This window comes from Rhizobium sp. LARHSG275 (genome assembly GCF_052871115.1).
Genome location: NZ_JBIXJN010000005.1, coordinates 173,015 through 230,167, shown reverse-complemented (window position 1 = coordinate 230,167; position 57,153 = coordinate 173,015). Strand labels below are relative to the sequence as shown.

At 59.2% G+C, this 57,153-nt stretch carries 51 protein-coding genes and 3 pseudogenes (2 of these 54 only partly in view); 17 read left to right on the top strand and 37 right to left on the bottom strand.

Translation table 11 applies throughout. From position 1 onward, the window contains the following. The 4 genes from ACIPSK_RS08230 to ACIPSK_RS08215 form a co-directional block, all read right to left on the bottom strand. Positions 1–1,228: the 5' portion of an ROK family transcriptional regulator gene (locus ACIPSK_RS08230; protein WP_026154528.1), read on the bottom strand. 11 nt of this gene lie to the left of the window's left edge; only the first 1,228 of its 1,239 coding nucleotides appear in the window; the start codon lies at positions 1,226–1,228; its stop codon lies beyond the left edge, outside the window. Positions 1,229–1,266: 38 nt separating this feature from the next. Then, on the bottom strand, positions 1,267–2,109 hold the full coding sequence (locus tag ACIPSK_RS08225) for a carbohydrate ABC transporter permease (protein ID WP_012755199.1): 843 nt from the start codon (positions 2,107–2,109) through the stop codon (positions 1,267–1,269). Then, positions 2,106–3,035: a carbohydrate ABC transporter permease gene (locus ACIPSK_RS08220; protein ID WP_446532848.1), complete on the bottom strand. Its 930-nt coding sequence runs from the start codon at positions 3,033–3,035 to the stop codon at positions 2,106–2,108. The genes ACIPSK_RS08225 and ACIPSK_RS08220 overlap by 4 nt, the downstream gene beginning before the upstream one ends. A 216-nt stretch (positions 3,036–3,251) precedes the next feature. Beyond that, positions 3,252–4,550: an extracellular solute-binding protein gene (locus ACIPSK_RS08215; RefSeq protein WP_017967749.1), complete on the bottom strand. Its 1,299-nt coding sequence runs from the start codon at positions 4,548–4,550 to the stop codon at positions 3,252–3,254. 367 nt (positions 4,551–4,917) lie between these two features. Here ACIPSK_RS08215 and ACIPSK_RS08210 point away from each other — a divergent pair, with 367 nt between their 5' ends. Next, positions 4,918–5,964, top strand: a complete 1,047-nt coding sequence (locus tag ACIPSK_RS08210; protein WP_026154527.1) for a Gfo/Idh/MocA family protein — start codon at positions 4,918–4,920, stop codon at positions 5,962–5,964. Between the two features lie 8 nt (positions 5,965–5,972). Here ACIPSK_RS08210 and ACIPSK_RS08205 read toward each other — a convergent pair whose 3' ends face one another. After that, a complete protein-coding gene (locus ACIPSK_RS08205) occupies positions 5,973–7,112 on the bottom strand; it encodes an ROK family transcriptional regulator (RefSeq protein WP_170259429.1) in 1,140 nt (379 codons plus the stop codon). Between the two features lie 143 nt (positions 7,113–7,255). Between ACIPSK_RS08205 and ACIPSK_RS08200 the strand changes: the two genes are divergently transcribed. Continuing rightward, positions 7,256–7,582 (top strand): hypothetical protein, encoded by a 327-nt coding sequence (locus ACIPSK_RS08200; protein ID WP_446532847.1) that lies wholly within the window; start codon positions 7,256–7,258, stop codon positions 7,580–7,582. Beyond that, a complete protein-coding gene (locus ACIPSK_RS08195; protein ID WP_446532846.1) occupies positions 7,579–7,794 on the top strand; it encodes a hypothetical protein in 216 nt (71 codons plus the stop codon). Before ACIPSK_RS08200 ends, ACIPSK_RS08195 begins: the two co-directional genes overlap by 4 nt. Before the next feature lie 65 nt (positions 7,795–7,859). On the opposite strand, the gene ACIPSK_RS08190 is transcribed toward ACIPSK_RS08195, so the two are convergent. From ACIPSK_RS08190 to ACIPSK_RS08160, 7 genes are all read right to left on the bottom strand, one after another. Next, positions 7,860–8,042 carry a hypothetical protein gene (locus ACIPSK_RS08190; RefSeq protein ID WP_246725894.1) on the bottom strand — a complete coding sequence of 61 codons (183 nt, stop codon included), beginning with the start codon at positions 8,040–8,042 and terminating at the stop codon, positions 7,860–7,862. Between the two features lie 162 nt (positions 8,043–8,204). Next, the gene (locus ACIPSK_RS08185; protein ID WP_446532845.1) at positions 8,205–9,914 is read right to left on the bottom strand and encodes a GH32 C-terminal domain-containing protein; all 1,710 of its coding nucleotides are present in this window, start codon (positions 9,912–9,914) and stop codon (positions 8,205–8,207) included. A 56-nt stretch (positions 9,915–9,970) separates the two neighbouring features. Then, a complete protein-coding gene (locus ACIPSK_RS08180) occupies positions 9,971–11,344 on the bottom strand; it encodes a NosD domain-containing protein (RefSeq protein WP_446532844.1) in 1,374 nt (457 codons plus the stop codon). 137 nt (positions 11,345–11,481) lie between these two features. Beyond that, positions 11,482–12,624: an ABC transporter ATP-binding protein gene (locus ACIPSK_RS08175; protein WP_446532843.1), complete on the bottom strand. Its 1,143-nt coding sequence runs from the start codon at positions 12,622–12,624 to the stop codon at positions 11,482–11,484. A gap of 13 nt (positions 12,625–12,637) precedes the next feature. Next, positions 12,638–13,474, bottom strand: coding sequence for a carbohydrate ABC transporter permease (locus ACIPSK_RS08170; RefSeq protein ID WP_162115868.1), 837 nt, complete (start codon positions 13,472–13,474; stop codon positions 12,638–12,640). Further along, positions 13,467–14,348, bottom strand: coding sequence for a carbohydrate ABC transporter permease (locus ACIPSK_RS08165; RefSeq protein WP_446532842.1), 882 nt, complete (start codon positions 14,346–14,348; stop codon positions 13,467–13,469). The genes ACIPSK_RS08170 and ACIPSK_RS08165 overlap by 8 nt, the downstream gene beginning before the upstream one ends. A 63-nt stretch (positions 14,349–14,411) precedes the next feature. Then, positions 14,412–15,671, bottom strand: a complete 1,260-nt coding sequence (locus ACIPSK_RS08160; protein ID WP_446532841.1) for an ABC transporter substrate-binding protein — start codon at positions 15,669–15,671, stop codon at positions 14,412–14,414. A gap of 170 nt (positions 15,672–15,841) precedes the next feature. Here ACIPSK_RS08160 and ACIPSK_RS08155 point away from each other — a divergent pair, with 170 nt between their 5' ends. Together ACIPSK_RS08155 and ACIPSK_RS08150 are read left to right on the top strand one after the other, a co-directional pair. After that, a complete protein-coding gene (locus ACIPSK_RS08155) occupies positions 15,842–16,861 on the top strand; it encodes a LacI family DNA-binding transcriptional regulator (RefSeq protein WP_162115865.1) in 1,020 nt (339 codons plus the stop codon). A gap of 275 nt (positions 16,862–17,136) precedes the next feature. Beyond that, positions 17,137–20,163, top strand: coding sequence for an alpha-mannosidase (locus ACIPSK_RS08150; RefSeq protein ID WP_446532840.1), 3,027 nt, complete (start codon positions 17,137–17,139; stop codon positions 20,161–20,163). A gap of 61 nt (positions 20,164–20,224) precedes the next feature. Here ACIPSK_RS08150 and ACIPSK_RS08145 read toward each other — a convergent pair whose 3' ends face one another. Continuing rightward, positions 20,225–21,199: a LysR family transcriptional regulator gene (locus tag ACIPSK_RS08145; protein ID WP_446532839.1), complete on the bottom strand. Its 975-nt coding sequence runs from the start codon at positions 21,197–21,199 to the stop codon at positions 20,225–20,227. 113 nt (positions 21,200–21,312) lie between these two features. On the opposite strand from ACIPSK_RS08145, the gene ACIPSK_RS08140 reads away from it, so the two are divergent. Further along, positions 21,313–22,149, top strand: a complete 837-nt coding sequence (locus ACIPSK_RS08140) for an alpha/beta hydrolase (RefSeq protein ID WP_170259437.1) — start codon at positions 21,313–21,315, stop codon at positions 22,147–22,149. Between the two features lie 62 nt (positions 22,150–22,211). On the opposite strand, the gene ACIPSK_RS08135 is transcribed toward ACIPSK_RS08140, so the two are convergent. Beyond that, on the bottom strand, positions 22,212–22,850 hold the full coding sequence (locus ACIPSK_RS08135) for a TetR/AcrR family transcriptional regulator (protein WP_222351012.1): 639 nt from the start codon (positions 22,848–22,850) through the stop codon (positions 22,212–22,214). 202 nt (positions 22,851–23,052) lie between these two features. Between ACIPSK_RS08135 and ACIPSK_RS08130 the strand changes: the two genes are divergently transcribed. After that, positions 23,053–25,515, top strand: a complete 2,463-nt coding sequence (locus ACIPSK_RS08130) for a glycoside hydrolase family 3 C-terminal domain-containing protein (protein ID WP_446532838.1) — start codon at positions 23,053–23,055, stop codon at positions 25,513–25,515. A gap of 394 nt (positions 25,516–25,909) precedes the next feature. Further along, the gene (locus ACIPSK_RS08125) at positions 25,910–26,380 is read left to right on the top strand and encodes an Hsp20 family protein (RefSeq protein ID WP_446532837.1); all 471 of its coding nucleotides are present in this window, start codon (positions 25,910–25,912) and stop codon (positions 26,378–26,380) included. A gap of 279 nt (positions 26,381–26,659) precedes the next feature. Here the strand turns inward: ACIPSK_RS08125 and ACIPSK_RS08120 are convergent, their stop codons facing one another. The 3 genes from ACIPSK_RS08120 to ACIPSK_RS08110 form a co-directional block, all read right to left on the bottom strand. Further along, the gene (locus ACIPSK_RS08120) at positions 26,660–27,151 is read right to left on the bottom strand and encodes an OmpA family protein (RefSeq protein WP_206119651.1); all 492 of its coding nucleotides are present in this window, start codon (positions 27,149–27,151) and stop codon (positions 26,660–26,662) included. A gap of 59 nt (positions 27,152–27,210) precedes the next feature. Then, positions 27,211–27,885 carry a L,D-transpeptidase gene (locus ACIPSK_RS08115; protein ID WP_170255645.1) on the bottom strand — a complete coding sequence of 225 codons (675 nt, stop codon included), beginning with the start codon at positions 27,883–27,885 and terminating at the stop codon, positions 27,211–27,213. Positions 27,886–28,065: 180 nt separating this feature from the next. Further along, entirely contained in the window at positions 28,066–29,001 is a 936-nt protein-coding gene (locus tag ACIPSK_RS08110; protein ID WP_246732705.1) for an alpha/beta fold hydrolase, read from the bottom strand. Positions 29,002–29,160: 159 nt separating this feature from the next. Between ACIPSK_RS08110 and ACIPSK_RS08105 the strand changes: the two genes are divergently transcribed. The 3 genes from ACIPSK_RS08105 to ACIPSK_RS08095 all read left to right on the top strand — a co-directional run bounded on the left by ACIPSK_RS08105 (position 29,161) and on the right by ACIPSK_RS08095 (position 31,270). Further along, positions 29,161–30,210: an AI-2E family transporter gene (locus ACIPSK_RS08105; RefSeq protein WP_446532909.1), complete on the top strand. Its 1,050-nt coding sequence runs from the start codon at positions 29,161–29,163 to the stop codon at positions 30,208–30,210. A 92-nt stretch (positions 30,211–30,302) separates the two neighbouring features. Beyond that, positions 30,303–30,743 (top strand): DUF2267 domain-containing protein, encoded by a 441-nt coding sequence (locus ACIPSK_RS08100; protein WP_170255549.1) that lies wholly within the window; start codon positions 30,303–30,305, stop codon positions 30,741–30,743. Positions 30,744–30,844: 101 nt separating this feature from the next. Continuing rightward, positions 30,845–31,270 carry a CBS domain-containing protein gene (locus ACIPSK_RS08095; protein WP_170255550.1) on the top strand — a complete coding sequence of 142 codons (426 nt, stop codon included), beginning with the start codon at positions 30,845–30,847 and terminating at the stop codon, positions 31,268–31,270. Positions 31,271–31,499: 229 nt separating this feature from the next. Here the strand turns inward: ACIPSK_RS08095 and ACIPSK_RS08090 are convergent, their stop codons facing one another. From ACIPSK_RS08090 to ACIPSK_RS08035, 12 genes and pseudogenes are all read right to left on the bottom strand, one after another. After that, positions 31,500–31,928, bottom strand: coding sequence for a YybH family protein (locus tag ACIPSK_RS08090; protein WP_446532836.1), 429 nt, complete (start codon positions 31,926–31,928; stop codon positions 31,500–31,502). Positions 31,929–32,096: 168 nt separating this feature from the next. Beyond that, on the bottom strand, positions 32,097–32,717 hold the full coding sequence (locus ACIPSK_RS08085; RefSeq protein ID WP_446532835.1) for a hypothetical protein: 621 nt from the start codon (positions 32,715–32,717) through the stop codon (positions 32,097–32,099). A gap of 304 nt (positions 32,718–33,021) precedes the next feature. Further along, positions 33,022–33,957, bottom strand: coding sequence for a dihydrodipicolinate synthase family protein (locus ACIPSK_RS08080; RefSeq protein ID WP_446532834.1), 936 nt, complete (start codon positions 33,955–33,957; stop codon positions 33,022–33,024). A 26-nt stretch (positions 33,958–33,983) separates the two neighbouring features. Beyond that, complete coding sequence (locus tag ACIPSK_RS08075) at positions 33,984–34,937, bottom strand: ABC transporter ATP-binding protein (RefSeq protein ID WP_446532833.1); 954 nt, start codon at positions 34,935–34,937, stop codon at positions 33,984–33,986. Beyond that, positions 34,938–35,954: an ABC transporter ATP-binding protein gene (locus ACIPSK_RS08070; protein ID WP_446532832.1), complete on the bottom strand. Its 1,017-nt coding sequence runs from the start codon at positions 35,952–35,954 to the stop codon at positions 34,938–34,940. 8 nt (positions 35,955–35,962) lie between these two features. Then, positions 35,963–36,880 carry a dihydrodipicolinate synthase family protein gene (locus ACIPSK_RS08065; RefSeq protein ID WP_446532831.1) on the bottom strand — a complete coding sequence of 306 codons (918 nt, stop codon included), beginning with the start codon at positions 36,878–36,880 and terminating at the stop codon, positions 35,963–35,965. Between the two features lie 18 nt (positions 36,881–36,898). Next, on the bottom strand, positions 36,899–37,777 hold the full coding sequence (locus ACIPSK_RS08060) for an ABC transporter permease (RefSeq protein ID WP_170255557.1): 879 nt from the start codon (positions 37,775–37,777) through the stop codon (positions 36,899–36,901). A 2-nt stretch (positions 37,778–37,779) separates the two neighbouring features. Continuing rightward, positions 37,780–38,739 carry an ABC transporter permease gene (locus ACIPSK_RS08055; RefSeq protein ID WP_446532830.1) on the bottom strand — a complete coding sequence of 320 codons (960 nt, stop codon included), beginning with the start codon at positions 38,737–38,739 and terminating at the stop codon, positions 37,780–37,782. Positions 38,740–38,822: 83 nt separating this feature from the next. Next, positions 38,823–40,421, bottom strand: coding sequence for an ABC transporter substrate-binding protein (locus ACIPSK_RS08050; protein ID WP_446532829.1), 1,599 nt, complete (start codon positions 40,419–40,421; stop codon positions 38,823–38,825). Then, complete coding sequence (locus tag ACIPSK_RS08045) at positions 40,405–41,148, bottom strand: FadR/GntR family transcriptional regulator (protein ID WP_446532828.1); 744 nt, start codon at positions 41,146–41,148, stop codon at positions 40,405–40,407. The genes ACIPSK_RS08050 and ACIPSK_RS08045 overlap by 17 nt, the downstream gene beginning before the upstream one ends. Before the next feature lie 160 nt (positions 41,149–41,308). After that, a pseudogene (locus ACIPSK_RS08040) lies at positions 41,309–42,526 on the bottom strand (GGDEF domain-containing protein). Positions 42,527–43,042: 516 nt separating this feature from the next. Continuing rightward, a pseudogene (locus ACIPSK_RS08035) lies at positions 43,043–43,380 on the bottom strand (4'-phosphopantetheinyl transferase family protein); the annotation flags it as partial. A gap of 351 nt (positions 43,381–43,731) precedes the next feature. Here ACIPSK_RS08035 and ACIPSK_RS08030 point away from each other — a divergent pair. Continuing rightward, positions 43,732–45,606, top strand: coding sequence for a HAMP domain-containing methyl-accepting chemotaxis protein (locus tag ACIPSK_RS08030; RefSeq protein WP_162115842.1), 1,875 nt, complete (start codon positions 43,732–43,734; stop codon positions 45,604–45,606). Positions 45,607–45,772: 166 nt separating this feature from the next. On the opposite strand, the pseudogene ACIPSK_RS08025 reads toward ACIPSK_RS08030, so the two are convergent. Next, positions 45,773–46,290: pseudogene (locus ACIPSK_RS08025) on the bottom strand (SAM-dependent methyltransferase); the annotation flags it as partial. 68 nt (positions 46,291–46,358) lie between these two features. Between ACIPSK_RS08025 and ACIPSK_RS08020 the strand changes: the two are divergent. The 3 genes from ACIPSK_RS08020 (at position 46,359) to ACIPSK_RS08010 (ending at position 48,386) form a co-directional block, all read left to right on the top strand. Then, a complete protein-coding gene (locus tag ACIPSK_RS08020; RefSeq protein WP_446532827.1) occupies positions 46,359–46,706 on the top strand; it encodes a hypothetical protein in 348 nt (115 codons plus the stop codon). A gap of 67 nt (positions 46,707–46,773) precedes the next feature. Continuing rightward, positions 46,774–47,793: an ATP-binding protein gene (locus ACIPSK_RS08015; RefSeq protein ID WP_446532826.1), complete on the top strand. Its 1,020-nt coding sequence runs from the start codon at positions 46,774–46,776 to the stop codon at positions 47,791–47,793. Between the two features lie 203 nt (positions 47,794–47,996). Further along, positions 47,997–48,386 (top strand): RidA family protein, encoded by a 390-nt coding sequence (locus ACIPSK_RS08010; RefSeq protein ID WP_162115841.1) that lies wholly within the window; start codon positions 47,997–47,999, stop codon positions 48,384–48,386. Here the strand turns inward: ACIPSK_RS08010 and ACIPSK_RS08005 are convergent. From ACIPSK_RS08005 to ACIPSK_RS07980, 6 genes are all read right to left on the bottom strand, one after another. Then, positions 48,383–48,964, bottom strand: coding sequence for an NAD(P)H-dependent oxidoreductase (locus tag ACIPSK_RS08005; RefSeq protein ID WP_162115840.1), 582 nt, complete (start codon positions 48,962–48,964; stop codon positions 48,383–48,385). The genes ACIPSK_RS08010 and ACIPSK_RS08005 overlap by 4 nt on opposite strands. Then, positions 48,961–50,370 (bottom strand): FAD-binding oxidoreductase, encoded by a 1,410-nt coding sequence (locus ACIPSK_RS08000; RefSeq protein ID WP_162115839.1) that lies wholly within the window; start codon positions 50,368–50,370, stop codon positions 48,961–48,963. The genes ACIPSK_RS08005 and ACIPSK_RS08000 overlap by 4 nt, the downstream gene beginning before the upstream one ends. Position 50,371: 1 nt before the next feature. Further along, on the bottom strand, positions 50,372–51,685 hold the full coding sequence (locus ACIPSK_RS07995; RefSeq protein WP_446532825.1) for a cytosine deaminase: 1,314 nt from the start codon (positions 51,683–51,685) through the stop codon (positions 50,372–50,374). Next, positions 51,685–52,527, bottom strand: a complete 843-nt coding sequence (locus ACIPSK_RS07990) for an ABC transporter permease (protein ID WP_446532824.1) — start codon at positions 52,525–52,527, stop codon at positions 51,685–51,687. The genes ACIPSK_RS07995 and ACIPSK_RS07990 overlap by 1 nt, the downstream gene beginning before the upstream one ends. After that, positions 52,527–53,351 carry an ABC transporter ATP-binding protein gene (locus tag ACIPSK_RS07985; protein WP_162115836.1) on the bottom strand — a complete coding sequence of 275 codons (825 nt, stop codon included), beginning with the start codon at positions 53,349–53,351 and terminating at the stop codon, positions 52,527–52,529. The genes ACIPSK_RS07990 and ACIPSK_RS07985 overlap by 1 nt, the downstream gene beginning before the upstream one ends. 76 nt (positions 53,352–53,427) lie before the next feature. After that, positions 53,428–54,444, bottom strand: a complete 1,017-nt coding sequence (locus tag ACIPSK_RS07980) for an ABC transporter substrate-binding protein (protein ID WP_170255579.1) — start codon at positions 54,442–54,444, stop codon at positions 53,428–53,430. A gap of 183 nt (positions 54,445–54,627) precedes the next feature. Between ACIPSK_RS07980 and ACIPSK_RS07975 the strand changes: the two genes are divergently transcribed. After that, positions 54,628–55,617, top strand: coding sequence for a LysR substrate-binding domain-containing protein (locus ACIPSK_RS07975; RefSeq protein ID WP_170255580.1), 990 nt, complete (start codon positions 54,628–54,630; stop codon positions 55,615–55,617). Here the strand turns inward: ACIPSK_RS07975 and ACIPSK_RS07970 are convergent. Beyond that, positions 55,580–56,446, bottom strand: coding sequence for a creatininase family protein (locus tag ACIPSK_RS07970; protein WP_446532823.1), 867 nt, complete (start codon positions 56,444–56,446; stop codon positions 55,580–55,582). The two genes, ACIPSK_RS07975 and ACIPSK_RS07970, sit on opposite strands and share 38 nt — an antisense overlap. Before the next feature lie 234 nt (positions 56,447–56,680). Here ACIPSK_RS07970 and paoA point away from each other — a divergent pair, with 234 nt between their 5' ends. Continuing rightward, positions 56,681–57,153, top strand: the 5' portion of a protein-coding gene (gene paoA / locus ACIPSK_RS07965; RefSeq protein WP_222313342.1) for an aldehyde dehydrogenase iron-sulfur subunit PaoA. 175 nt of this gene lie beyond the right edge of the window; only the first 473 of its 648 coding nucleotides appear in the window; it begins with the start codon at positions 56,681–56,683; its stop codon lies off the right edge, out of view.

The following is a 57,153-nucleotide window of genomic DNA, read 5'->3' as shown; positions in this document are numbered from 1 at the left end:
GACGATCCATGTTCTTCAGTGGCGAACGTGTGCGTTGCGCAGGGTCTGCCGATGCGAGCATCAAGGCCGCTGCCATCGGCATGACCGCCGCCCCCATGGCAGAGGCATCCTCTCCGAGCGAGGCGCGATGAAGCGAGGGAAGGTTGGGGTCCTCGGCATCGAGATGCTCGTGCACATAGCGCAGCAACTCGTCTACGATGCGGATCGGCAATCTGCCGCCGACAAGGACGGCGTCGGGGTCGACGACCATGCCGATATGCTTGACGGCGACTGCCAGATGCGCGCTCATTTCCTTCAGCCACTGCGACACGAGGCGCCTGCCATGCGCATCCAGCGTCAGGAGATCGTGGGGAACACTCACTTCGACGCCGTGTTTCGCGAGGAAATCATAGAGGAAGAACAGCGAGAATATCTCGCCGAGAAGCTGGACCTTATGGGCCTTCCCGTCACCGCCGTCGGCAATCGGCAGCCAGCCAATTTCGCCGCTGAGGCCCATGGCGCCACGATGACCGTTGCCGTCGAGCACGAGGCCGCCGCCGGGGCATGGATTGATGGCGATGTAGAAGAAGCTGCTACTTTCAGCACCCAGTCCGTAATCGAGTTCGGCAAGGGCTGCGGCATTGGCTTCGTTCTCGATGAAGACAGGATGCGGCGTCAGGTTCTCCAATGCGGCGCGCACATCGAATGCCGTCCATTCCTGATAGGCCTCGGGCTTGCCGAGGAGCGAAATCTCGCCAAGCCAATCCGGCATCGCCAGACCGATACCGGCAAGGCGCGCGTCGTCGATGAGCCGGCTGCGCTGGAAATGCGAAATCGCGTCGGCTGTGAGCTGCAGGAATTCCGCCGGCAGGATGAAACGTTTCTCATGATGAACACGGGCGCGGACATTGCCGACGGCATCGACGGCCAGGATCGTCAGATGGTCGCGATCGATGTTGATGCCGATGGCAAAGCAGGCATCCGGATTGATTTCGAGTTCGATCGCCGGCTGGCCTCTCAACCCGTGCCGCCGGCGGGCTTCCATGATCAGCCCCTCGTCCAGCAGTCGATCGACGATCCGAGCGATTGCCGGTTTGGTAAAACCCGTCCGCCTGGCGATTTCGGCGCGCGAAATCGGCGCCTGGCGATGAATGCAGCGCAGCACGACGGCCCTGTTGTGCTCACCTGCATCTTCGACATTGGCGCCGGTCAGATCCGGGGACAGCCTGGCGCCGAGTGTCTGGTTCATGCTCGAAATCCTTCCTTGAGCATAGCCTAAACCGCTCGTCATCCCTTGACCGCGCCGCTGGTCATCGCACCGAGGATCAGCCGTTGGAGCGACAGGAAGGCGACGATCGCCGGAACGACCGCGATCAGGCAGGCGGCGGCAAGCAGTTGGATGGACGAGTCGGTTTGCATGCCGCGGAAGTTAAAGATCCCGACGCCGATCGGCATCAGATCATTTTTCGTGAGCAACAGAAAAGGCACCAGAAATTGCGACCAGCCGGCGATCACCGTGATGATGAAGACAGAGGCGATGCCCGGCGCCGATAATGGCAGAATGATGCGCCAGAAGACCGAAAATCGATTGCAGCCGTCGATCATGGCCGCTTCGTCGAGGCTGCGCGGGATGCCGTCGACCGAACTCTTCAGAAGCCAGGTCGCCAGCGGAACGCCAAGCGCGATATAGACCATGACGACGGCAAAATGCGTATCCAGTAGCCCCAGACGGTTCATGTAGCGGTAAAGCGGCACCATGATCACAAGTGGCGAGATCATCTGGAAAAGCAGCAGCCCCATCATCGACAGGCCCTTGCCCCGGAATTGAAAGCGGGAAAAAGCGTATGCGGCGGGCAGAGCGACGATCAGGACGCCCAGCCCGCTAAGGGCGGCAAGCTTGAGGCCGTTCCAGAGATAGATCGGAAAGTAGCTGTTGTTCAAAACGGTGATGAAATTGTCGATGGTGGGATTGTTCGGAATATATCGCGCCGCGCCGCGATAGATCTCGCGCTTGTCACGCATTGCCATCGACAGGAGATAGGTGAGGGGGCCGGCGAAGAACACGAACATTACCAGCATGAAAAGATAGCTCATGGCATCGCCGAGCCGCGTTCCGGTCCGTCCGTTCATTGCTCTTCCTCCTTCGGCAGGAACGACGCATAGATGAAGGCCAGCCCGAGGCTGATGATCAGCATGAGAACGGAGAGCACGCTGCCGCCGGACAGGTCGTAGTTTCTAAAGACGATATTGAAGACGTAGAGTGAGATGACCTCGGTCGCGCGCCCCGGACCGCCGCCCGTCAGCGTGATGATCGCATCGAAGGTATTCACCGTCTGGATCGTAATGAGGATCATGTTGACGAGGATTGCCGCGCGCAGCTGCGGAAGCGTGACGAAGAAAAACTGCTGCGATGCCGTCGCGCCATCGACCTCCGCCGCTTCATAGAGCGAGGGATCGATCGACTTCAGCGCCGCATACATGACGACCATCGAAAATGCCGTGCCGCGCCAGATGTTGGAGATGAGGGTGGACCACGGCGCAATAGCAGGGTCCGAGAGCCAGGCGACCGTCGGCATGTGCATCAATCTTAGAATGCTGTTCAGCGCACCATAAGGAGCTTCGGAAAAGAGCATCTGCCAGATGATGCCGCCGGCAATTCCCGGAACGACCCAAGCAATCAGCGCCGTCGTTCTGAGGATGGTGGTGCCGAACAAGCCGCGCTTTTCACCGCGGATGACCACGACGGCGACCGCAAGGCCTAAAATCTGCTGACCGATGACGCTGCCGCCGACGAAGATCAAGGTTGCCCATAAAATGTCTGGCAGCTGCGGCGAGCTCAACGCATTGGTGATCGACCCCAGGGTATAATCCTGATTGTCGCCGATCAGCGTGGCATTGGTGAATGAAAGCCTGAAAACGTCGATGACGGGGTAAAGGTAGAAGATGCCGATGACGACGATCACGGGCATGATCCAGGGCAAGGGCGCACCGGCGAAACGGCGCATGAACGATCTGCTTTGAGGCGGGCTGTCAACCTCGATGGCAATGGGGCTCATTGGCTTCTCTGTCCGGGGTTGGCATTTGAGTATGACTGGTCGGTTCTCGCCGGTGGCTGCCCCTCACCCTAACCCTCTCCCCGCTCGCGGGGAGAGGGGACGTGCCCTGCGAGAGGTAGATGGGGACGGAGAGATCGCGGCATATTCCTTCTCCCCGCAAGCGGGGAGAAGGTGGCGGCAGCCGGATGAGGGGCAGGTCGCGATTTAGCCGTGGCATCACAGACGCTTGTAGGCCTCCAATGCTGCGTTGAAGGCGGCATTCAAGGCGTCTTCCGGCTTTTTCGTCCCTGAGAGAACGTCGCCCATCATGATCTGGATCTGGTTGGAGATTTCAGGATAGATCGGCACGCCCGGGCGCGCCTGTCCGTCGACCAGAGCCTTGGCGAAGGTCTTGTTGGCTTCGGTGGAGAAGACCTCATATTTGTCGAACAGCGATTTCCTGGTCGGCAACTGCTGCTGCAGCGCGTTTGCCGGCCCCATATAGACCTCGCGTGCGAGGTTGGCGCACATCTCGACCTTGTCCTTGTCCTTGCTGAAGGAGGCGATCGTCCAGCCGCCGGTGCCGGTCGAACGCTGATCGGCGCTGGGGCCGGGAATCGGCGAGAAGGTCCATTTGTTGAACTCGTCCTCGTCGAGCGTGGCCTTCAGCTGCGCATATTGCCAGTTGCCGCCGATGAAGAGCGCCGTCGTCGCCGCTGCGGCCGCAGCATTCATATCGTCGTAGTTCGCGATCGTGCTGACGCGCTTGGGCGCGGCACCGGAATCGACGAGATCTTTGAAATAATTCAGCGCCTTCAGGAATTTCTCCTTGTTCTCGCCTTCGCCGAAGACTGGCTTGCCCGAGTCGTCGACGAGCTTGCCGCCCAGCGCCCAATAATTCGCCAGCCAGTCGAACGTCGTCCCTTCCCAGCGCCCGCCGTTGAAGAGAACGCCTTCCATGCCTTCCTTGGTGGAGGCGAGCGCGGCCTTTTTCAGGTCGTCCCATGTCTGCGGCGCATCGGCAACGATCGACTTGTTGCGGTAGAGCACACGAAGGTCCGTATCCCACCACCAGGCGCGGACGGTCTGGTCCTTATCGGTGATGCCGCTGCGGATGAAGGGGAACAGGTCGTCCACTTCCTCCTTCGAAAAATACGGCGTGAAGTCCGCAAGCACATGATTGACCATGAACTGCGAGAGGACGAAGGAGTCGACGGCAGCGCAGTCAGGCGCGTTGCCGGCCTTGGCCTGCTCCAGCATCTTGGCCTGTTCGGTGCCGATGTCCGAGGACATGAATTGCATCTGCAATTTCCAGTCCGGATGCTTCTTGATGAAATCGACGAAGAGCTTCTGATAGCCCTCGGCGATCGCCGGATCCGGATTGTTGGGACTGTCGTTCGTCAGACGGACGACGAGGGATTTTGGCGCATCGGCAAGGCCGATCCTGTCTTTCGTGGCAAGTTCCTGGGCAAATGAAACGGATGCTGAAAATAACATAGTGCTCAGCGCAAATGCGCTGACGGTGGCGCTCTTCATGATGGGTCTCCTCCCCATTTGAACGGATACAGCCTGGCGGTCAGTTGACCTCTCCTCATTTCCGTGCTGCATTAATTAGATTAAGTTACTTTGATTTGATGTCAAGCCACAGCGTGGGAGCCAGAACCTGGGAGGTTGAGATGCTGGCGACAATCAACAGCAGCTAGCGCAGCGTTCCGGAAAATCGAGATCGATTTTCGGAAAAGGATCTGCGTCGTGAAGGTGATGGAGCGTCCCGTGGGACGCGCGGCGCATCCACCGCAATTTTCCTGAAGAAAAGCACGAGGCAATCGCGGATGGATGCGATGGCGTGAGTGTGGTTTTGCCCGGCGGAGCCGCGGCGGAAGTTAATTCCATGGAGGATAAGATGCGTTTACTCATTCTTGGTACCGGCGGAATGGCCAACCAGCATGCTGCCAACTTCAAGGCGATAGAAGGCGTCAGTGTCGTCGGCGGCGTCGATGTCGTCCCGGAAAGGCTCGCTGCCTTTTGCACCGAACATGGCATCGCCAATCATTTCATGACCCTCGAGGATGCTCTCGCCTGGGGCGAGTTCGACGCAGTGGCGAACGTCACGCCGGACCGCATTCATCACCCGACGACGCTGCAGGCGATTGCAGCCGGCAAGCACGTCTTCTGCGAAAAGCCGCTCGCCACCGATGCCATCAAGGCCATGGAGATGACCGAGGCCATCGAGCGATCGGGCAAGGTCGGCATGGTCAATTTCACTTACCGCAACTCGCCCGCCCTTCAGAAGGGCCGGCAGATGGTGCTCGCCGGCGAAATCGGCGAGATCAGGCACGTCGAGGCGTCTCACCTTCAAAGCTGGCTGGTCGGTCGCCACTGGGGCGACTGGAAGAGCGAGAGCAAATGGCTTTGGCGGCTGAGCAAAAAACATGGATCGAATGGCGCGCTCGGCGACATCGGCATCCACATCGTCGATTTCGCATCCTATGGTTCAGGGCTCGACATCGCCCATGTCTTCGCCCGGCTGAAGACCTTCGACAAGGCACCGGACCATAGGATCGGCGAATATGATCTCGACGCCAACGACAGTTTCACGATGAATGTCGATTTCGCCAATGGCGCAATTGGGACGATCCAGGCGACGCGGACGGCGGCCGGACAGATGGATCAGCTGCGCCTCAGGGTCTATGGCGAAACCGGCTCGATCGAGATGATCTACGATACCGGAAAATCGACGCTACGCGCCTGTCGTGGAGAAGACGTGCACACGGCGACCTGGCGCGACGTCCCCTTCGATCCGGTCGAGACGAACTATCAGCGTTTCGTCCAGGCCGTGCGGGCGGGCAGGACCCAGGAACCCTCGTTCCGGCGGGCGGCCAATATCCAGAAAGTCCTGGACAAGGCGCTGGCCTCCGATCTCAGCCACGCCGATGAAGCGCTCGCCTGACCCGGCCATCAGGCCGAAGCCGGCGGCAGCAGCAAAGTGTTGAGGAAGGGCAGGAGAGCTGCACCGAGCGCAACGCCGCCGCCGCTGAAGCTCGCGGGTTTCATCGGCGAAATCCAGGGGGTCAGCAATGGTCTCGTCGAGGTGTCGCGCCGCTCGATCGAAAGCTGATGGATCAGCGCTTCGATCACGCTCTGCGGCAGGTCGCTGCCGATCATGACAACGCTCGGGGCGAGAAAACCGGCCATGGCGATGATCGGGTCGAGCAGGTGGCCGGCGGCTTCCCGTATCCATTGCGACAGTGACAGCGAGGAGAATTCCTCCCCTTGCAGTAGGCGGGTGAATGCCTGGTCGCCGATCCGTGATCGCAGCGACTCGAAACCGACCACGGTGTTCAGCTGGACATTGTCTGGACCTGTCAGCATTTCGCCGATGCTGCCTGCCCGGCCATGCACGCCGGAATAGGGAATACCGCGAATGAGAAAGCCGGCCTGAACGTCGTCGTCGATGATGATCATCGCCAGTCCGCCTTCCCTGCCGGAGCTGCCGATCGTGCGCTCCGCGAGAAGGCTCGCCGTGCACTCGTTCTCGACATAGGGACGCGCGATCGTCGAGATCGCGGCGATCTGCTCGCTTTGATCGTCTGTCCAGTCGTTGGCGGCGATGCCGAGCCCGATGATCGGCAGTGCGGCGTGGCGATCGACCATATCCCTGACCGCCGCATGCAGCAGGCCGACTCTATCAGCGAGGTCCAGGCCGAAGTAGACCCGGTCGTGCACCTGGCCACTCAGATCGATGAGCACGGCCTCGCCACGCCTTTGGCGAAGTTTGACGCCGATCGAGAAAGCACCTTCCGGTCGAAGCGCGAATTCGGTAGCAGTGGCCCCTCCGCCAACGCCATTGCGGCGGTTGGAGGTGACAAGCTTTTCGTCAGCCAACCGCCGCAGAATATTGGTGATGCCAGGCCCGGTCAGGCCGCAATGCCGGCCGAGCTCCATTCGCGTCAACGGGCCATGGCGGCGGATCGCCTCCAGAATGACGCGAATATTCCGGTCGGCGATCTCGCCCGACCTCAGACCCACCGTTTTGGCGCGCGGACCGCCCATCTCCTGGGTGTGAAGCCGACGCGGCCCTGACCGAAGATACCGCATGACCGTCTTTCCTAGAGCACTATTCGGTTGTGTATCACGCTTGCAGGTGTTCGTAACGATTTTCCAGTAGATGCTCGTAACGAAGGGCCGCGGCTCTACATAAGGTGTGCGGAATTACTTCCGTGGAGAGTTGAATTCAACCGATGACTGATGAACCTTCTACCGCCGCTCACCGCGACCCAAACGCCACCCAGCCAATTATCGTACTGCGAGGGATCGTTAGATACCTCTTCATGTTCCTTGGCGTCATGGCGCTCCTTTTCGTTTACCTCTCACTTATCGCCCTTGGGCAGATCGAAATGAGCAGAGCTACGAGCGGTGTCGGAGAGGGCCTGTTCGCGATCCTGCTCCTCGTCGTCATCGTTTATGTTGCGGTAAAGGCTCGGCAGGTGGACTTCAGAAAGCCCACAATGGTGGTCGGACCCGACGGTATCACTGGTCAAAAGCTGCCGAAGCTCCTTGGTCAATGATCGAACGCGTTGATATCCCTCAAGCCGGGCAGGCGGGATTTATCTACCTGACTGTGCGCAAAGATGCCGATCCGGAGATACTTGAACAGTTGCGCAAGCGTCAGCCTCTTGAAAGGACCGTCGCGATACCGCACAGATGGGTTCCGGGATTCAGTTCAAGCGAAGTCAAGGACATCGTGAATCGCTACTTTGAACGTTCACGACAAAGCTGAAGCGGAATGAATATTTGCTTCCGACGGCTCATCCGCTGATGTCGCTCGTCGAGCAGCCATTGCCTCTAATAGCTGCAAGGATGATCGTTGCCGAATCCATCGCGGCAGGCAGGCCTGAGCGAATAGTCGGCGCCGGTATATCCAACCGAGCCGGTTTGCATCGAGTCATTCGAGCTCGTCGTGCAGGACGATAAGGCAACCACGATGACGGCTGTCGCGGCTGTCAATAATTTGCGGACTTGAAGCATCCCACCCTCCCCAGCGCTGCCTGAAATTTGCGATATCACTGCAATTCTCGGTCACATAGGGCCGACCCAGTGATCAGTCTATGATCCATACGCCAGTTTGAAGCGCTCGACGAGCATGAACCAGTGACGAGCGTTTCATTCAATAACTCATCTCGCGGCAGCTCAGCGGCGTTTCGCATATCTTTCCAGCACCCGCGTTGAAGCAGACGATGAGATTTCCAGATAATCTGGGTTGATGTTCGCGTAGCCGCGACGGGTTCCACAGACAGTTCCGTCATCGGCGAAGATCTCGACGATTCCACGGTCATGAAACAGACGAAGCTCCTTTCCGTCGCCAAGCTCCGCCACGTAACGGATCGAGCCGTCGTCCTGGGCGAGCCGGATCGAGAGGATACCGCCTGCGACGCCCACCTCGAATGCAAGTTCGCCGCCCTGCGTCGCAACGACCTTGCTACCTTCCAGGGCGCCGGAAAGGCGGATTTCAATGGGCGCCATCGGTAGCGAGAATTTGCCGCTTTGTTCCTCGACGATAGGGTCAGCGGCAAAGTGAACGTCGACTTCGATCGCCGGCAGCATGCGCAGCCTCTTCCTATCTTCGCTCAATCTCAGAACACGGGGCAGGGACAGCTCCCCTGAATAGGACGAACCCTCAAGCTTGCGGTATTCCCAGTTGAACAGCCAGGCAAAGGCGATCTGGCGCCCTCCCGCTTCGAAACTCTGCATCGCGTAATAATCGGTGCCGAAATCCAGCAATTGCAGTTCCGGGTTGTCGGGCACGAAGCAGTCGTCAATAAACTCGCCGATCAGGGCATAAAGGAGATTGTGGCGCCGTGTTCGTGGCTCGACATGGCCAACAAAACCCATCACCAGAACCCACTTTTCCTCCAGCCGAAAGAAATCCGGGCATTCCACCGCACGCGCGCCCTCCTGGCGGAATTTAACCGGCGCACGGTAGAGCGGCCTGAGATATTGCCAATCGAGGCCATCGCCGGAGCCGAACAACAACACCGCGGGATCGCCTTCAATCGATGCGCCGAGTATCATGCGATAGGCGTTGGCTGCGTCGTCCCACCAAACCTTTGGATCGCGGAAATCGTGCTCGACCCCGTCGGGGCGCTCTTCCAACACCGTCACAATGCCTTCCGCCTTGATCATCCGCCGATCTGGGCGCGCTATTTTCTGAATTTCCCGATAGCCCTTGAAAAGGTCATAGGCGGGCAGGCGCTCGGTGTAAAAGAACATCAAACTTCCATCTCGATCCCGAAAAGCATTGCCGGAGAATGCGCCTCCTGTAGCGCCGAGACGCCACAGGTTCTGTTCCGGATGCAGAAATACCGGCATATGAAGCCAATTGACCAGATCGCGGCTGGTCGCATGTCCCCAGTGCATCGGTCCCCAATCACTGCCGCCGGGATGGAATTGATAAAAAAGGTGCCATAGCTCGTCGATCTTGCAGAGACCGACCGGGTCGTTCATCCAATGCCGGATTGGCGAGAAATGAAGCACAGGACGATCCGGATCGGACCGAAGCCAATCTTCAATTTCCGCGCCGGTGTGCTGAAGGATCCCTTTTTGCGAGAATTCAAACACCGTTATGCCGGTCTCGTTCACGGTTTGAGGCTGATATCCATAGGCCCACAGAACAGCGTCCGGGGCATTGGTGACAATGGTGACCTCGCAAGCTTCCCTGTGGTGATATTTGAAAAACTCCGGATCGATGGCAAATGACCGAACCTGCCAAACCGTTTTCCCGTCAATGTCGATACGAAAAAAGCCTTCGCCCGCGGCCCAAAGTTCCAAGCGGTATCCGGAGGGTAGGAACAGGTTTTGCTGCGTCAACGGGTCATCTTCCCGGTCCATTTGGTTCGCCATCAACACAACTCCGAATAATCACTGGATTTTCGACCGACGACCTGGATATGCCCGGTCTAGTGAAACTCTGCCGACGATTGCCCAGGAACTGGAGTGCCCCTGAAAGCATTCACCGTTCCGTCCATCTCGACCTGTTCGACACTGCCTGAATCCAGAACGGTATTCCGCACCGAACCCCGTTGCACCACTACTGCCGTTACCTCGAGCGCCTTCAAATTGTCCGTCGAAAGCAATGCGCCCACTTGCGTGGAAAAACAGGCGCTGTTTGGTGCATCGTTGATTTGCGACATTTCGGTTGTGGCCACGATGTGATTGTTGGCGATGTAGTTGCCGCTGCCGGCAACGACATTGATGATCACAGGCTTTGCGGCGAGAGGCTTGATATATTGAGTATCGATCGTCTCTGAAATGTGGTTGGCGATGACGGAATTGTTGCTGCCATCAATGTGCAAGAGTCCGAACAGGTCATCCAGGCCGTTATCGTACTTCTGCATCGGCGCCCACGGCTCGCGATCTCGCAAGAAGTGATTTGAGGACACCAGGTTTTCGCAGCAGTTCGCAGCAAAAACCAGCATTCCGGGATAGAAGGAATGGAATCTGTTTCCTGTGATCGAGGAACGCACCACGCCGGAAAAATAGACGCTGCTCGCGCCTCGGGGGAAGACGTTGTTTGAAGAGACCAGGATGCCGCCGTAATTTTCGGCGTAGACGGAATGTCCTCTATATCCGGCTCCGACAAAATTATTCGCTATCCTCGAGGCCTGACCCATACCTTTCAATTCGATACAGTTGCCGCACTCTGCAATGAAATTATTGTCTATCGCCAGCGCGTCCGCGTCATGAACAGTCACGCCATGTTCCAGATAGATAAGGCCCATCCCCGTTATTCGGAATGAGTCATTGGCGCTGCCCACATAGATTCCCGTTTTGCCATTCCTGTAGGTATTTTCCGCATCATTCTGCCCTGAACCGTCGTCCATGAAGTGCAGGCCATCGATGCAAAAATCAGCAAACTCCACAGAGCTTATGCGAGGATTGCCGGTGCGCTTGACATAAAACGCGGCTCCGGCAGCCCCGCCGTCGGCGGCGTCCGGAGATATGTCCACACATATGCGACTTCCGCCCGGCCACACTTCGCGCCACTGTGCCAGCTCGTCTGCGGGTGTATTGAAACGGATGCTCGACGACGTAAAACCATGTCCCGAGCCGACAATCTTAAGATAGCTCACGTCTATCACCACCTGGGTGACAAGACGATAATCGCCTGGCGGAATATAGATCACGGCTCCAGGCTTTCCGCCGTCATTCTGATCGGGCACCGCTTGCCTGCTTCTAATATCCGCAATGATGCTATTGATGACCGCGCCAATATCCTCGTAGGGGTTGCCTACGGGATATTGTGCAACGTCGTAAAAGTTGTCACTTGCCATGGTTCATGTCTCCTCGGCCATTTCCTACTCTGCAGCGAGAGTAGACCGATGTTCTTGATTGGCTTGTCGTGCCCAAGCCGCCTGGGAAAATGCGTTCAACCGGCTCTCTTGTGCGAGTTTGGAGATCCTGCGCACCATCACCAGATGCTGGTGCGGATGTCCGGTTCAAAAAAATGGAGTTCGTCGGCATCGATAGCGATGCGCGCGATGTCACCTGCGCGGACTGTGCTCTTCGGAGAAAACCGGGCTACAGCAGCCTTTTCGTTGCCGATGTCGGCGACGGCGTCCGGGTCGCCGGCATCCACCCGGCTGGCGTCGATATTCAGATGCACCATGGATTCAGAACCTAGCGCCTCGACAAGAGTAACCGGGGCCGAGATCTCGGCCGAAGAGGGCCGGATTGCGGCGTCGTTCATATGCTCGGGCCGGATACCGACAATGACCCGGCGGTTGGACGCACCGTTGAGCGAGGGGCGGTCTTCGAATACCCGGTCGGGGATTTCCAAATTGTTGCTGCCCAGGGTCAGCGTTCTCCCATTCAGAACGGCCTCGTACAAATTCATTGAGGGCGATCCGATGAAGGCGGCGACAAAGACATTGTCAGGACGATTGTAGAGGTTTTGCGGTGTGTCGACTTGCTGCAGCACGCCGCCTTTCATGACTGCGACGCGGTCACCCATCGTCATCGCCTCTACCTGGTCGTGGGTCACGTAAATCGTCGTGACATTCAGTTTCCTCTGGAGGCTGGCGATCTCGGCGCGCATCTGCACGCGCAGCTTGGCATCGAGGTTCGACAACGGTTCATCCATCAGGAAGGCTGCTGGTTTGCGGACAATCGCCCGTCCCATGGCGACGCGCTGACGCTGACCTCCTGAAAGGAGTGCCGGCCTGCGGTCGAGCAAAGTCGTCAGTTCGAGGATGCGGGCGGCTTCGTCTACGCGGCTGGCAACCTCGGTCTTCGGCAGGCCTGCCATCAGCAAGGGAAAGCCAATGTTCTCCCGCACCGTCTTGTGCGGGTAGAGCGCATAGGACTGAAAGACCATGGCGATGTCGCGATCCTTGGGATCGACATCGTTGATTAGTCTGTCACCGATCCTGAGTTCACCGCTCGTAATGCTCTCCAGGCCAGCGATCATCCTGAGCGCCGTCGACTTTCCGCATCCTGACGGACCGACAAACACCATGAACTCACCATCCCTGATGTCGAAGCTCAGATCGTGCAGAGCGTGAAACCTGTTTCCGTAGACCTTGTTGATATTGCGCAACTCTATGCCGGCCATGCCTTTGCCTCCCTTATCCCTTTACAGCGCCGAAAGTCAGGCCGCCGACGATCTGTTTTTGCAATGCGAGCGTTACGATGATGACCGGCAGCGAGTAGAGGACGGCTGCGGCGGTCATCGCCCCCCAGGCAAGCCCATATACCGAATTGTATTCAGCGATGACGATCGGCGCCGTTTTGGTCGCCTCCGACGTCAGCAGCAGCGCGTAGAGGAACTCGTTCCAGCTTGTGATGAAGGTAAAGAGCGCGGTGACCGCTATCCCGCCTGTCATGACCGGAAGCACGATCTTTCGAAACGCCTGGAATCGTGTGCAGCCATCCATGCGCGCCGCTTCTTCGAGCTCCTTCGGTATGCCCTCGAAGAATGCGGACATGAGCAACAGTGCCAGTGGTACCGCGGCCGACGTGTGAGCGAGCACCAGGCCTGGAATGGTATCGAGCAGACCCAGCGACTTCAAAAGCTGGAACAGCGGCACTCCGAGCGCCACCGACGGCACCATGCGCGTCACCAGGGCGAAGAGCAGGAAAATGGTCGTGATCCGGCGCCGGTACTGCGTGGCAACGTAAGCGGCAGGCACGGCCACCGAAAGCGAGAGAGCCGTCGTCAGCACCGCGACGGTGAGGGAATTGACGAAGGCTCTCGGCAAGGTGGAGGATCGCAGCACTTCGCGGAAATTCTCGAACGAGACAACGGCGGGAAAGAAGCTTGGCGGGATCTGCTGGACATCCGCCGCCGGCTTGATGGAGGTCATGAGGAGATAGATGTAAGGCAGCGCGTAGGATAGCACCAACACGAGGGCTGCCGCGTTGATCAGGATTCCGCTGAGATTGAGACGGGGAGCTCTACGCATGTACCGGCCTCCATATCTTCCAATAGGCGACTGCCGCCAAGAGCATCATGACGATGAGAAACAATGTTCCGGACGCGGAAGCCTCGCCGAGATCGCCGAACCGAACCATGCGCTGGTAGATGTTCATCGAGAACACTTCAGAAGCGTGACTGGGACCACCCTGCGTCTGTATCCAGATCAGGTCGAATGTCTTTGCAGCATCCACGCCCCGCACGATCACCACGACGGCAATCACTGGCCGCATAAGGGGAAGGGTGACATGCCAAAAGCGCTTGAGCGTATTCGCCCCGTCGATCCGCGCTGCCTCCAGCAGGTCTTTTGGGATGTTCGTCAGCCCGGCATAGGACACAAGGGCGACAAAGGAAGTCGTCAGCCAGATGTCGGCAAAGGAAACAGAATAAATGACGATATCTTCGCTGGACAACCATGCGATCGCTTCCGGATCGCTAATCAGTCCCAAACGGACGAGCCCGTAGTTCAGGATGCCGATATTGCCGACGAGCAGAAATCGCCAGAGTAGACCTGCGACGATGGGCGGAACCATCAGCGGCAGAGCGAAGATCGTGCGATGCCACCGCGATTGACCGGCAAGCGCCGAAAAAAGCAGCGCCGCACAGAAGCCGAACGTGAACTCGAAGAACAGCGCGAAGAGCGAATACTGAACGGTCCGCACAGCGCTTTCGATGACACGTTTCGACGTCAACGCGTCGACATAGTTCTGCAGCCCGACCCATTCGCGCATATGGGGCGTGATCGTATCGACCTTGAAAAAGGAATCGAAGACCAGGAGCCCCACCGGGTAAGCGACCAGCACGCCGAGGATGGCAACTGCAGGCGCGAGCATGCAAAGTACAAATCGGTCTTCACCCGACATGTCCGTCTCCGAAAGCTAAGGGCGGGGCATATTCTGCCCCACGATGTGGAGGAATGTACGAGGCTAGTTGAGAATGTCCTCGATCGTTTCCTTGGCTTCCGTCAGAACCTCCCCGGTATCCGCCTTGCAGGTGAGTGCCTTCTGGATAGCGGGCAGCACGGCTTCGTCGACGATTTCCTGATATTTTTCATTGATCGGCCGGCCCTGGGTGGCAGGCGCGCTCAGCGTCTCAAGAAGTGGGGGAAAGTGCTCGTAGCCGGCCTTGCCTGAATAGCTGCGATAGGCGGAATTCGTCGCGGCAAGGCCGAGCGGAGCTTCGATGCCCAATGCATTATTGGCAATGGCAAACGAGATGAATTTTTTTGCGGCGTCCTTGTGCTCGGATGTCGAGGGAACGACGTTGTACCAAGGCCCGGGAACAGCTGCGATCCCGGCGTCGCCGGCCAGCATCGGCACCACGCCGACCTGGCCGCTGACCTTTGAATCCGGAGGCGTCATCTTGTAGGCGTGCGCCCAGAACTTCATCATGGCTGTTTTGCCCTGGTAGAACAGGTTCTGCGCCTCGCCCCAGCCGATTTCATTCACGTTTTCAGGAACGGAATGATCAATGCAGTGTGGCGCGATGTAGAATTCAAGTGCCTTTTTGTGCGCCTCGTTGTCGATAATGACCTGCCCGTCCTTGTCGAGGATCACCCCTGGCGAACCCGCCTGCAGCACATGTGCCATCCATTCCTCTGAAAACGTGCCGATGGTGTCGGTGCCCCAGAAGTCGGTCTTTCCATCGCCGTCAGTGTCACGCGTGAAGAATTTCGCGATGTCGCGCCACTGCTGCCAGGTTTTGGGCGGCGCGAGAGGATAGCCATACTTGGCCTGAAAAGCCTCCTTTTCCTCCGCCTTATCAAACAGGTCCTTGCGATAAAACACGATCTCTGCATTGGCCCAGGCAGGCATGCCGATCAACTTTTCACCGACCTTCGCGTCGGCAAGCAAGGAAGGCGGCAGATCCGCGCGAACCGCATCGGTGAAAAGAGCCGAAAGATCCTCGACGTGGCTCGCGAATTTCGCATTCCACACGACGTCGATCGTCACGACATCGAACGCGGAAGAACCTGAGGCGATTTCGGCTGAGAACTTGTCGAATACACCCTGATAGGGAACGGTCGTGAAGTTCACCTTGATGCCTGTTTCGGCAGTAAACTTCTCGGCGACCGCCTTCTGCAACATTTCGCCACCGCCTTCGACCAAGATATTGATGGTTTCGGCATTGGCGGTGGCGGCCATGAAAACAAGCGCGAGTGCGCTGGCACCAAGCAATTTCTTCATTGATTCCTCCCATTTGGCTCGCTGCACTTGCACTGAGCCCTCCTTCTTGATGCGAAGGTAGTCCTCGTATGACGACGTTGTCAATATGAAATGACGACGTTGTCATAAAAATATGTCGACGTTGTCATTTGTCTGGATTAAAACGAATCCCGACAAGGAGATTGGCGTCCATGGTGAGCATAGTCAGCGTCGCGAAAGTGGCGGGGGTTTCCAACAAAACTGTGTCTCGCGTCATTAACGGCGAACCCTATGTGACCGAGGAAACAAGGGAGAGGGTCGAAAGGGCAATTCGAGACCTCGGATATGTGCCGAATATGGCGGCGCGCCAGATACGCTCAAGTCGCTCCAACACATTTGGTATCATCGCTGACTACGTGTCGACGACGCCTTATTCAGTGGATATCGTTCGCGGGATCCAGGATTGGGCTAATGCTAACGGCAAGACCATTCTGATGGCAAATACCGGCGGCGCGTCCGAACAGGAAATTAAAATTTGGAAAATGTTCCAATCGCACCGCATTGACGGTGTTCTCTATGTAACGATGTACCATCGCATCGTTGACCCCGAAGTCGGCGACGTCGCTATCCCCACAGTCATGATCAACTGCCGACCAAAAACGAGCGAATTGTTGCCGTCGATCGAACCCGATGACTATCAGGGTGCGCGAGATCTGACCCGCTATCTGCTTGAGCGGGGTCATCGAAAGATCGGCTACATCCGGCTCAATCCGATTTTGCTTGGTGCGGAACTGCGCCTCGATGCTTTCCGCAAGACCGCTGGAGACTTTGGCCTTGCGGACAGTGACCTCACGATCCGCCTTGGAATGGAAGGACCCGTCGGAGCAGAGAAGAACTACGTTTTTGCTGCCGCCACCGAGATGCTTCAACAAAAGGATCGACCGACCGCAATCATGAGCGGCAACGACGAAATGGCGATCCAAATCTATATCGCGGCGATGGCCTTGGGTCTTCGGATTCCCGAGGATGTCAGTATTGTCGGTTTTGACGATTTCCGGACAGTTTCCCTGGCGCTGAGGCCGGAGCTGACCACTGCCGCCTTGCCATATTACGGTCTTGGTCTGCAAGGGGCTGAATTGTTGAATAGCGTGGTGGCGGGAAGCGAAGTTTGCCCGAGCAGTCGAGTTATGTCCTGCAATTTGGTGGAGCGACTTTCGGCGTCCTCCTTGTAATCTGACCTCATGCGCGAGAGTGTCTGGTCGAGCAAGCAAGCTTTCGTAAGAACATGGCGTGACGGTGACATCCGGTAAACCCGGAGCGGTTCACTTCTTCTGGGCTTGACGCCAAATCAAAGTTACTTAATCTAAGACTCTGCAAGCCCGCTTGGAGGAGGGGCCGGGCAATCGCGATGTCGGTCGCGCCATCTTCATCTCCCCCAAAACCATGACCACGACCTCAAAAGCATGACGACAAGATTGTCAGCCGTCGATTTTCAACAGGATAAGCCATGCCTCTGACCATTGCCCAGCGCCTCGATCGTCTGAAAGTTCGCATTGCCGAGTTGGCGCATTGGCGGGATCGACAAAGTGCTGCGATCGACGGCTGGACTTTCGAGGGCGAGCCGATCGGCCATCACCAGGATTGGCCGCACCGCCAGGCAGTGGTGCATTTTGCCGCGACCGCTGAAGCGCCGGAGGCGTGGCCTCTGGCAGATATTCGCCTGCAGCTCGATCTCGGCGGCGAGAGCCTGATTACGCTGAGCTATCCCGACGGCGAGACGGAAACATTCGGTCTTGATCCCTATCACCAGGAATTCCCGGTGAAGGGCCGGCGCTTCTCCATCGCAACGGAAACCGTCGCCCGCTTTCCGTTCGGCGAGCCCAATCGAGCGCCCAAACTCAACAAGGCCCGGTTTATCTGGCTCGATGGTCCCGCTCACCGCCTGCATCTTCTGTTGAAGCAGGTTGCCGAGGCAATCGATGCGCTCGGCGAGCATGAAGTTGTGCCGCACCTGATGGATGCCGCCGAGCATGCGTTGCGCAGCCTCGACTGGCCGTCGGATACGGCGGCTTATATCTCCCGCACGTCAGGCGCCGTCATGCAGCAGAAGATCTGGGAACTGCCGGAGCTTGAGGTTAATCCGGCAGGCCTCACGGATGAGCAGAGCGCTTCGGCAACCACGGCCTTCGAGGCTCTGACGGCGCGGTTGAAGGAGCTGCAGAAACCCTTCCCGCCGAATGGAGAACTGCTGCTGACGGGCCATGCGCATATCGATCTCGCCTGGCTTTGGCCTTATCGCGAGACGCGCCGGAAAATGCGGCGCACCTTCAACACGGCTCTGTCGCTGATGGAGCGCTCCGACGATTTTCGTTTCAATCAATCGACCGCTCATTATTACGCGCAGATGGAAGAGGAAGACCCGGAACTTCTCGAGCGCATCAAGCAGAAGGTCGCGGAAGGAAAGTGGGAAACCGTCGGCGGCATGTGGGTGGAGCCCGACACCAACATGCCGACCGGCGAAAGCCTCGCCCGTCAGGTCCTCTATGGCCAGCGTTATTTTGAAAAGACCTTCGGCACCCGCCACACGGTCTGCTGGCTGCCCGATTGCTTCGGCTTTTCAGGTGCGCTGCCGCAAATCCTGAGACAGGGCGGCATCGACAGCTTCTTCACGATCAAGGTCAACTGGAGCGAGACCAACCATATTCCCTCCGATCTCTTCTGGTGGAAGGGTCTCGACGGCAGCCGGGTGCTGACCCACACGTTCGACAATCCGATGCAGGGTTATAACGGCTTCGTGCAACCCGATTGCTACGTGCCGACATGGAAGAATTTCCGCGGCAAGACGCAGCACCATACTTCGCTGCTGGCCGTGGGCTATGGCGACGGCGGCGGCGGCGTCACGCCGGAGATGGTCGAGCGCGAAGTGCAGCTGCGCGATTTCCCGGCAATTCCGCAGGCGCGCTGGGGCACCGTCAAAAGCTTTTACGAGCAGGCGCACCGCACCGCAGGCGAAAAGAACCTTCCCGTGTGGGACGGTGAAATCTATCTCGAACTGCACCGCGCCACACTGACGTCGCAAAGCGGTGTCAAGCGCAAGCATCGCCAGGCCGAACGGGCGCTGATCACAGCCGAAACAATTGCTTCGCTGGCGCATATGCTCGGAGCAGACAGGCCCCGAAGCCTCGAGGCGGATTGGCGCGTGGTTCTGAAAAACGAGTTCCACGACATTCTGCCGGGCTCGAGCATCCGTGAAGTCTATCAGGATGCGGAGCAGGAACTGGGGGGCGTCATCGAACATGCCATGGCCGAACAGGCGATGGCATTGCAAGCGCTGTCGGCCAAGCTGCCGAAGGGCGGGGTGGGCGATGTCCTCGTCGTCGTCAATCCGTCTCTTGCGCCGAGGCCGCTCAGCGCAACGCTTTCCGACGGTACGGTCGTCGCGGCAGCCGATCTCGTCGCGCCCTTGTCCGTCGCGGTCTTCGACAAGGGCTCGCTCAAGCCGGCGGGCGGGCTAAAGGCTAGCCCCGACCGTCTCGAAAACGACCACCTCGCGGTCGTCATTGGCAAGGACGGAGCGGTTGCGAGCCTTATCCACAAGGCGACCGGCCGCGAAGCGGTCGATGGTTCGGCAAACCAGCTCTGGGTCTATCCGGCCGACAAGCCGCGCAACTGGGACGCTTGGGATATCGACGCGGATTATGCCGAAAAGGCCGTCCGCCTCGATGCGCCTGATGGTATCACCCTCGTGGAAGACGGCCCGCACCGCGCGGCGATCCGCGTCGTTTACCGCTACCGGAATTCGAGCGTCACGCAGACCTATGTGCTGACGGCCAACGCCAGGCGGCTCGACATCGAAACGACGATCGACTGGCATGATCGCCGCACGCTGCTGCGCACCCTGAACCCGGTCGCCGCGCAGGCCCGCAAGGCGACCTTCGAATGTGCCTTCGGCATCGTCGAGCGGGCAACGCACACGAATACGTCCTGGGAGCAGGCGATGTTCGAGGCCGTCGCGCACCGCTTCGTCGATATCAGCGAGCCGGATTTCGGGGTGGCGCTGCTCAACAATGCCAAATACGGCCATAGCGCCCGCGGCAACGTGATCGGCATGAGCCTCGTGCGCGGGCCGATCTATCCGGATCCGCTGGCCGACGAAGGCGAGCAGAGCTTCACCTATGCGCTGATGCCGCATGAAGGCGCCTGGCATGAAAGCGGCGTTCTCGACGAGGCGACCGATCTCAACCAACCGCTCGTCTCGGCTGAATCCAGCGGCCTCTCCGCCGGCACTTTTGCGCCGCTTGCGGTCACCGGCATCCCCGTCGCATTCTCAGGCCTAAAGCCGGCGGAAGAGGGTGATGGGCTTATCCTACGCCTCTACGAACCGGCCGGCCGGCGCGGCAGCCTCGCCCTTAGCCTGCCTTCCGGATGGGCAGCATCGCAGCCGCTGAACATTCTCGAAGAGCCGATGGAGCGGAAGGGACCTGCCGACATCATGCCGTTTGAAATCCGGACTTGGAAGCTGCAGAATGGCTGACGCCTGACGCCATACGTGCCGGGAATCGAATGGCCTATGGCAAGCATGTAGCACGGTGATTTCAAGGACTGGCGGGCGCTTCTGAAAGCGGCCGCGATCCCCCAGAATTGGATGAGACGCCAGCTGCATCCAGCGGGCGAAAAGCGTCGGGTCGGGCGGCCAAATTCGCAACTACAAAATCCACGAAAGCGCGGACTTTTGGTGAAAGCTGACGATTGGACGGCCAGACGAGCGAGAGCGAGCCGTACGGCACCATGAAGGAGGTCAGGACAGGGACCAAACTTCCGGTTCGCATATGGGGCTCTGCGACGTAGACAGGCAGGTGCGCGATCCCCAAACCGTCCCGCGCTGCCCGCAGCCCTGCGTCCGTATTGTTGAATGTAAGGCTTCTTGGGAAAATTACCCGATCGTATGGCGAGCGGAATGTCCATGGTGCGAGCCGGCCGTTGGATGGGTATTTGAAGTGAATGCAGGCATGTTGGGAGAGGTCATCCGGCGTCTCCGGTTGTCCATGGCGCTTGAAATAATCGGGACTTCCGCAAACGACGAAATGCTGGTTGCCAAGATGGCGGGCAATCAATCGAGCATCGGCGAGCTCGCCACTCCGCACGACGACATCCAGGCCCTCCGCCACCAGGTCTATCACCTTGTCTTCGAAATCGATGTCCAGTTCGATCTCCGGAAATTGCTCGGCAAAAGTGGGTAGAACCGGCATGAGAAGGTGATGCCCGACAATATGCGGTACGCTGACGCGAAGGCGTCCCCTTGGACGTTCCCGGCTTCGTGAGATTGTGGCTTCTGCATCATCCATGTCGTCGATGATGCGTTTGTAGCGCTCGTAGAGGACCGCTCCTTCTTCAGTCAGGCTGATACTGCGCGTTGTCCGGTTGAAGAGCCGCACGCCCAGCCGGCTTTCGAGAAGCGCCACCGCCTTTCCGATCGCGGACGGCGAAACTCCGGCAACCCTGGCAGCTGCGACGTAGCTCTGCTGTTCGACGGCGTGAACGAAGGCGACAACGCTCGCAAGACTGTCCACATGAGCACCTGATTGAAGATATTTTATCCTTTATGTACGGCCACGAGGTGCCATTGATCAATATTGCATAGGAAATATCCTCGGTTCCCAGCGAATAACAAAGAGTGAGCGGTATGCGGGACTATGCAAAAGAAAGACCCGACCACACGGGAAAATACGTCGGAGAGAATGACCTATTTCTCGAAATATTTGATGCGCACAGCGCTTCGAGGCAGTCCGTTCGGCCGCCTTTGCTCTTCGTCCACGGCGCCTTTACCGGGAGCTGGATGTGGAGCAAATATATTCCTCATTTCATATCGGCTGGATGGAACTCTTATTGCATCAACCTGCGGGGTCACTACAAAAGCAGGTCGGTGGATTTCACAAAAATCCTGTTTGAAGATTACCTGGAAGACATCCGGCTGGTGATCACCGAAATCACCAAAGAATGTGGAACCCCGCCCATCGTGATCGGATTCAGCATGGGCGGAATCCTGAGCCAGAAACTGGCGGAAAGTGTGAAGATTGCCGGGCTGGTCTTGATCGATTCCAGCATTTGCAAGGAAGTGCATGCGGAGGCGCCCTATCGCGATCTCGCGTTGCGAATGCCCGGCCTCGTCGTGCCTGCTCCCGTGCGCGACGAGCAAATCAGTGTCGATGAAACATTCGAGGATATCGAATTCCAGCGGAATTACCTGTCCATGGAATCTGCAAAGGCGTTCAGCGCATTTTCCTTTCATTTCGGGGCGGAGGGGATTTCCATCAGAGGCGAGAAGATCGCCTGTCCCAGCCTCGTCATTTGCGCGATCAGCGACGAATCCGATGAACATCGAGGCCGAGCGACAGCACGTCACATCGGCGGCGAGTATCTAGGTCTCTGGGGTACGACACACACAGGTCTGCTTGTCGGCCAGAGGTATTACGAAGCCGTAAGCCGCATTATGGCCTGGTTGGCACGCTTTGATAGATGATAGATCTTCCGATAGAGCGTCATCCGCGACCGGCTCCCCAGCGCAGAGTCGCAAGCCAAAACTCAATCCTCCAAACCAAGGCTCACCAGCAAGCGGTCGACATAGGCTTCCAACCCGCCGACCATATCGAAGCGGGTGGGATCGCGCAGCCAGAGCATCTGAAGTCCGTCCATCACGGCGATCAGCTCGGCCGCCATCGCCCTGCCATCAATCTTGCCGTCTATCGAGCCATCGGCGACGGCTTGGTCGAAGGTGGCGGCGATGTCGTTCTGCAGCTGGGTGGCACGATCGAGAAACCATGCCTTCGCCGGGTGATCCTTCATCAGGCTCTCGGCATTCAGGATGGCGAAGGTCCTGATGACCTCGATCATTTCGGCGTTGCGGCGAAAGACCTGGACCATGCCCTTGAGCAGGCCGCGGAGATCGGAACGATGGGGCCCGATGAAGCTTTCACATTCGAGATCGCGCTTGTCCAGAATGGCAAGCAGGAGATCGACCTTGGTCGGGAAATGGTGCAGCAGGCCCGGCAGCGACAGGCCGACGTCGCGAGCCACATCGCCGATGGCGGCATTCTGGTAGCCGTCTTCGGCAAAACGTCGCATCGCAGCCGACAGGATCTCCGTGCGGCGCGCTTCGCCCTTGCGAGATCGGCGCCATCGCTTTTCGTCCTGTCCAGTCTTCGATTCGAGAAATTCTGCCATCGTCTCTTCCATCTGCTCTTTCTCCCGCCCTCCATCCATACATCACGGTTCGGCAGTTGACATCTTAAAAATACCGAGTAATCGGTAGGTTTAAGAACTGCGTGGCGCGTGGAGACGTTGGCGTCGCCGCCGGATGAATTGCCACCTGGCATGCTCGGCCAGCACTTCGCAATGCCCGAATTCCGTTGAAGGAGAGGTTTGCATGATCGATTCAATTCTCGACAAGATGACGCTCGAGGAGCAGGTCTCGCTGCTGTCCGGCGCCGATTTCTGGACGACTGTTCCCGTCGAACGTCTTGATGTGCCGAAAATCAAGGTGACGGACGGGCCGAATGGGGCTCGCGGCGCGGGTTCGCTGGTCGGCGGCGTCAAGGCGACCTGTTTTCCTGTCGCCATCGCGCTCGGCGCCACCTGGAATCCCGATCTCGTCGAGCACATGGGCGTGGCGCTTGCCCACCAGGCAAAGAGCAAGGGTGCAGCCGTGCTGCTCGCGCCCACGGTGAATATCCATCGTTCCGGGCTCAACGGGCGAAATTTCGAATGTTATTCCGAGGATCCGATGCTGACCGCGGAACTGGCCGTTGCCTATATCAAGGGCGTGCAGAGCCAGGGGATCGCCGCAACCATCAAACACTTCGCCGGCAACGAATCCGAGATCGAGCGGCAGACCATGTCTTCCGATATCGACGAACGGACGCTGCGCGAAATCTATTTTCCACCCTTCGAACAGGCGGTTCGCCGCGCCGGCGTTATGGCCGTCATGTCTTCCTATAACCGCCTCAACGGCACCTACACGAGCGAACATGCGTGGCTGCTGACCAAAGTGCTGCGAGAGGGGTGGGGATTCGACGGGATCGTCATGTCAGACTGGTTCGGTTCGCATTCGACGGCCGAAACGATCAATGCCGGGCTTGATCTCGAAATGCCCGGTCCGGCGCGCGATCGCGGCGAGAAGCTGGTTGCGGCCGTGCGCGAGGGCAAGGTCGAAGCCGCCACGGTGCGCGCGGCGGCACGGCGCATTCTGCTGCTACTCGAGCGGGTCGGCGCGTTCGAGAAGAAGCCCGACCTCACGGAGCGGGCGGTCGACCTGCCGGAAGACCGGGCGCTGATCCGGCGTCTCGGCGCAGAAGGCGCAGTCCTTTTGAAGAACGACGGCATCCTGCCGCTTGCCAAGACGTCGCTCGACCGGATCGCCGTCATCGGACCCAACGCGGCGAGCGCGCGTGTCATGGGCGGCGGCAGCGCGCAGATCGCGGCGCATTATACAATCAGCCCGCTCGAAGGGATTCGAGCCGCCCTTTCCAATGCCAACAGCGTCAGCCACGCCGTCGGCTGCGGCCATAATCGTCTGATTGAGGTGGCCAGGGGAAAGATCACCGTCGAATATTTCAAGGGGCGTGGTTGCCGGGGCGCTCCGCTCCATGTCGAGACCGTCGACAAGGGTGAGTTCTTCTGGTTCGAGCTGCCGTCGGGCGAACTCGACCCCACCGATTTCTCGGCGCGGATGACGATGCAATTCGCGCCGGAAGAGAGCGGCGATCATGTCTTCGGCATGACCAATGCCGGGCTGGCGCGGCTCTTCGTCGATGGCAGGCTCACAGTCGACGGCCATGACGGCTGGACACGCGGCGAGAACTATTTCGGCACGGCCAATAACGAACAGCGCGGCACGGTGGCGCTCGATGCGGGCAAGGCCCATACCGTCACCGTAGAGTACGACATGCCCGTGGCGACGGGGGACGGGATCAACCTCACGGCCATTCGCTTCGGCGTCGAAAAGCCCTTGGGCGAGGCCGATATGCAAGAAGCCGTCGAGACGGCGCTGAATGCCGATGTGGCGCTTCTCTTCGTCGGCCGCGACGGCGAATGGGATACTGAGGGCTTGGACCTGCCCGACATGCGGCTTCCGGGCCGGCAGGAGGAAATGATCGAGCGCGTTGCGGCCGTCAACGCCAACACCGTGGTCGTGCTGCAGACCGGTGGCCCGGTGGAAATGCCGTGGCTCGGCAAGGTTCGCGCCGTGCTGCAGATCTGGTATCCCGGGCAGGAGCTGGGTAATGCCGTCGCTGATGTCCTGTTCGGCGATGTCGAGCCCGGCGGACGCTTGCCGCAGACATTCCCGAAGGCGCTTGCCGACAATTCCGCAATAACAGGCGATCCAGCCGTCTATCCGGGTAAGGATGGGCATGTGCGCTACGCCGAAGGCGTATTCGTCGGCTACCGTCATCACGATACGTACGCTGTCGAGCCGCTCTTCCCCTTCGGTTTCGGCCTTGGCTATACGCACTTCAGCTGGGGCGAGACGCGTCTTTCAGCCAGCGAAATGGGTGCCGAAGGCGTGACTGTCAGCATCGATCTGACCAATATCGGCGACAGGGCCGGGTCGGAATTGGTCCAGCTCTATGTGCGTTCGCCAAAGTCCAAGGTGGAGCGGCCGGACAAGGAGCTGCGCGCCTTCGCAAAACTCTCGCTGCAGCCCGGCGAGACCGGCACGGCCGAATTGAAGATCCTGCCACGCGATCTAGCTTATTTCGACATCGAGGCCGGCGCCTTCCGCGCTGAGGCCGGCGAGTACCAACTGGTCGTGGCGGCCAATGCCACGGATATCAGGTTCGTCATCGATCTGCCGTCACCACGCGCCTATCTGCTGCCGCCTTCGCAGTAGGCCGTGGTCGCACACGGGAAAGGCCGCCATGTCGTCGTCGCGGTGGGACGACAGCGTCGGAGACGGGATGAAGAATGTGCGAGGCGAAGATCGCCTCGATGACACCGTCCGGAGGGCTCGTGCTAATGCTTTTGCCGGTCATGAACTTCTCCCAAAAATTTCCACATAAACGAGAACATCTTCAGACACCATTCGATTTAGGTGAAGGAAAACAGCGGTTAACAGGCTTGCAGCCCGCCTCAAGCCTCGCCCAAACTTTTTTTGGATGTCCTCTTGAATCGAAAAACGCCCGAAACCAGATCATTTTCGTCGACAGCGCAAAGACGGGTCGACCAGACCGGGGACGTGTTTTCGACGCGTCTCCATTCCATGTTGCTTTACGGAGGATATGGCTATGAGAAACGAACTTGACTTCGCACCCCTTTATCGGTCCAGCATCGGCTTCGACCGGGTCTTCAACCTCTTGAACAATGCGCAGCGGCTGCAGGCGATCGAGACCTGGCCACCCTATGATATCGTCAAGACGAGCGAAGACGACTATCGTATCCAGATGGCAGTCGCCGGTTTCGCCGAGTCCGATCTGGAGATCACCCAGGAGCGGAACGTGCTCGTGGTGAAAGGCCAGAAGGCCGAAGGGAAGGATGGCGAATATCTGCATCGCGGCATCGCCGGGCGCGCGTTTGAACGTCGCTTCGAACTTGCGGACCATGTCAGGGTCGAGAATGCGTCCCTGACGAACGGTATTCTCTCGATCGCGCTGAAGCGTGAGGTGCCGGAAGCCATGAAGCCGCGCAAAATCGCCATTGGAGACGGCCCCTTTCAGCAGGCGCCTCTTCAGATCGAAGGCGAGCGCCAGGTGGCTTAAGGAGGGCTTCTCGATGAAGTCTCGGAAAAAGCCGTTCACGGTCGAAATCAGAAAGCGCCGCGGGAAAAGCGCAAAGGACGCGGGAAAGCGTGTACTCTCCAAGCTTCTTGACAAGCTCCACTCCGGAGCCTCTATCCCGGTAGCGCGATCCTGAATTGAGTTGGATCCAGGAGGGCCGGCTTGGTGGCCGGCCCTTTTGACTGGCGGTCCTATGCGACGTCGTCTTGCCGCGAATTGCGTAGCTTCATCCGCTTTTGCGCGATGGGCATCGCGAAGAGATCAGACGGCGTCAGGCTGCTTGCGGAGGTTGGAGACGACGCGCCGGTTCTGCACTTTGCAGGAGCGCTCCGTGCAGTCGCGGACTTCGCGTTCGTTCCCGTAACCCTTGGCCCACATGCGCTTTGGGTCCACGCCCTTCGAGACAAGATAAGCCATCGCGGCATCGGCGCGCTTGTGCGACAGCATCTCCATTTTGGATGCGGATCCTGAATCGTCGGAGAATCCCTGTAGCTTGAGCATCCAGGTCGGGTTGTTGTTGAGCCAGTTGGCTTGGTTGTCCAGGGTCGCCATGGCGACGGAATCGAGCTTGGCAGAGTCCTGTGTAAAATATATCCGTCGGCCGACATTGAGGATAAAATCCTCCTCGCTGCCGGCCGCGACGTTTTCGAAACCAGGCGCCGGATCGTTCGTCTGGCCGGTCATTGGCGCCGCCGCAGGTTCTTCCAGCGAGGCCAGTTCGGTGGTGGAGCAGGCGGCAAGCGCCAAGAGCATTGTCGCGGCAAGAAGGCGCCTGGTAAATCCGGTCGCAATTGAGATCAAGGTGATATTCCTTATTCGGCCGGGGTTGTCTGGCTGACCTGGGTGGCGCTTTCAGCCTGGTCTGCAATATGCGGCAGAACCTGCACCGCAGTGCCGATGGGGCAACGCTGGTAAAGATCGATGGCGTCTTCGTTAAACATGCGGATACAGCCGCTGGAGGCATCCTTGCCAATGCTCCACGGCTCCAGCGTGCCGTGGAAGCGATAGCCGGTATCGACGCCGTCGCGATGCAGGTACATGGCGCGGGGACCGAGTGGATTTTTCGGCGAGCCTCCCGCCACGAATTCGGGCAGTTCCGGATGGCGCTTGCGCATCTCCGGCGGCGGCGTCCAGCGCGGCCACAGCGATTTATCGTCGATCGTGGCGCGGCCAAACCATTTGAAGCCCTCGCGGCCGACGCCGACGCCATAGCGGATGGCCGTCTTGTTCTCCATGATTACGTAGAGAAAATGGTGCCTCGTGTCGACGACGACGGTGCCGATTGGCTCGCTGCTGAAATATTTGACAACCTGGCGGTGCCACTGTCTGTCGATCTTGGCGAAGTTGGTCCTTCGGAACGTCACGCCATTGTCGACGGTAGTGCCGTCGAAATAGGAAGACGCCGTGGCAAATGCCGGTTTCCGGACCGCACCGGCGCCAAGTAACGCCAAACCACCCAGCACAATATTTCTGCGAGTCCACGGCATCGGCAATATCCCCCTTAAAGCCAAGCAGCGAAGCGTCAGTAAATCAGATTTTTCATTTGCCACAACAGAAAAATCATCTCCTCCCTAAAGGCGGAGATCGGTTCACGAGCCTCCTGTGTCTGGTATTGCCCCATCGTTACTCTGGAATGCCGCGGCGCTTCGAGTTAAAGGGCCGGGCATTCATCTCCTCTGAAGATCGGCATGTACTCTTTCCGCAACCACCTGCGAGCCGATGCTCTTCACACGCGACAGTTCCGTTTCTTGTGCAAATGCAAATGCCTCCACAAGATCACAAAGCATCTCTCGCGCCACGCCAGGAACCACATGATGGGGTAAATGCCCGACACCTGCCAGCAATCTGACGACCGGCCCCGGATGCTTCCTGCAAAGCCAATCAATATGCCAGTTCGGTGAAATCACGCGGTCCGCCATGCCGAAGAGAACGTGCAGGGGAAGATCGCCAGGCAGATCTGGAAGGCGTTCCATGTCTCCGTTGAAGGCGCGCAACTCGTCGGCCATCGTGCGGATGGTAATCGGATTGACCACGTGAGAGGCCGGCAGGTCCGCGAGATCAGAAGGCAGGGGATTGGGAAAAGAGGACGACCTCAGACCTCGATCGAGAAAGAATGCGGGCCACCGGCCGATGACGTGCCGGCGGATCAACGGCCCGACCACCGGAGCGACCGCCGATCTAAGCACAATCAACGGCTTCGATGGCACAGGCGCGCAACATGGGGAAATGAGAAAAAGTCCCCTGACGAGGTCTGGTCTTCTTGCAGCAAGGTGTAAGGCCGCTGCGCTGCCGATCGAGTGCGCGACGATCCTGACCTCCGGCAGGTCGAGAGACGCGAGAAGGCGCTCAAGCCAGAAGGACTGTCCCTCAGGTCCACGCTCAGCCGGTGCAGGTGGCGTGCTCAGTCCATAGCCAGGCCGGTCGGGTGCAATGATCCGGAAATCGCTGTTGTCGAAGGCGAGCAAAATTTCCTGCGCAAGACTGCCGCAGCCATGCAGGAGGACGACTGGAAGGCCATGTGGGTTGCCTCCGTCAAGGATGTGAACATCCTGATCTTCGATATGAATTGTTGTTCCGAGCCTCGGCTGGACTGATTGGTTCATTAACATGAGCCGAATAACAAAAATCGGAAGAAGAAGTTCCGGTCGGTTGCGAGACGGCGCGTGCGGATCGAGCCATCAAGACAGGATGGAAGGGAGGTCCAGCACTGCTGCCGCATCCGTGCTATCATCATCATCGCGGTCTCGAAGCGGAAAGATCGAATGCTCCTTCAGCGTGTCAGTTTTTATGTGCTTCTGGTCCTCGTGACCATTGCGTTCGTTGCCATCGTGCTACCGTTTTATTCAGCAGTATTCTGGGCAGTCGTCCTCGCCATCATCTTCTTCCCGCTTCACGCCCGTATCGAGGCCCAGTTGGGTGGACGGGCAAACCTTGCTGCAGCCCTCTCCGTGCTGGTCTGCCTTTGCGTCGTGATCATACCGGGGTTGGTGGTCCTCAGTTCACTCGTCCAGCAGGGCAACCTTCTCTACCAACGCATGGACAGCGGCGAGATCGATGTCCGGAGCTTTGTCCAGAAACTGCAAGAAGCAATGCCCTTGTTCCTCCGCGACTGGCTCCGGAGGATCGAGTTGAATGGCGTCGGTACGTTTCAGGACCGCGTTTCCTCGGCATTGATGCAGGGCGGGGGCTTCTTTGCCGGGCGTGCCTTGAGCCTCGGTCAGAACACCCTGCGGTTCTTCGTCACCTTCGGCGTGATGCTCTATCTCCTGTTCTTCATGTTCCGGGACGGGCGCGCCCTTGCCCGCGCCATCAGAAGAGCGCTGCCTCTCAGCGATGCTCATACACTTCGCTTCACCTCCAAATTCACTTCGGTCGTTCACGCGACCGTGCGAGGCAATATTATCATCGCCATCATCCAGGGTTCGATCGGCGGCATCGCCTTCTGGGCTCTCGGCGTCGAGCCAGCCCTGCTGTGGGGCGTGCTGATGAGCTTCCTGTCGTTGCTGCCTGCGGTCGGCGCCGCATTGATCTGGGTGCCCACGGCCATTTACCTGGCCCTGGCCGGTTTTTGGGTGAAGACGATTGTGCTGGTTGCGGTCGGCGCCCTCGTCATAGGTGTTGTCGATAATCTTCTGAGGCCGTCCTTGGTCGGCAGGGAGACCAAGCTTCCCGACTATGTCGTCCTCATTTCCACCATTGGCGGCATTTCTCTCGTGGGCATCAACGGTTTTGTGATCGGGCCGTTGATAGCCGCTCTCTTCATCGCCGCTTGGGGAATTTTCGTGGAGGAGGAGGGCACGTCGGATTCTTGACGAAGCGGCCGGTGCATTTAACGATGCCTTCCGGAACTTTCATCTCCCTGAGTGGTTCAACAGGTTCGAACCATCATCATGGAGGTGAAGCCATGAGCGCTTCGGGTGTCGCCGTCTTCGATAAGACGCTGCAAACCACAAATATGTGGCTCGACGATCTGATGGCCAACCAGGGACCTGATCGGCAGCTTGCCTGGCATGTGCTTGGCGCGGTTCTTCATACGTTGAGAGATCGTCTGCCGATCGATCTGGCTGCGCACCTGTCGGCACAGCTTCCACTCCTCGTGCGCGGCGCCTATTACGATCGATACGATCCTTCCAAACAACCCGTCCGCTCCCGTTCCCTGGATGAGTTCCTGGAACAGGTGAAGGACGAGCTCTCATCGACGCGTCCGGTAGACGCGAAGGAGGCGGTGCGGTCAGTTTTCCGGGTGCTTTCCCACTATATCGATCCGGGCGAGGTGCGGAAAGTGCGCCACGGGCTGCCGGCAGAAGTCCAGGCGCTCTGGCCGGATCCGGATATTCGCCATTAGGGCCTCGAGAGAGTGGCAGGAGCCGCAACCACATCGTTTCGGAAACGACTCTCACCGGAACATTCGACGTCCATTAACCGCAAAAGGCAGGAGGAAAGACCATGAAAGTGTCAGAGATCATGTCGCGCGACGTAGAAATCGCCAACCCTAATCAGACGATAGCCGAAATCGCGAGATGCATGGCCGACAGGCAGATCGGCTTCCTGCCGGTCGGCGACAACGACCGGCTCGTCGGAACCATCACCGACCGCGATCTCGTCGTGCGCGGGCTTGCAGACGGACTCGGGAGCGATGCAAAGGTGCGCGAAGTCATGACCCGCGATGTCAAATATTGCTTCGAAGACGACGATGTCGACGACGTGACGCGCAACATGGGGCAGGTCCAGGTCCGCCGCCTTCCCGTCGTCAATCGTGACAAACGCCTCACCGGCGTCATTTCGCTCGGCGACGCCTCCCTGGCGAACACCGCCGCCGCGGGAGCCGGGTTGAAAAAAGTCTCCCGTCCGGGCGGGGCTCATGCACATTAGCAGGAGGAAGGGGGCAGCGTCGAAGATCGCGTCTCTCTGACCAAGTTGTCGCTGCCCGAAGCGGTCTGTTGCCAGAACTCACTGGTTTTGCGGCTTACCGCGCATCGCCCATGTACGATCGCGGTGTCGACATTGCTGATTCGCGCCCGATCTGAAGGCCTGCGTTTCAAATAGGCACGCCGCCAACAAGATATACTTCGGTCGTGGCCTTCCTCTTCTCGATCGAATGTCAGGGGGCAAGGTCCATGAGCACAGTTCCGCTCCTGAAATCGACGGGCAAAGAGATGTGTTCGTGCGTGATCAGCCATTTGCTGTTTGAATGTTGGCAGCAAACGGTCGAACGCAGCCAAAATTCCTGCGGTCCCGACAGCTTGGTGTTGCCCTTGTCCTGGTGAAGCATATGCGCAAAGGCGACATCCGCGTTTATCGCGATATTCAAATCGCGGGTTTCCAAGCCGATCGGGCCTTTATATTCATTGAACCACCGCACAAAATTACTCCGGACCGCCTCAAATCCGATAAAGCGGAGAGGCGGCACGACATCGAAGTAGACAATCTCGGGGGAATAGAGCGACATGAGCCGATCGATATCCTTTGTCCGGCATGCCTCGACTCGACTGTCCAAAAGCGCTCTGAACTCGAATTCTGCTGAAGCCATTACGCACTCCATACGTGTGAACTGACCAATAGACCCTCTCTTTGGTGGATCGGCGGATGGGCGCATGTGTTTCGTCACGAACGCCGGGTGCTGTTCAAAGTTCCCGCAATTCCTTCGCCCGGACGGCGCGAGGACGTTATTCCCCGGCTTCGCCCGGAAACAGCGTCTTCAATCTGTGCTCGGCCGCTGCCCAAGCTCGAACGTGATAGCGCCGCAGAAGCAAGACGCTAGGGCGAAAACAGAAACTCCGGAAACCACGCCGAGAGCCACCCCTGCATGGATGAGCGATGTGACCGCTATGCCTGTGAAGACGCCTGCGATTGCGCCATCGATCGTGCTTACCATTCCGGCCGTCGTTACGAAGAACTGCCACGGCGACGGCCTCAGTCCCTTGTCGACGAGCACGGCCGAGCGATCATCGTGGGTGGAATGGATCAGGTACTTCCGCATGGCGGGCGCCAACTCGGCATAATAATGCCGGATCCGGGCCATGCCGCGGGCATGCACCATGTCCTCGATGGCGACCTGCACGGTGCGCACGAAAGTGACAAGACCGATGAAGAAGAGGCAGGGCAGCAGGATCAGGCTGAACAGCACGAAAGGCGTGCCCATCTGAGTGACTTGCGCGACGAAGGCGAGAGCGATCGTGCCGCTCGAAACCGATGTCAGGAACAGATTGGCGCGCTGATTGGCCTCCTGGATCGTGGCTGCACGGGCAGTCTGCAGCACGAAATGCTCCGTTGTCATGCACTGCAGGACTTGTTCTGCATCATTGCTATCATCCGCCATCCCATTCTCCTTGCGCGGGCTCAACAATCATCCCATCAAAATCGACTGCGATCGGCGTGTCGCGTTTATTTACATCGAAATCTCACGCCAGTACGCTCCGGGAGGGACCGCCGAAACGGTGCAGCTCGACGGCCGAGAGCCGTCGCGACCTTATCCTTTGCCGCATATCTTGGGAGAACGCCGAGAGCCCCAATGTGTTGCAACTGGCCTGGGAGATTGCTGCATCTCGGGACAATTCTCGTTTCTGCCAGCCAACGAAAGTTGCTTTCGTGCCAAGTCCAAGCGCAGACTGCTCGCAGCAAACTCAGGGGAAAAGATCGGGGAGTTCGGAACGTGCGATGCGTCGCAACCTGACCGCTTCTGCCATGTCTATCGAGCGATAGGGAAACCGCAAGCGGGTGCCCACGGGTCCCCAATTGCCGATCGCACTCAGAAGCTTGTCGAGAGCGGCGTTCGAATAGCCGAAATCCTGCCGAAACGGGACGATATGCGCGTCCATAAACGTGCGGATGCGTTGCTCCAGATGGAGTGCGGCGTCGATATCGTTTCGCATCGAGACCGTCCAGATCTGAGCGCCGCGGGGATTAAGGCAGGCTACGTTGGAAAAAGAGCCTGCTGCCACACCTTCCCTCGTGCCGGTTGCGAGATGATGGCCGGGGACGAAGAGCGAAAGCCCTGACAGATACAGGCGTGCCTCGGCATACCAGGAACCGTCGCCGTCCGCGAGCTTGATGCCGATCACCTCAGGCACCGCCGCGCAGACCGCGCCCAACTCCTTTGGCGCCAGTACGCGTTTTGCGTGCGGTGGATTGTAGAGGATGAGCGGAATACCGTCGGCAGCCTCAGCCGCTCGTTTCAGGAAATCGATCGCTTCGGCATCGGTGAGCGGCCACCAGTCCGGCAATATGAGCTGAAGGGCACGGGGGTCGAGCGCGGCGGCACGGCGGACGCGATTGAGCATGATCAGCGGGTCGGGCTGGCAGGCGCCGATCACGAACGGCATAGAGGAAGCCTTGCAGCGTTCGGCTAGCATTGCCTGGATCGTGTCGAACTCCGCCTCCGTCTGATTGTGGAATTCGCCGGCAGTGCCGTTCGAATAGATACCATCGACACCGGCATCGATGAGGATGTCGATCTCCTCGCCGAGCTTGTCGAATTCGATGCTGTCGTCGGCTGCGATCGGCAGAAGCAGGCTCGCCCAATTTCCGCCGATGGCGGGATGCGGCGTCTTTGCATTCATCTCTTGTTTCTCCGATGGATGACGGATCAGTTGAGGTCGTCGCGGATGCATGCCTTGAAGTGGCCCGGCGCGATTTCCCGCAATTGCGGAACGGCGCCGGCGCAAGCATCGAGCGCGCTCGGACAACGCGTGCGAAAAACACATCCGCTCGGAGGATTGGCCGGACTTGGAATATCGCCTTTCAGGATCTGCCTGTTACGGCGGGCGTCCGGATCGGGCGAGGGAATCGCCGAGAGCAGCGCGCGCGTGTAGGGATGCTGCGGTCTCGCATAGAGATCGGCACTTGGTGCGATTTCCATAATGCGGCCGAGATAGAGCACGATCACCCGGTCGCAGATATATTCGACGACGGCGAGGTCATGCGAGATGAACAGCATGGTCAGGCCAAGCTGCTGCTGCAGATCGCGCAGCAGGTTGATCACTTGCGCCTGGATCGATACGTCGAGTGCCGAAACCGGCTCGTCGGCGACGATGAATTCGGGCGACAAGGTCAACGCCCGGGCAATCCCGATGCGCTGGCGCTGGCCACCGGAAAATTCATGCGCGTATCGATTGATCGCATCGGCGGGCAGGTCGACCTGGGTCAACGCCGACTGCGCCCGTTCGAGCCTGTCGCGGGCGGTGCCGATCCCCTGGATCTTCAGGCCTTCCGTCAGGATCTCGCCAATGGTCATGCGCGGCGACAGGCTGGCGAAGGGGTCCTGGAAAATATACTGCATGCGCGGCCGTTGCCGTCTGAGCGCCGAGGCGGAAAGCGCTGTGAGTTCCGTCCCGTCGAAACGGACGCTGCCGGACGACGGTTCGACGAGGCGAAGGACGGAACGCCCGATCGTGGTCTTTCCGCTGCCGGATTCGCCGACAAGCCCGACGACCTCACCCTTGCCGATATCGAAGGAGATGCCCTGGAGAATGTTCAGCCGCCTGCCGCGGGAGGTATAATGTTTCGAAAGGTCGCGGACGGAGAGCAGCGGTGCGCTCATCTAGATCTCCTGCCATCTGATGCAGCGGCTGCGGTGCTCAGGATTGACCTGTTCGAGCGCAGGAACCGCGGCGCGACAGGCATCGATCGCGAACTTGCAGCGCGGGGAAAAGGCGCAGCCGCTCGGCATGTTCATCAGGCTCGGGACCATGCCGGGAATGGCCGCAAGCTTTTCGCCGGCCTGCTTCATTCGCGCGGCATCGCCGAGGCGCGGCATCGAAGCGAGAAGGCCCATCGTGTAAGGATGCTTGGGATTGCGGAAAACCTCGCCGACCAGCCCTTCTTCGACGATCCGACCGGCATACATCACCGCGACGCGATGGGCGATTTCGGCGACGACGCCGAGATTGTGGGTGACGAAGAGCATGGCCATGCCGCGCTCGCGCTGCAGCTTGAGGAGCAGGTCGAGAATCTGCGCCTGGATCGTGACGTCGAGCGCCGTGGTCGGCTCGTCGGCGATCAGCAGCGCCGGATTGCAGGCGAGCGCCATGGCGATCGTCGCGCGCTGCCGCATGCCGCCCGACAGTTCGTGCGGATATTGGCCGGCGCGGCGTCGGGCGTCCGGTATGCCGACGCTTTCAAGCAACGCGACGGCTGCGTCCATCGCCGCCTTGCGGTCGCTATCGCGATGGATGCGGATCGGCTCGGCGATCTGGTCGCCGATGGTGAAGACGGGATTGAGGCTCGACATCGGCTCCTGGAATATCATGCCGATGTCATCCCCCCTGATCCTGCGCATGCTCTCTTCATCGAGGGAGACGAGATCGCGGATCACACCGTCGCCCGTTGCAAGGCGGATGCTGCCTGCGGCGATCACGCCGATGTTGCGGGTGAGCAGCCGCATGACCGACAGGCTGGTGACCGACTTGCCGGAGCCGGATTCGCCGACGAGCGCGAGCGTCTCGCCGGCGGCAACGCTCAGGTCGATATCGTTGACCGCCGTGATCTCGCTGCCGCGGATGCGGAAGATCGTTCGCAATCCTCTGATGTCGAGTACGGGTTCGGCGGTCTGCTCCATCAGCCGGCTCAGTTCAGCAGGCCGGTTGCACGCAGGATCTCGTTGATCCGTGCCGTTTCGGCATCATTGAGAGAGGCACGCGGCCGCGGCATGACGGCGGAATCAATGATGCCGAGGCTACGCATGGCGGTCTTGAAGGCGCCGATGCCGGCTGCGCCGCCGCTGACGCGGCCCTGCGCGACCCAGACGATTTCGAAGAGGCGGCAAAGCCGCTCCTGCTCCTTCCTCGCGGCGACCCAGTCGCCGCGCTGGGCAGCATTCCAAAGCCTGATATAGCCGTGCGGATCGACATTGGCGATACCGGGGACAACGCCATCGGCGCCCATCAAAAGGGCGGTGTCGACGACGATCTCGGAGCCGGTCATCAGGAAGACGTCCCTATGCTCGGCAAGATCGAGGAGCGCGTAGCGGAAGTTGCCGTCGTCGCCGCTGGAATCTTTCAGGCCGATAATGGCGCCTTCCCTGGCAAGCGTGACGACCGTCTGGCGCTGCAGCTTGATATGAACGCAGACAGGAATGTCGTAGGCGACCAGCGGAACATCCACTGCGTCGCGGATATAACGGAAGTGGTCGAGGATCTCGGACTGGCTGGTGACGGTATAGAATGGCGCCGTCACCACGACCGCATCGGCGCCGGCGGCCTTTGCGACCTTCGCATGGGCGATGACGCGATCCGTGGTCGGATCGATGACCCCCACGATTAGCGGCACCCGGCCATTCACCACCTTGGCCGAATGTTCGATGATGTCCCGCCGGGTCTTCTCATCGTGGAAGATCACCTCGCTCGTCGAGCCGAGCACGAATACGCCATGGCAACCGGCATCGATCAGATGCTCGAGCACGCGTGTATAGGATGGGTAGTCGACGGTGAGATCCGGATTGAGCGGTGTTACGACGGGAGGCACGACACCCTTGAATTTGGTCATTTTCGCTTCTTTCGATTGTCAGTTCAGTTCGGCACGCGGGTCGAAGGCATCTCTGAGGCCATCGCCAATGAAGTTGATTGCCAGGACGGCAAGGATCAGCGCGGCGCCGGGGAAGAGCCATTGCCACGGATATTGTTCGAGCACGGCGGTCGAGCGTGCCGCGTTCAGCATGTTGCCCCAGCTTGCCGCCGGCGGGGCAATGCCGAGACCGAGAAAGGACAGCCCCGCCTCGAGCAGGATGGCATTGGCGATCTGCAGCGTTGCATAGACCACGAGGATATCGATCGAGTTCGGCAGGCCGTGGCGAAAGAGCAGATGTCCGATGCCGGCGCCCATGCCGCGGGCGGCCATGACGAAGTCGCGTTCACGCAATTCCAGCAGCCGCGAGCGGATCATGCGCGCCAGCAGCGGCCAGGAGAGCAGCGAGATGACGAGCACGGTCGGCCAGATGCCGGTGCCGGCAATCGAGGCGAGCACAAGCAGGAAGATGACGGGCGGCAGGGTCATCACCAGATCGACAAAGCGCATCGAGACGGCGTCCGTCCAACGTCCTGCAAGCGCCGAGATTGCCCCGAAGAGAAAACCGATGACCGCGGAAAGCGCGGTCGATGCCACGGCGACCAGCAGCGAAATCCGGCCGCCTTCAAGCACGCGCGCGAAGACGTCGCGACCGACGCCATCGGCGCCGAACCAGTGCGTTGCCGTCGGGCCGCTATTCATGGCCAGAAGATCGATGTCGTTCGGCCGGAAAGCCCACCACAGCGGATAGGAGAGGATCAGCAGCAGCATCGGAATGGCAATGCAGACGCCGGCAACGGCGGCGCGATTGAGCAGAAACCGACTGAAGGCGCGGGCCAGTGGTCCGGGGCTCCGGCGTTTTGAAGAGCGTGCCAGCATGATCAGCCCACCTTGATGCGCGGGTCGACGACCGCATAGGTGATATCGGTCAGAAGATTGACGACGATAACGCAGGTACCGATGACGAGCGTCGCGCCCATGATGACGGGATAGTCGCGGGTCTGAACGGCATCGACGAGCAAGAGACCCATGCCCGGCCAGTTGAAGACGCTCTCGATGAAGATGGCGCCGCCGATTGCGAGCCCGATGGTGGAGCCGATCAGCGTGACGATCGGAAGAAGGGCATTGCGCAAGGCATGTTTGGTGATCACCCAGAACTCGCGAACGCCCTTGGCGCGGGCCGTGCGCACGTAATCCTGGTTCAGGACTTCGAGCAGCGAAGCGCGCATGTAGCGCATGATCAATGCGGCTTGCGCAACAGACAGAAGTGCCGCCGGCAGGATCAGATGGTGGAGGAGATCGCCCACCGAGAACTCCTCGCCCGGCGTCAGCATGCCGCCGGATGGCATCCAGTGCAGGCGGACGGAGAAGATATAAAGGCCGATCAGCGCGCTGAGGAAGGCCGGGCTGGAAATCCCGGCAAGCGCAACCACCGACAAGGAGAGATCGGCCAGCGAATTGCGGCGGACGGCGCCGATCACCCCGAAGGTGATGCCTGCGACGATGGCAAAGCCAAGTGCGGTGCCCATCAACAGCAGTGTCGGGCCGATCCGTGACAGCACTAAACCCAGAACCGGCTGATCGAGACGCTTGATCGAATAGCCGAGATTGCCTGTCAGCGCCTGCTGCAACCAGCCCAGATACTGCACCGGCAAGGGCTGATCGAGCCCGAGGCTTCTGCGCAGATCGGCAAGGTCTGACGGCGACATCGGCAGGTTCGGATCGATATAGGCGTCGATCGGATCGCCGGGTGTCAGGCGCAGCAGCAGGAAGATCAGCATGCTCAGGGCGACGAGCATGCCTATTCCTATGATCAGGCGTCTGAGACTGTATTGGAGCATCGGCAATCCGTCTGTCGGGCCGTCTTGTCAGGCTGTCTTGTCAGGGTGGCCGAAGCCACCCTCAAGGCTTTCCCGGAAAACGCCTATTCGGCGATCGACCATTTCTGCGGGTTGGCCTGGTAGGGGCCGCCGCCCGGCGCCGGCGTCCAGACAAAATCCTTCACCTTGGTCGAGACGATGCCGTAGCGGTTTGCCACCCAGAGCGTCGCCCAGGGCAGGTTCGCGTTCATCACCTTGCAGACGTGCTGGTAGGCGGCATCCCGCTTGGTGCTATCAGGCTCGGCCAAGGCACTATCGAGCGCCTTGGTGAGGTCAGGCATGCGAACCCTGGCGACATTCGGCCCGGCCGGAGGGATCTGCTTCTCGTTGAGGCCGACATTGATGCTTCCGGCATCCGGCCCGTTCTGCAGCCCGGCATAAACCAACTGGAACTGGGCAATGTCAGGCGTCGCATTGAGCACGATGCTATTATAGGTCGGCGCATCGACGGCGCGCGGGACGATGTTGATGCCGACCTGGGCAAGCATCGCCTGGACTGCGGCAAGCACATTGGTCGCCAGCGGCGTGGTGTAATAGGTCAGAAGGGTGATTGGCTTGGCGCCATTGATCTGGTCCCAGCCGGCTTCCGTCAGCAGTTGCTTGGCCTTCTCAGGATCGTAGCCATAGCTGTCGATGCCCTGGGGTATCAGTTGGTCGGCGACATAGGCGCAATTGGCTGGCTTGGCCGCACCGCCATAGAGGCTCTGGATGATGGCGTCGCGATTGATCGCGTACATCACCGCTTGGCGGACGCGCACGTCTTTCCAGAGCGGGGAATCGTGGTTGAAGCCGAGATAGTTAACGACGAAAGAGTTGCCTTCGATGACCTTGAAATCCTTGTTGTCCTTGAAGGTCGGCACGTCGTTGGAATCGACATAGGTGAACTGGATTTCGCCGGCTCTCAGCGCCGCAATCGCTGCGGCCGGGTTGGCGAAATAGCGATTGATGATACGTTCCAGGGCGGGTTTGCCACCGCGATAATCGGTGTTTGCGGCAAGTTCGACATATTGATCCGAGACGTATTTGGTGAATTTGAACGGACCGGTGCCGATCGGAGCTGTGGACCACCACGTGTTCTTCGCCAGCTGGTCGGCCGGGATCGAGGAGAGCGCGTGCTCGGGCAGCATCATCACCTTGGTCACCGTGTCGAGAAAACTGCTGCTGGGTGCGCTGAGCTTGATGACAACAGTGTGATCGTCCGGCGTCTCGACCGACGATATGCCCTTCAGCCGCGCGGCGAGCACCGAGCCGGTTTTCGCATCCATCGCAAGGCCCATGGTGAACTTCACGTCCTTGGCGGTGAACGGTTTGCCGTCATGCCATTTGGCGTCCACCAGCTTGAACGTGTAGGTCATCTGGTCCGAGCTGACCTCGTAGGAGCTTGCCAGCGCGCCGACGACCTTCTGCAGCTTCTCGTCATAGGTGATCAGCGGTTCGTAGTAGATGCTGAGCCAGGTGAAGCCGGCGGTCGCGGCGAGCGGATTGAAGTTGCCCTGGAAGCCGCCGGGGCCGACATCGAAGCCGCCCGACAGCGCGGCTGCCTGAGCCTCAGTTGCAAGGCCCGAAACGACAAGAGACGGAACGGCCACCGTCGACAGCAGGGCGCCAAGCGCGATAACAGATAATCTAGACAGTCTTTTCATGTGTTCCTCCCACGTTTGAACTCGTCTTGTTGTTGGCAATCACTCGGGCAATGCCCTCGTAGTGACGATCCAGGCGTCTGCGCGCCTCCTCCAGATCTTTTGCCTCGATCGCATCGACGATCGCGGCATGATCGCGCCACGTCGCCATGGGATCGGCATTTTCAAGGTTGACGAAATCCGACGCCTTGTAGAAGGCGAGCCAGAAGACATCGATCAGCCGCACCAGCGTTTCATTGTCCTGGCAGCGAAACAGCAGTCGGTGGAACAGCTGGTCATCTTGCGCAAAGGTTTCGCCCCTCTCGGCATGGGCGCACATCCGATTGACGGTGGCGCGCAGCTCGGCGATGTCCTCCTCGCCGATCACGTCGATGGTTTTGCCGATCAATCCCACTTCCAGCGTGCGCCGGATTTCGAGGACCTCCTCGATCTGCCGCAGGGCGCCGCCGAGGCCGTAAGCGAGGTTGTCGAGAAGCGGCTCGAAGGAAAAGGCCTTCACGAAGATGCCGACGCCGCGCCGCGTCTCCAGCACGCCGAGCGATTCCAACGCCTTGATGCCTTCCCTCAGCGAATTGCGGCTGACACCGAGTTGGGTGGCAAGCTCTCCTTCCGCCGGAAGCAAGGTTCCGGGCGCTAAGCCGTTATCGTCGATATAGACGCGCAGACTTTCCTGCACGGAGACATGCAACAGCGGCGCGCGCGTCAGCGGCTTCATCGATTTCAATGTCATGCCCGCTCACTTTCCCGCATCGCCGATAAGAACGCATGTTACATATAGACTTGTAGGATATCTGTCAAATGGGCAGCCTGGACGACTGACACCGAGCCGGCTCGAAGCCGTTTGAGCGCCAGAATGACAACAGGAGCAGCGTACTCTTGCTGGAATTACTTCATTGGAGGCTTTGATCGATCTCACGAGAGTGGACCACCACGCGGTTGCGGCCCGTCTTTTTGGCAAGGTAGAGGGCCGCATCCGCTTGGCGCTGCATGTGCTCAGCTGACACGAGTTCACCGTTTTGCATCGATATCGCTAGTCCGATGCTGACAGTGACCCAGGGACCGACGCGGGAGGTAGGATTTGGAAGAGACGCAGCTTCTACTCGGCTGCGAATTCTTTCGGCGACCAACCCGGCCTCTTGTTCATCGGAGCCTGGGAGAAAGACGAGAAACTCTTCGCCTCCGTAGCGGGCGACCTTGTCCCGCTCGTCTCTCATGCTGCTCTGAATGATGCCGGCAATTTTCACCAGGCAGCGGTCGCCTTCGGCATGTCCGAGATTATCGTTGAGATGCTTGAAGTCGTCGACATCGCACATCAGCATCGCCGCGCCGCCCGTTCGTTTCAGGTCCTCGTTCCAGAAATGATTTAACGTTTCCATCATCGAACGCCGGTTGGCGACGCCCGTCAGCGGGTCGGTCCGTGCCAGCAATTCCAGCTGCGAGTTGGCGTCAGTAAGCTCCGCCAGGCGAGTCCGATCTCGTAACTCCAGCAAGAAGGTCTTCTCAGCGAAGACCGTTGCGGTGCGTCGGGCAACGACGGTTGCAGCCATACCGCTTGCGAAAAACAGCGTGCCGGCCAGAGCACTCCCAGCTTCGATGCCCGGATTTCGCAGTTGAAACACAAGATAGATACTGAGGGCAGAAGCACCGATCGCCATCGCCCAACCGAGTGGAATGGGAAAAATGATAATGGCCGTGACGGCCACAAAAAGCATGATGGTCAAATGCCGCTCTTAAAACTCGCCACCGGTGTTAACGCCCACCAAGGCGACCGACAGGAGGATGAAAAAAACAGCCGAGAGGAGGAAAACTCCCTGCGCCCACAAAGCATGCGGCCGCAGGAAGGCAATTGCGGCAACAAGAGCCGCGGGGGGAAGGATAGACGCCGGCCAAAGCATGGATATGACGGTTTCTGTCGGAAGCAAGATCGCGTTAAGGCCCAACGTCAGCACGTCGAGCACGATAACCCAGACCATCCACGAGCGGATGATCTTGGCGGTCCGCGTCCAGGAGCGTTCGCCAAAAAGCTGAGCTAGCTCCCCATTGAGGCGGATATCACGCGTACGTCCACCAAGCAGGTGCTCTACCTGCTCTACAATGGCCGGGCTCAACCTCTGGAGAGTTTCCGCGAAGACGCCCTTACCGATTTGATATGAGCTGTGGTTCGCTCGGTATCCATGTGTCGGATCTAGGGAGCAGACGACCGGAGGCAAGACGAGCCGCGAATTCCGCCCCAAAAGACGATCTGTGCCCTAATGATTTTGTACCAGGAGACGACAGTGTGCAGTTAGCGTGCCATATTGGGCCAAAGTCTCACACACGTGACAGGCCGAATTCACGGCTCGATTCCTTTCAAGACCGGCAGATTGACGATCGTCTCGGTCCCTTCCTCCCCGGACAGAACGGCCTGTTGAGCAATTCACCTGGCGCAGAAGGCGTCGATGCTAGGTGCAACCTTTTCAAGAATGTCGAACGCATTCATTTTATCGATTAAAAGGTACTAACACACTCATCTTAGTTGCACGGGCGCCATTAAGGCAGATACCGGACTGCTGTTTGCCGAGACGCTTTCTGCTTGGCGCGTTGGCGAAACCAGCGCACCCGTCACCGCGCGCAGGGGCAACCGAGTGATCACATCCAAAAGCCACAGCGACCGCTACGAGCCCATCGGCATTGGTGAGGCTGAACTGTGGCCTCTCACGCCCCTTAAGCCTCAGTCTGCCGTGGTTGTCCGGGGACAACAGCAGCCCGCTCGCCGATATCCGAGTATGCATGCTCAACAGCCGCCGCAGGAGATACCGGCCGGCGATGAAGGGAGCCCCATCCCGATCAAATCGGTAGGTCGATGCGCGCTCCCGTTCATCCGATGAAAGCGGCTGCATCCGTCGGTCCCAGTCGCCTTCGTTCCGGAATACTGCCAGAGCGCGATTTCAATCTCGGCAGGTTGATTTACTGGTTGCTGCATCGACCCGGTATGTGTTCGGTAGATCGAATTGCAAGCATGCAGCTGCTTGCCGAGCTCGCACTTGGCAGGACAGCGACCGGAGGTGCCGATTCTGGTCGATGTCGACCGATTCGGCCTGTTATCGAGACTAACACCGGGGTTATTTCAGCTCGCGACACGTGTCATATTCCTCAGATTCAAGGAACTTAAAGTCGCGGTGCGCTTATTTGATCGCGTAAGTATGGATCTGCTTGGCAGATCTGAGGAAATAAAGCGGGATCATTGTTTAGTTAATACTAAATTATTGAATCCGGTGCGAAATTTTACATCAGCCGGCACGCCGGTCGTCGTAGTACCTTGGAGGAGACCCGCATGAAACGCCCGAGTATCAAGCAAGCCCTGATCTTAAAGCTGTCGGTCATCAGTCTGTTCATGGTGGGCCTGTCCTATATCTCACTGACCACGATTTCGACGCTTCGTGCCAATACCGAGCAGATCGGGACCTTCTGGATGCAGCGGCTGGTGACGGCTCGCGAGATCAAGGATAACTTCCTCGACCTGAAATTAGTCTATGGACAATACCTTCTCGTGGACACGGCGGAGCAAAAAAAGGCCGGCCAGCAAGAGATCGATGCGGCTGGCGTTGAGCTGGACACGGTTGTCGCCGAATACGAAAAGGGTGTCCGCACGGAGCGTGGGCGCGAACTGATCAATCAGATCAAGCCGGAACTCGCCAAATATCGTGCGCTGGCAGAGCAAATGATCGCGTTTGAGAATGACGCGAAGACGCCTGAAGCTATCCGCCTCTTTAAGGAAAATATGGAGCCGCAAGCCGAGCTGGTGAACAAGGCAGTGGCGGATCTAGTCGCTTTCATTCTCAAACAGGCCGAAGGCTTTGTGACCGCGAGCGGTGATTCCGCGCAATCCGCCTTCCTGCTGACAGCCGCGATCGCAGGGCTGGCCGTGCTTCTTGCCATAGCCGGCATCTTCTTTGCGATATCAGGCATCGCCAACCCAATCCGAGACATTGCCTCCGCCATGAGGCGCTTGTCGGGTGGCGATCTTGACAGTGATATTCCCTATGCCGGTCGCGCCGATGAAGTCGGCGAAATGGCCGGTGCGGTTGAAATCTTCCGCCAGAATGCCCTCAATGTCGTCAGGCTCGAGAAGGAAGCGGCCGAATCCCGCAGAGAGAGCGAGGCAACGCGCGCCGCAGCCCAGCAGCGCGTTGAACGCGAGGCGGAACAATTGCGCTTCGCGACCACGACATTGGGCGAAGGTCTCCGGCGGCTTGCAGCAGGCGACATATCCTTCCAGCTTTCAGAGCAATTTTCGGCCGAGTATGAAGCGTTGCGCGGAGACTTCAACGCCTCGCTCCGGCAACTGGGTGCGACGATCGGCGCCGTGCTCGAGACGGTGCACAGCATCGATAATGGTACCGGTGAAATTGCATCTGCCGCGCAGGATCTGTCCAAGCGTACCGAACAACAGGCAGCCTCTCTCGAGGAGACGGCCGCAGCCCTGGATGAGATCACTTCGAATGTGACGATGTCGACCAAACGCACCGACGAGGCGCGCAACGTCGCCAAGGAAGCCGATATCAGCGCTCAGCGGTCGGCAACTGTCGTCTCGCAGGCGGAACAGGCCATGCGACGCATCGAAGACAGTTCACAGCAGATTTCGAACATCATTAGTGCAATCGATGAAATCGCCTTCCAGACGAACCTCCTGGCATTGAATGCCGGCGTTGAAGCTGCCCGTGCGGGTGAGGCGGGCAAAGGTTTTGCAGTGGTCGCACAGGAAGTCCGTGAGCTTGCCCAGCGCGCAGCTCAAGCGGCCAAGGAAATCAAAGGCTTTATTCAAAAGTCATCAACTGATGTGGAAAATGGCGTAAAACTGGTTCTCGAAACGGGAACGTCGCTCAAGTCGATCGGTGAGTATGTCGTGCAGATCAACCAACTCATGGATGCGATTGCCACATCGGCGCGTGAGCAGTCGACGGGACTTGCTGAGATCAACACGGCCGTCAATCAGATGGACCAAGCGACCCAGCAAAATGCGGCGATGGTTGAGCAGTCGACGGCTGCCGTAGCCTCATTGTCCTCCGAGGCAGGCCGCCTGCGGGATCTGGTCAACCAGTTTCAATTGGACGGAGACAAAAGCGCGGACGGGCAGCGCAGCGGACGGACCTTTGAAGGCAACGGGCCTATCCACTTGGTCGCTTCGCGGCGCGTGACGCAAAGATAAGGCGTAGCCGACTTCAGATCAGGGACATGAGACAACCCTGCCGGCGGTTCCAGTCGCGTTCGTTCCTTGAGCACTGGCCAGAGCGATTTCGATGCCGACGGGTTGGTTTCTGATTACCGCGTTGATCCAGTATGTGGCCCTGGGTCTGTTTTGTCCTGGTAGTCGCGACATCGAAAGCACTGCCGGCTATCGTCCGATACCGGTCAGCCATGCCGGCTTTTTCCGAATTCTGCCTCGACAGCTCCAACACTGCGGCCCGGTCGACGGCGACGATCTCCGCCGTTGGAAAGGCCTTCGCGATTTCGATCCCGAAGACGCATGGACCTGCAGCGATGTCCAACATCTTTTGGGAGCGCTCGGCCAGCCGGAGATTTCGTCAGCCAGTATTTGGCGCTGAGACCCGTGAAGCAGCCCATGCCACGCGCAAACTTCAACCAGACTGGATTGTCCGCCGGAAGGTTTGCAAGTCCGGCCGAACCGCCATTGCGCACGACAGCGGCCGGATCGCGCATAAAATTATCGAGAATTTCGGGTGCCGCGACGAACTCGACGGCAGAGCCCATATAAGGCCGGCGAACTGCGATCGAGGAAAATTCTGGTCGAGGGCGTCATTCGGTACTGTTCGCCCTCCTTGGTCAGGAAGCCATGGACCACGAGATAATCGCAGAGGATGCGCATCCCGGCCGGCTTGGCGGTGCGATGGAAATATACACAGTTTGCTTTCGCTTCTCTCCTGATCAGGTACCCCTCCGTTGAGGATCAGCCAGGTCAGTTCCGGTGACCGCCGCGAAAGCTTCAGCGGCGCCTGCGTGGCCTCTCGCCTACCTCAGGCCGCAATCTGGCATGCTACCGACTTTTGGTTTCTCGTTTCAATCGGCCGCCATGTGGATTTCAAATGGTCACGCCCTGACTTTCAATCGGTCATCACGGTAGTTTCAAACAGTCATCAAAGGAATGAAGTTGTGGCGCTGTGTCCAAGACTCGTTGAGCAACGCGTTGCCGACGCCATGTCAGACACGCGAGTCGTACTGATCGTCAGTCCCCGACAGTCAGGAAAAACAACGTTGGCCAAGAAGATGGCCAACAAGGGGATGGAATAATTAAACGCTGGACAATGCGACTACCCTGGACGCAGCGCGACAGGATCCAGTTGGCTTTGTAAGAGGTATGGATCGCGCCATCATCGATGAAATTCAGCGCGCTCCCGAGCTGTTGTTGGCCATCAAGGAAAGCGTGGATACCGACCAGCGCCCAGGGCGTTTCCTCCTGACCGGTTCAGCCAATCTAATGACGTTGCCACGCGTGGCAGACTCGCTTGCGGGGCGCATGGAGGTCGTACGATTGCTACCGCTTGCGCAAAGCGAGATCAGGACAGCCGACAGCAGCTTCCTGCGCGACGCCTTTCAAAACGAAGCCAAGGCCGGAGAACCAATCGCCGGAGACGACCTGATGGCGGCGGTGTTGGCCGGTGGATATCCCGAGGCATTGGGCCGTAAAACCCTGAGCCGCAGACAGGACTGGTATGCGGATAATATCCAGGCGATCGTTCAACGCGACGTTCGCGATGTCGCGCAAATCGAGCAGATTGCTCAAATGCCGCGCCTGCTACGCATTCTGGCACAGCATTCGGGTCAGCTCGTGAACTATTACGGAATTGGTGCGGCCATCGGTATGAACCACATCACAACGCAAAAATATGTCGGCATCTTCGAGAGCCTGTTCCTCGCTCGAACTGTGCAGCCCTGGTTTTCCAACAAACTGAAACGCCTGACCAAAACACCGAAAATACATTTCCTCGATTCTGGTCTGCTCGCGTCTCTTCGGGACCTCTCTCTCGACCGCCTGCGCGACGACAGGGGTCAGTTCGGAGCATTGCTGGAGACTTTCGTGTTTGGGGAGATCCTAAAACTCGCCAGCGGCGGGCATACCCGCTTCGAGTTTTCGCATTTTCGTGACAAGCAGCAGAACGAAGTCGATATCGTCATCGAAGACAGAAGAGGGAGGGTTGTCGGTATCGAGATAAAAGCGGCAGCATCCGTCTCGAGTTCCGATTTTTCCGGATTGCGAATTTTGGCCGAGGCATGTGGAGAACAATTTGTTTCAGGCATTGTCTCGTACGATCATAACAAGGTGGTTCCATTCGGCGAACGCCTATCAGCCGTGCCAATTTCGGCGTTGTGGCATTAACGCCTGGGAATTTCGCTTCAATCTCCAGACGTGAGCATTCCTGAAATTCCGACGGTGTCGATGAAAATGGGCCGCAGGTTCGATTCCCTTCAAGGCGCTCGTCCTGCTTTCTGTCGCAAAACATTATGGACGCAGCGATATTCTCATATCCCGCCGCATCCTGTAGGCTCGATATCTGCAGCCCTCGGGAAATTCTCAGATCGATGAAAAAGACTTTCAATCCGACCTCGGTGCGCCGGCCTTTCGGAAATTACAATCACGGCCTGCTGGTGCCGCCGGGCGCCGCGCTGCTCGTCACGTCGGGCCAGCTCGGTATCGGTCTCGACGATACTGTTCCGACCGACATCACTGCTCAGGCGGAACTCTGCTTCGAGGCGATCAAGGCGATCCTCGAGGAGGCGGAAATGAGTTTTGCCGACGTCATCCGCATTTCGGGCTTCGTCACCCGCCGCGAAGATTTCCCGGCCTATATGGCTGTACGGGATCGCTATACGCTCGATCCGAAGCCGGTTTCCACCTTGCTCGTCATCGGCGGCTTTACGCGCCCTGAGTTCTTGGTCGAGGTCGAGGTGACAGCCGCGAAAATCTTCTAAAAGCGCTCCATCGCGTCTCCGACGCGGGCGAGGAATTTTGCGCGCGTCTCCGGCGTGCAATTGTTCATGTCGTAGTGGGCCAGGAACGTCACCGGCCTTAGCGGATTGATCTGCGCCCTCAGTACGCGCTTGACGATTTTCTTCGGCGGGTTGCCGGCGGCGAAAGCCCTGAACGGCGTTGCCCCGTAAGTCAGGACGGCTGCGAGCTTGCGGATGTGGCGTAGCCGCGATTCTACCTTGCCGTTGACCAGCTCGAAGGAAACGCCCGGCAGCCAGACGCGGTCGAAATATCCCTTCAGGATTGCCGGAAAGCCGAAATTCCAGATCGGGGTGCAGATCACCAGCCCCTCGGCCGCTTTGAGCCGGTCGACATGCGATTCCACCAGCTTCAGATTTTCCGGATAGTCGTGATAGACGAGCCGGTCGTGGCGCGAGAGCACCGGATCGAACTGCTCTTCATAGAGGTCGCAGCCATCCACAACATGCCCGGCCTTCTCAAGGCTCTCGATGGTTTGCCGGTAAAGCGCCTTGCCGTAACTTTCCTCGACCGGGTGAGAGTGGAGGACGAGAACCCTCATGAGGCCTCCATCAGGGCCGCCAGGCCGGGGAAGAGATAGTTCTTGCCGGCGTTGAAATCGAAATCGGGATTATCCCATGCGATCATCTTGCCGGGATTGAGCAGGCCCTTCGGATCGGTTTCCTGCTTGAAGGCGAGTTGCACCGCGTCGGTGCGCTTCATGCCGCCTTCTTCCAGCGTATAGCGGTGCGGGTTGAAAATCGGGCATCCATTGTCCTGGTGGATCTTGATGATCTCCTCCAGCCGCTCCTCGGTGGTATAGCGCACCAGCGGCAGCCCGGAGCACTGGATCTGTCCGTCGAATTTGATGAATTCGAGATGACCCGGAACTTCGTCACCGAAGATTTCGACCATCTTCCGAACCTTGGCGACATGATCCGGCCCCGGATATTGCACCTGCAGATAGGTGAAGCTCGGGTCGACCTTCAGCGCACGCAATGTCGTGTGGTTCCAGGCAAGCTCATAGGCATGCGGGATCCCGCGCATGCTTTCCACCTTGTCGGAGCGGAACATGATCTCGCCCTTCTGCGCCGCTGTGAAGGCAAGAAAAGCATCCATGGAGTGCGGCGCGATCATCAGCACGGCGATCGACTGGCCCTGACGGATGTAGGGCTTGTGGCGGGTGAAATAGTCGCAAGGAATGGGAGCGGCAATCGGTGCGATCTCCTTGACGAGGATGCCGTTGCATTTCGCCAGTGCGTCTGAGAAGCGCACCGCTTCCATGAAGTCGTCGTAACCGACGAGCACATCGACCCAGTCATAGGCAGGTGCAAGCGGCATCTCGATCTCGGTGATGATGCCGTTTGTGCCGTAGGCGTGGCTCACCTTCTGCAGATCCCAGCCGGTGAGATCGAGGACACGCGGTTCGGCTTCCATGGTGACGACGCGCAGGCGCAGGATGTTGCCGAGGTCGCGCAAGCCGCCCCAGGTGATCGAGCCGACGCCGCCCGAGCCGCCGGCGATGAAGCCGCCGACCGTCGCCGTCTGCGCGGTGGAGGGATGGAAACGCAGCTCCTGGCCGGAATGGGCCTTGGTCTGCTTGTCGAGCTGGGCAAGCACGATGCCGGGTTCACAGATGACGCGGCCGGGATGGATCTCCTTGATCTTGTCCATGGCGGCAAGGTTCAGCACGATGCCGCCGGAAAGCGGCATGGCCTGGCCGTAATTGCCGGTGCCGGCGCCACGCGGCGTCACCGGAACGCCATGGGCATAGGCGACCTTCAGCGTCCGGATGACCTCTTCCTCGGTCTTCGGCGTGACGACGACATCGGCCGTCACATTGTCGAGCTGGGCTTTGAGTACAGGCGAATACCAGTAGAAATCCCGGCTCTTCTGGCGAACTAGCGCCGGATTATCCTCAACGGCGATGCCTTCGAGTTCCTTTTTGATCTTCTGATAATCGGCCATGTCAGGCTCCAACGACGTTATCGAGTTCACGGTAATCCGGCAGGCTGCGGTCGATCACCTTGCCGCGGCGAAGCACGACGCGGTCAGACTGCGGACGGGACAGGAATTCACTCCAGCGCCGCGCGCTGAAGAGCACGAGATCGGCCGGATCGCCGGCGGCGATGCGGCCCTTGTCCGGCCGTCCGACGATGGCGGCGGGCGAGGTGGTGACGACACGGGCGGCGGTATCGAGTGGGTGATCGAGATGCAGAATCCGCACGGCCTCGCGGAAGACCTCCACCGGATCGAGGTCGCCATAGGCATAGAAGGGGTCGCGGGTATTGTCGGATGCGACCGCGGTCGCGACACCGGCGGCGGCCAGTTCCTTGAACAGCGTGACGCCGCGCCAGCGCGGGGTGCGGCTGGCAGAGCGATCCTGCAGATACATGTTGCACATCGGCAGTGAGATGACCGCGATGCCTGCCTTAGCGACCAACTCGACGGTGCGCGCGGCGGTGTCTTCGTCCTGGCGGGCGAGCGAGCAGCAATGACCGGCGGTCACCTTGCCCTCGAACCCGTTGCGCAGCACGGACTCGGCGATTGCCTTCAGTGTTTCCGCGCCGCGATCATCCGTCTCGTCGACATGCAGATCGACATCCAGGCCCTGCTCTGCGGCAGTCCTGAAGAGCGTGTCGAGCTGCCAGACAAGCTCCGGCCCCATCCGGGTGACGCCGCCAAGCAGGCCGCCGTTCTGTCGGATTGTTGTGACGAGATCGGCAAAGAAGGCGCTGTCTGCCATGGCATCCAGCGGGAAGAGGGCGACCGCCTGCAGCGCAATTCTGTCCTTCCAGACATCCCGGATTTCGGCAAAAACCTCGAAGGAGATGCGATGCTGGGGCGCAAGCGAATCCAGGTGCGTGCGGATCAGGCTGGTGCCATGGGCATAGGCGGAGCGGAGCGAGAATTCCATGCGCCGTTTGACGTCTGCGGCTGACCAGTTGGCTTCCCGGTCGGCCCTGACGGCATCGAGCGCACCCATGAAGCTGCCGTCGGGATTGGCCTGGCGCGGCCAGATATGGCCTTTGTCAAGATGGGTATGGATATCGGCAAAGCACGGCCAGACCATACCGTCCTTAAGATCGGTCCTGGCGTAATCGGCGGGTGCGGCGCCGGCCGGCCGGATGGCGGCAATCGTGCCGTCGCTGATGACGATATCGACCGTGGCCAGACCTTCCGTGACCGGCACGTCGACATGCTCGACGGTGATGGCGGGCACCGTCGCATTGCTCAGCACGAAGCGGGCCGCATTCGGCGGGGATATGAAGGAATAGGTCATCAGTTTTCCCGTTTGACGCTGCTTTCATGCCAGCGATGAAGGCTCAGCCAGGCGATGAAGGTGGTGAGGCCGAAGATCGCCACCCCAAGCATGGAGAGCATCAACAGCGCCGCAAAGAGCCGCGGTATGTTCATCCGGTACTGTGCTTCCAGCAGGCGGAAGGCGAGACCGGAGCCGGCACCGGCAGAGCCCGCCGCAAATTCGGCGACGACGGCGGCGATCAGCGCCAGGCCGCCGCCGATGCGAAGACCGGTCATGAAATAGGGTTGGGCGGCAGGCAGTTTGAGAAAGAGCAGCGTCTGCCAGCGCGAGGCGCCGTAGAGCTCAAAGAGGTTGATCAGATTGTGGTCGACGCTCTTCAGGCCCTGGACCATGTTCGACAGGATCGGGAAAAAGGCGACGAGGAAGGCGCAGATCAGCAGCGCAACCTGCGTGGAGGGCGCGTAGATCAGGATCAGCGGCGAGATGGCGACGATTGGCGTTACCTGCAGGATGACGGCAAGGGGATAGAAGGCAAGCTCGACCCAGCGCGACTGCACGAGAAAGATCGCAAAGCCGACGCCGCCGACAAGCGCCAGCATCAGTGAGATGAAGGTGATCTTTGTGGTGACCCAGAGGGCAGGGGCAAGCGTACCCCAATCCGTCACGAAGGCGTTTGCCACAGCGGCCGGTCCTGGCAGGATATAGGGCGGGACGCCCGACAGTTTCACATAGGCGTACCAGAGGAGGATCATCAGGGCGATGACGAGGAAGGGGATGGCGATGCGCAGCGCAAGATCGCGGCGCCTTGCGCTTGCGGTACCCTTGACGAGCAGCGGCGATGTGTCTGTTTCGTCACTCATCAATGATCCCCTGCCGAATTGATCGCCCCGATCAGCGAATGCGATACCGTTTCGCAGGCCTTGCGGTATTCTTCCGAGGTGCGGTAGTGCGCGTCGCGTTCGAGGCTGGTGATCAGCGGGACGTCGGCATGCACGCGCCCGGGCCTTGCCTTCATCACGACGATGCGGTTCGAGAGATAGGCGGACTCGAAGACCGAATGCGTCACGAAAATCACCGTAATGCCGCTCGCCTTCCACAGCCGCAGCACGTCGTCGTTGAGCTTTTGGCGGGTGATCTCATCGAGCGCGGCGAAAGGCTCGTCCATCAGCAGCAGCTTCGGCTTCGTCACCAGCGCACGGGCGATCGAGACGCGCATCTTCATGCCGCCGGAAAGTTCGCGCGGATAGGCCTTGGCAAAATCCTGAAGGCCGACGGTGGTCAGCACTTCCATGATCTGATCATGCGTGGCTGCCTTCGAAACGCGCCTCAACCTCAGCGGCAGATGGACATTGTCGAACACGTTCTTCCAGGGCATCAACGTCGGCTCCTGGAAGACAAAGCCGATATCGCCCTCCGGCAGACCTCTGGAATTGATGCGCGAACTCGGCCAGTCGATCGTTCCCGAGGTGACATCGCCGAGACCGGCTATGATGCGCAGCGCCGTCGACTTGCCGCATCCGGAAGGGCCGAGCAGGCTGACGAACTCGCCGCTTTCGACCGTGAGCGACATGTTCGAAAGGGCGGCAGTGCCGCTGGAAAAGACCTTCGAGACCGACTGCATGACAACAAGCGGCCGCTTGCGCGTCTCTTTCGGGGATACCGCCTGGGCGTTTGCTGGGAGCATTGCTGTCTCGTTCATGCGGGAGGATACGGCCCGCCACATCCTCGATGGCGGACCAGGAGAGCCGTCAGTCGTCGGCCTACTTCTTCAGTGCCACGCCGGTGCTCTTGCAGACGAACTTCGTCGTAAAGGCTTTGGTGTAGTCCGTCTCCGGCTTGAAGACCTTGATCGCCACCATCTCGTTGAAGAACGTCTTGTAGTGCGCATCGGTGATGCAGCCGATGCCCTTGTCGAGGCTGTCGCCGGATTCGATGATGCCATATTCCTTCATCTTGGCGATGGAGTAGGCGAGCTGGCCGTCCGTCATTTCAGGATTGTCCTTCTTGATCAGTTCGTTCGCCTTGGTGTTGTCGCCGTAGAGGTAGTTGTACCAGCCTTCGATCGAGGCATCGACGAAGCGCTGCACGACGTCGGGTTTGCCGTCGATCATTGTCTGCGTCGTCGTGATCATCGTCGAATAGGGCGAGTAGCCATTGTCGGCGAGCAGGAAGACCTTCGGTTCGAAGCCTGCCTGCTTCTGGATCTCGTAGGGTTCGGAGGTCAGATACCCCTGCTGGGCGGAGTCCTTGTCTGCAAGGAAGGGGGCGGGACTGAAGTTATAGGGCTTGTACTGCTCGTCCTTGAAGCCTTTGAAGTTGGCCTTCATCCATTCGAAATAGGTAAGATAGCCGTCCTTGCTGAGGAATAGCGTTTTCAGCTTGGCGAGATCCTCGAACTTGTCGATGCCGTTATCCGGATGGGCGATCAGCACCTGGGGATCCTTTTGGAAGATCGCGGCGACATCGACCAGCGGAATGCCCTGTTCGACGGCGGATATCTCTCCTTGCGGACCGCCCATGTAGAAATCGAGCTTGCCGGAGATCAGCAGCGCGCTGTTTGCAGCATTCGGGCCGCCCTGCACGATGGTGACGTCGAGGCCATATTTTGCATAGGTGCCGTCGGCAACGGCTTGGTAGAAGCCGCCATGTTCCGCCTGGGCAAGCCAGTTCGTCCCGTAGCTCACCTTGTCGAGGGCGAGCGCCGGCGAGGCGGCGGCAAGCACCGAGGCGAGGCCGAGGCAGCGCAGAAATTGCATCTTCGTCTGTGCTTTCAACATGGTTGGCAGTTCCCCTTTTGAGCCGAGGGAAGCCTTGCTCAGCCCCCTTTTGAGGGAATTTGAGCCATTGCCATGCGCTTTGAAAAGCATCAAAATTCGTGCGCATTGATGCCTTTTCGGCATCTCTGGGAAAGCTGAAGATAATTTGTGCGCCCTGCGCAAAATTTATGCATTGGAGAGATCATGTTGCACTCCAGACGCCTTCTTTACATCAACGAGATCGCCCGTTGCGGTTCGATCCGCAAGGCGGCCGCGCGCCTCAACGTCGCGTCGTCGGCGGTCAACAGGCAGATTTTGGCGCTGGAGGAGGAGATCGGGGCGCCGCTTTTCGAGCGGCTGCCGCGTGGCCTGCGGCTCACGGCTGCCGGCGAACTCTGCATCGAGCATATTCGGGACGTGCTGAAGAATTACGAGCGCCTGGAGGGGCGCATCCGCAGCCTCAAGATGCAGCAGGCAGGCAAGGTGCGCATGGTGACGACCGTTGGGCTTGCCGCCGGGCCGCTGCCCGAAATCATCGCGCGCTTTCTTTCAGAGCATCCGCGCGTCTTCATCCAGCTGCGCAACGATACCGGCGGCACGACGGCCAACCCTGTTGTATCAGGCGAGGTGGATATCGGTCTCGGCTTCAACATCCCCGCCATGCCCGGCATCCGCACGCTCGGAAATTTCGATATCCCGATCGGTGTCGTGCTGCCGCCGGGGCATCAACTCATCGGCCCCGGGCCGATCAACCTTGCCGATGTCACCCAGGAAAAACTGGTTCTGGCGCAGCCGGGCACCAGCCTGCGCGAGGTGATCAACCTTGCTTTTGCGCGCCTGCCCATCTCGGTCGAGCCGGTGCTGGAAACCAATGCATCGGAGATGCTGAAACAGCTGGTCAAATGCGGCACAGGGCTGACGCTGCTCAATCCGCTCGACGTCATCACCGAATGCCGGCGCGGTGAACTCGTCTTCCGGCCGATCGCCGAGCCGCATGCGCGTTACCAGCAGATGAAGCTGTTTGCGCGTGCCCGCGCGCCCCTCGACGCGGCCACCAGCCTTTTCGTCGAATATCTGCTCGCCGAACTGCTCGGCCTGGTGCAGGAATTGCAGGCCAAGGGTCATATCCCACCGGATGTGAAACCCGCGGCTGAGCCTATTTCACATAGAGATTCGAAAGCGGATAGGCCTTGAGATCCTGGAGCAGCTCGACAAACCCCTTGACCTGATGGCGGCAGATCGCCTCGCCCTTTTCGGCTGTGGCGATCGAAGCATCGCCGACCACGCCGAAGGGATTGAGGTCATGCGCGATCCAGGCCAGCGAATGCGGCGGCAGAGGCTGAAGAAATTTCGATTGCTCTCGCATCCCTTTGGCCTTCGAGGCAAAGTTTTGGGCCTTGTCCATGCGCACCAGTTCGGGGCGGAAGTTGAGCATCAACGACGTCTCGACATCGCCGCCGTGGATGCCGTATTTGCTCTCGTGATCGCTGACCATGCCTTCCGGATGACCGAAACGGCCCCATTGGGTGGAGACCACCGCCATTTGATGGCGCACGCGCAGTTCGCGCGCGACGATGCTCATGATGTCGACATTGCCGCCGTGGGAGTTGACGATCACCATCTTCCGCAGCCCGGCTTCGGCAACCTTTGCGCCGATCGCCGTCCAGACTGGGATGAGCAGCTCGGCACCTAGCGACAGCGTGCCGGGGCCGTAGATGTGTTCGTTGGCCTTGCCGATCTCCTGTGTCGGAAGGACCAGGATGTCCAGATCCTCCGGCCGCTGCCGCCTCAACTCCGCCAGCATGCCAGTCGCGATCGCGACATCGGTTGCGATCGGCAGATGCGGGCCGTGCTGTTCCGTCGAGGCGATAGGCAGAATGGCAACCGTGGTCTCGGGAGAGAGGCCGGCAAAATCATATGTGTTGAGCTCGTTCCAGTAAAACGGCGTGGGCATGCGGTCATCCCTTTTCGTCACCTGCTTCGATAGGGAGTAGGGAATAAAGATAAGCCGGAAAAGCATCATTTTTTGCGCATGGCGCTGCTTTTTTTCGCGCGCATCGGCGGCCGTTACTCCGCGGGCGCTTCAGCATCCAAGCCAACTTTACTGAATATATGGTTCGCAGCATCGTATGGCCGCGGCTCGGGGAATTCATGAGCTAGATCGATAACCGTATGCAACGGAAAGGGACTAATCAGACGGCGGAGTTGCACTACCTCAGCAAACGGCGTCGACGCGCGCCTATGTCCAACGAGCAAGGTGGAACTGTTCATGCCAAGCCAGACACAACTGGAACTTTCCCGTCGAGATCTACTTATCTCGTCGGCCGCAACGATTGCGGTGACCGGAGCCGCTGCGCCCGCGGCGGCACAGTCCCCAGGAAATGACATGGCCTATACATCGAAAGTTTCTTTCGCGGTTAACGGCGAGAACCGCGATCTCGAGGTCGACAACAGAACGTCGCTGCTCGACGCGCTGCGCGAGCACCTGCATCTCACAGGCACGAAAAAGGGATGCGACCACGGCCAATGCGGTGCATGCACCGTGATGGTCGACGGCCACCGCATCAACGCCTGCCTGACGCTGGCGGTGATGCACGAAGGCGATCAAATCACCACGATCGAAGGCCTCGGCCAGCCTGAAAACCTTCATCCAATGCAGGCGGCCTTCGTCAAGCATGACGGCTTCCAGTGCGGCTACTGCACGCCGGGACAGATCTGTTCCTCCATGGC

Coding starts and splice junctions, on each gene's coding strand:
- ACIPSK_RS08085 (WP_446532835.1), bottom strand. CDS start 32,717: ATGGCGGATGATAGCAATGATGCAGAACAAGTCCTGCAGTGCATGACA.
- ACIPSK_RS08215 (WP_017967749.1), bottom strand. CDS start 4,550: ATGAAGAGCGCCACCGTCAGCGCATTTGCGCTGAGCACTATGTTATTT.
- ACIPSK_RS08045 (WP_446532828.1), bottom strand. CDS start 41,148: ATGACATTGAAATCGATGAAGCCGCTGACGCGCGCGCCGCTGTTGCAT.
- ACIPSK_RS08105 (WP_446532909.1), top strand. CDS start 29,161: ATGCTCCTTCAGCGTGTCAGTTTTTATGTGCTTCTGGTCCTCGTGACC.
- ACIPSK_RS08210 (WP_026154527.1), top strand. CDS start 4,918: ATGCGTTTACTCATTCTTGGTACCGGCGGAATGGCCAACCAGCATGCT.
- ACIPSK_RS08185 (WP_446532845.1), bottom strand. CDS start 9,914: ATGGCGAACCAAATGGACCGGGAAGATGACCCGTTGACGCAGCAAAAC.
- ACIPSK_RS08125 (WP_446532837.1), top strand. CDS start 25,910: ATGAGAAACGAACTTGACTTCGCACCCCTTTATCGGTCCAGCATCGGC.
- ACIPSK_RS08075 (WP_446532833.1), bottom strand. CDS start 34,937: ATGAGCGCACCGCTGCTCTCCGTCCGCGACCTTTCGAAACATTATACC.
- ACIPSK_RS08170 (WP_162115868.1), bottom strand. CDS start 13,474: ATGCGTAGAGCTCCCCGTCTCAATCTCAGCGGAATCCTGATCAACGCG.
- ACIPSK_RS08160 (WP_446532841.1), bottom strand. CDS start 15,671: ATGAAGAAATTGCTTGGTGCCAGCGCACTCGCGCTTGTTTTCATGGCC.
- ACIPSK_RS08195 (WP_446532846.1), top strand. CDS start 7,579: ATGATCGAACGCGTTGATATCCCTCAAGCCGGGCAGGCGGGATTTATC.
- ACIPSK_RS08050 (WP_446532829.1), bottom strand. CDS start 40,421: ATGAAAAGACTGTCTAGATTATCTGTTATCGCGCTTGGCGCCCTGCTG.
- ACIPSK_RS08140 (WP_170259437.1), top strand. CDS start 21,313: ATGCGGGACTATGCAAAAGAAAGACCCGACCACACGGGAAAATACGTC.
- ACIPSK_RS08220 (WP_446532848.1), bottom strand. CDS start 3,035: ATGAGCCCCATTGCCATCGAGGTTGACAGCCCGCCTCAAAGCAGATCG.
- ACIPSK_RS08150 (WP_446532840.1), top strand. CDS start 17,137: ATGCCTCTGACCATTGCCCAGCGCCTCGATCGTCTGAAAGTTCGCATT.
- ACIPSK_RS08015 (WP_446532826.1), top strand. CDS start 46,774: ATGGATCGCGCCATCATCGATGAAATTCAGCGCGCTCCCGAGCTGTTG.
- ACIPSK_RS08205 (WP_170259429.1), bottom strand. CDS start 7,112: ATGCGGTATCTTCGGTCAGGGCCGCGTCGGCTTCACACCCAGGAGATG.
- ACIPSK_RS08080 (WP_446532834.1), bottom strand. CDS start 33,957: ATGAATGCAAAGACGCCGCATCCCGCCATCGGCGGAAATTGGGCGAGC.
- ACIPSK_RS07980 (WP_170255579.1), bottom strand. CDS start 54,444: ATGTTGAAAGCACAGACGAAGATGCAATTTCTGCGCTGCCTCGGCCTC.
- ACIPSK_RS08095 (WP_170255550.1), top strand. CDS start 30,845: ATGAAAGTGTCAGAGATCATGTCGCGCGACGTAGAAATCGCCAACCCT.
- ACIPSK_RS07995 (WP_446532825.1), bottom strand. CDS start 51,685: ATGACCTATTCCTTCATATCCCCGCCGAATGCGGCCCGCTTCGTGCTG.
- ACIPSK_RS08180 (WP_446532844.1), bottom strand. CDS start 11,344: ATGGCAAGTGACAACTTTTACGACGTTGCACAATATCCCGTAGGCAAC.
- ACIPSK_RS08005 (WP_162115840.1), bottom strand. CDS start 48,964: ATGAGGGTTCTCGTCCTCCACTCTCACCCGGTCGAGGAAAGTTACGGC.
- ACIPSK_RS08030 (WP_162115842.1), top strand. CDS start 43,732: ATGAAACGCCCGAGTATCAAGCAAGCCCTGATCTTAAAGCTGTCGGTC.
- ACIPSK_RS08130 (WP_446532838.1), top strand. CDS start 23,053: ATGATCGATTCAATTCTCGACAAGATGACGCTCGAGGAGCAGGTCTCG.
- ACIPSK_RS08120 (WP_206119651.1), bottom strand. CDS start 27,151: ATGCTCTTGGCGCTTGCCGCCTGCTCCACCACCGAACTGGCCTCGCTG.
- ACIPSK_RS08060 (WP_170255557.1), bottom strand. CDS start 37,777: ATGCTGGCACGCTCTTCAAAACGCCGGAGCCCCGGACCACTGGCCCGC.
- ACIPSK_RS07970 (WP_446532823.1), bottom strand. CDS start 56,446: ATGATGCTTTTCCGGCTTATCTTTATTCCCTACTCCCTATCGAAGCAG.
- ACIPSK_RS08115 (WP_170255645.1), bottom strand. CDS start 27,885: ATGCCGTGGACTCGCAGAAATATTGTGCTGGGTGGTTTGGCGTTACTT.
- ACIPSK_RS08010 (WP_162115841.1), top strand. CDS start 47,997: ATGAAAAAGACTTTCAATCCGACCTCGGTGCGCCGGCCTTTCGGAAAT.
- ACIPSK_RS08200 (WP_446532847.1), top strand. CDS start 7,256: ATGACTGATGAACCTTCTACCGCCGCTCACCGCGACCCAAACGCCACC.
- ACIPSK_RS08165 (WP_446532842.1), bottom strand. CDS start 14,348: ATGTCGGGTGAAGACCGATTTGTACTTTGCATGCTCGCGCCTGCAGTT.
- ACIPSK_RS08055 (WP_446532830.1), bottom strand. CDS start 38,739: ATGCTCCAATACAGTCTCAGACGCCTGATCATAGGAATAGGCATGCTC.
- ACIPSK_RS08135 (WP_222351012.1), bottom strand. CDS start 22,850: ATGGCAGAATTTCTCGAATCGAAGACTGGACAGGACGAAAAGCGATGG.
- ACIPSK_RS08070 (WP_446532832.1), bottom strand. CDS start 35,954: ATGGAGCAGACCGCCGAACCCGTACTCGACATCAGAGGATTGCGAACG.
- ACIPSK_RS08225 (WP_012755199.1), bottom strand. CDS start 2,109: ATGAACGGACGGACCGGAACGCGGCTCGGCGATGCCATGAGCTATCTT.
- ACIPSK_RS08190 (WP_246725894.1), bottom strand. CDS start 8,042: ATGCTTCAAGTCCGCAAATTATTGACAGCCGCGACAGCCGTCATCGTG.
- ACIPSK_RS07985 (WP_162115836.1), bottom strand. CDS start 53,351: ATGCTCCCAGCAAACGCCCAGGCGGTATCCCCGAAAGAGACGCGCAAG.
- ACIPSK_RS08065 (WP_446532831.1), bottom strand. CDS start 36,880: ATGACCAAATTCAAGGGTGTCGTGCCTCCCGTCGTAACACCGCTCAAT.
- ACIPSK_RS07990 (WP_446532824.1), bottom strand. CDS start 52,527: ATGAGTGACGAAACAGACACATCGCCGCTGCTCGTCAAGGGTACCGCA.
- ACIPSK_RS08000 (WP_162115839.1), bottom strand. CDS start 50,370: ATGGCCGATTATCAGAAGATCAAAAAGGAACTCGAAGGCATCGCCGTT.
- ACIPSK_RS08175 (WP_446532843.1), bottom strand. CDS start 12,624: ATGGCCGGCATAGAGTTGCGCAATATCAACAAGGTCTACGGAAACAGG.
- ACIPSK_RS08090 (WP_446532836.1), bottom strand. CDS start 31,928: ATGGCTTCAGCAGAATTCGAGTTCAGAGCGCTTTTGGACAGTCGAGTC.
- ACIPSK_RS08100 (WP_170255549.1), top strand. CDS start 30,303: ATGAGCGCTTCGGGTGTCGCCGTCTTCGATAAGACGCTGCAAACCACA.
- ACIPSK_RS08110 (WP_246732705.1), bottom strand. CDS start 29,001: ATGAACCAATCAGTCCAGCCGAGGCTCGGAACAACAATTCATATCGAA.
- ACIPSK_RS08155 (WP_162115865.1), top strand. CDS start 15,842: ATGGTGAGCATAGTCAGCGTCGCGAAAGTGGCGGGGGTTTCCAACAAA.
- ACIPSK_RS07975 (WP_170255580.1), top strand. CDS start 54,628: ATGTTGCACTCCAGACGCCTTCTTTACATCAACGAGATCGCCCGTTGC.